This window comes from Pontibacter sp. 13R65 (assembly GCF_047525655.1).
Lineage (GTDB): Bacteria > Bacteroidota > Bacteroidia > Cytophagales > Hymenobacteraceae > Pontibacter.
In genome coordinates this window covers 1-51,193 of record NZ_JBLIQL010000030.1, presented here as the reverse complement: position 1 = coordinate 51,193, position 51,193 = coordinate 1, and the positions used below count along the sequence as shown (strand labels likewise).

Sequence of the window (51,193 nt, the reverse complement as noted above, 5' to 3'; positions counted from 1 at the left end):
CACCGAAACCCCATCAACGCCCTGGTCCACATCCTCTCAGGTCTGACCGCCTACACCTTTCTCGACCACAAAAACAAAAAGTTTAACCTCGCCAGAACATTGGCTTAATTCCCGAGTTCACGTTATGCTAAAAGGCTGAAGCAGAGAAGGCAAATATTAGTAGAATAAACTAAAGCGGACAAGCTATAAGTTGAAGAGGTATACAGAGTTTAAGCACAACAGCATAAGGGCCCTTGTTGTAAAACAGAGCTATCAATACTTCAGAAAGGACCTTTTAATTAGCAGCATTATCCCTGCGCTGAAGTAGAGTTTCTTGGGGTAACAAAGTTATTATATGTTGGTAAGGTCTCGATTCTAAGTAACCAGTTGCCATTGAGGCTTTCTCAAAGCAAAACACAGATCTAAAAAGCACAGGCGGGTATAGAAATACCTTCCTATACCCGCCTGTGTACGCACAACTACCAAAGCCCACTGTTACTCCTAGCTTTTTGGCAGGCAATCAGTGGGCATTACTATCTTACTTGGTATGGAATCACTAAATGAGGGCTTGCTCTCATGCTAATGGATAGCAGGCCTACCTTGTCAATCGTTGGTGGCTTTCTCCGCAGCTCGGGCAGCTTTTTTAGCTTTCTTCTCCGCATCGTGTCGGTTTCGCTGCGCCTTAGCCTCCATTTTTGCGGCCTGCTTGGATTGTTTGGCAGCCTCATCGGCATCATCTTGATACTTCTCTGCTTTTTTGGCGTTCGCTTTGGCTCTTCTGGCTTCGGATTTTGTCTCACTCCTAAGTTTCTTAGCCTCTTTTAAACGTTTCTTGTCTTCCCGCTCATTTTCCTTTTCAATCTGCTGCTCTGTTTTCTGCTCCTCCATGGTTTGGTTACTTTGGGCAAAAGAACCGGTGGCAACAAATAATAGCAATCCGGTTACTGTCGATAATAAAATGTTTTTGGTTTTCATAATAAGAGAAAAAATGGTCGCTCACGGTAGCTAAGTCAATTAATACGCTTTAAAAGGAAGTACACATGTGGTATACCGTTATACGTTTCCGGCAGCAGAAAAACCAGATGTCATGTTATTATATTTAGTTAGAATACCTGCAAAGGCAGCTGCCATACAGGTTAAAACAATTAACTTCTAAAAAGAGGCCTGATTAGTATGCAGGTGCATACAGGCAGTGCATGGAGAAGGCAATAAAAAGCCAGTGCCCCGGTCAGACATCATAAGTCCGGCCGGGGCACTGGCAAAAGATTGAGTTAAATTAAGAGATACTAATCTAGCTCTACCATGGCTTTTATTACACCATTGGCAGGATCTAACCAACTAGCAAATTCATCTTTTACCTGATCAAACAATACACGGTGTGTGATATAAGTGGTAGGTTCTACCAGCCCTTTTTTCATGCTGGCTACCACATGCTCAAAATCCTGTCGGGTGGCGTTCCGGCTGCTCATGAGTGTAGATTCGCGTTTGTGGAACTCTGGATGGCTAAAGCTTACCTCCCCTTTCTGCAGCCCCACCATTACGTAACGGGCCCCATGAGCCATATACTGAAAGGCATTGTTGATGGCGCGCTGGCTACCTGTTGCATCTATTACCACAGTGGGCATATCGCCATTCGTGATTTGCTGCAGTTGCTCTGTTACATCGGGCGAGAGGGCATTTACGATGTGCTGCACCTTTAGTTTGTCTTTACAAAAGTTGAGGCGAGCGTCGTTTATGTCCATGGCTATAACCTGGGCGCCTGCAATGCGGGCAAACTCCATAATGCCAAGGCCAATGGGGCCTGCTCCTATTACCAGCACAAACTCACCTGGCTGTACATCGGCTCTGCGTACTCCGTGCGCTCCTATCGCCAATGGCTCCACCAGCGCCAGCTCATCGAAGCTGAGGCCTTCGCCGTGCACCAACGAGTAAGACGGAACCGACAAATACTCGACCATACCGCCATGCACGTGCACGCCACACACTTTCATTTGTGTACAGCAATTTGATTTGCCGGCGCGGCAGGCAACGCAGGTACCACAGTTAAAGTAAGGAATAAATGTAACGGCCTCCCCTTTTTCAAAGCCAGGTGCATTGTCGAAATCAACCAGCTCACCGGCCAGCTCATGCCCTAGTATGCGCGGGTACTCAAAGAATGGTTGCGTGCCTTCGTAAGCATGCAGGTCGGTACCGCAAATGCCGATGCGCCTGATCTTAATAATGGCATGTCCTGGGGTAAGGGCAGGCTTCTCTCCGGTCGCATAATCAAACTGCTTGGGAGTGGTACAAACTAAAGTTTTCATGAAACGCTTATAATATAGAATGTCTTTATCAATATAAAAGAGCACCTGCCTGTAGAAACCTATATGGTCCTCTTTAAAGTGCTAGGCCAGTTGGTAGAAAGTCGTGGCATTACCTCCAAAAAAGGCCGCCTGCTCCTCCTTACTATAAGAAGCAAAATAATCCTGCACGATACCCAGCATCTCCTCGTAGGCACCTGCCACCAGGCATACAGGCCAATCGGAACCGTACATTATGCGGTTAGGCCCAAAGGCTTCTACCACCGTATCGAGGTACGGGCGGAAATCTTCCTTCTTCCAGTTTTTCCAGTCTGCCTCTGTTACCATGCCTGATATCTTGCAGAACACCTGTTCATGCTGTGCGACTGCCTGCATATCCTGTTTCCAGCCATCCAGCTTTTGATCTTTGATATAGGGTTTGGCTAAATGGTCGATCACGAAGGGCTGGTCCGGAAACTCTGCCACAAACTCTTTAGTGTAAGCCAACTGATCCGGGAAAATAAGGACATCGTAGGTGTAGCCAAATTTCTGGAGTCGGGCTATTCCTTTCCGGAATTCCGGCGTCAGCATAAGGGCGCGGTCTTCGGCCCCTTGCAATATGTAGCGAAAGCCTTTGAGCTTTTTGTGCTGCGTGTACTCTTCCAGGCGCTGCTCCAGGTCATCGGCAAAAAAATCAACCCAACCAACAACACCTTTTATAAAATCGTGATGTGCGGCTTGCTTCAAAAGGAAATCGTTTTCGAACTCCGGCTGGGCCGACTGCACCAATACACAGCCATCAAAGCCATTTTGTTGCAGCACCGGCTTCAGATCTTCCGGCAGAAAATCACGCTGGATTACGGCCATATCTTCGTTTATCCAACTATCTCGAACCGGATCGAATTTCCAGAAGTGTTGGTGAGCATCAATTCTTAGCATACGCCTTCACAATTTGTTTGGAGATGCCAAGGCCCTCGATGCCTAATTCCACTTCGTCGCCTGGTTTTAAATAAACCGGAGGGTCGAAACCAAGGCCAACTCCGGCTGGAGTGCCTGTAGAAATAACATCGCCAGGAAGCAAGGTCATAAACTGGCTCAGGTAAGAAACCAGGTGCGGTATTTTAAATATGAAGTTGGAAGTATTGCCATCCTGCATCATTACGCCGTTCACTTTCAGCCACAGGCGCAGGTTGTCTACATCAGCAATTTCGTCTTTGGTAGCCAGGAAAGGACCCATTGGAGCAAATGTATCGCAGCCTTTGCCTTTGTCCCAGGTGCCGCCACGCTCCAGCTGGAATTCGCGCTCCGACACATCATTGTGCAGGCAGTAACCAGCTACATAGTCCATGGCTTCTTCTTCGCTCACATAGCTTGCTTTTTTGCCTATCACAAAGGCCAATTCTACTTCCCAGTCTGTTTTTACAGAGTTCTTTGGGATGATAACATCGTCGTTAGGACCAACCAGGGCGGTGGTAGCTTTAAAGAAAAGAACCGGCTCTGAAGGCACCTTGGCATTCGTTTCGCGGGCATGGTCGGCGTAGTTAAGGCCAATGCATACAATTTTAGAAGGGCGAGCAAAGGGGCTGCCCAGGCGGCTCCCTTCCGGTATGCGGTTTAGTTTGCCTTCATTGTTCTTAACAAATTCTCTTAAGCGGCTGAGTCCATTCGTCTCAAAAAAACGTTCGTTGTAATCTTCGCCAAAGGCAGAGGTATCATAGGCTACGTCATCCAGAAGTATCCCTGTTTTTTCCTCGTTTAATTCTCCGTATCTTATTAGTTTCATAGTAGTGATTACGCCATGCCAGCGGCACAGCTATTATTTTATTAGTAAATATCTTGTTATCTGGTAAAGATAAAGTGGTAATCTAAGGAAAGCACCTGCCAGGCCGATTATTTTTTCTATCTCCAAATAGAGAGTTATTTGGGCCAGTTTATTCTAGCCTTGGCCAGCTTGTAACTCTTATTCGTTACCAGTAAATTATTCTAATGAAAAAGCCCTTCCAGAGGTTCTGGAGGGCTTGAGGCCTAAGGGCCTAGTTATTCAGTTTTATAAAGCCACCATCTATAGGGTAGTCGTTGCCTGTAATAAAAGAGGCCTCATCAGAGCAAAGGTACAAGATCAGTTTCGAGATCTCATCTGGCTTTGCCATTCTGCCAATCGGCTGTGTTTTGGAAAGTTTCTGGAACATTTCTGCCTCCTGGCCCGGGTAGTTTTTAGCTAAAAAACCATCAACAAAAGGCGTGTGTACCCGGGCAGGCGATATGCTGTTGCAGCGGATGTTGTCATGTATGTAATCTTTTGCTACCGACATCGTCATGGCCTGTACGGCACCTTTGCTCATGGAGTAAGCAAAACGATCCGGGAGACCAATAACAGCGGCAATCGACCCCATGTTGAGGATGGCACCGCCTCCGTTTGCCTGCATAATTGGGATGGCAGCAAACAGGCAGTTGTATACACCCTTCACGTTTACCTGGTACACGCGGTCAAAATCCTGTTCGGTAGTAGTGTCGGCTTTGCCAATATGCGATATTCCCGCACTGTTAACCAATATATTAATAGTGCCTATGCCCTGGAATATTTGCTGCACCTGCTGTTGATTGGTTACATCGCAAACATGCGCCATGGCCTGGCCGCCGGCTGCTTCTATTTCTGAAACGGTCTGTTGTGCCTGTTCCTGGTTCAGGTCCAGCACATGTACCCTAGCACCTTGCCTGGCAAACGTAAGGGCAACGGCTTTTCCGATGCCACTACCTGCTCCTGTTACAAGGGCTACTTTCTCTGTTAATTCAAACATAAGGTTATAATAGACTTTGAATTTAAGTTCAAGGAATTTGCGCCCTACTTCACTGCCTTCACTTGAGGCGACTGGGGCTGATTGGTGGCTCCTGCAACGCCAAGGCGTTTGTTAAGCGCTTCGTCGTGCCTGCCTGCAATAATGGCGTAGAGCACAATAAGAAGAAAGCAGGCCAAAGGTACATAAAACGAAATGCTGATGCTCTGCGTTAGGTCAGACACATACCCCTGCACCGCCGGAATAGCCGCACCACCTAATATGGCCATAATCAGGCCGGAGCCACCTATTTTAGTGTCGGCGCCTAAACCTCTAATGCCTAGGCCATAGATAGTAGGGAACATAAGCGACATACAACCTGAAATGCCGATCAGGCCATACACGCTCACCATACCGCTTCCGAATATCACCATCAAGGTACATCCAGCGGCGGCCAGTGCTGTGATCATAAGTAAGGTAGCAGGCTTTATAAAACTCATAAGCCCGGTAAAGATAAACCTTGATACCATAAACAGTAAGAGTGCGCCCATATAATAGTTAGAAGCGCTGTCTTCGTTGAGGCTGAGCTCCTGCATGACGTAGCGAATAGTGTAAGACCAAACACAGATCTGAGCACCTACATAGAAGAACTGTGCTACTACCGCCCACACATAGTGCGGCATTTTCAGGAGCCTGGAGAAGGTAGAAGCCAGCTCCAGTTTGGTGTTACCGTCAGACGCTTTAGGCATATTGGTAAACTTTACCACCAGCCAGAGCACCATCAGAAAAAGGGCCACGCCTACATAAGGCCCCATTACGGCCGTAAGCTCGTCTGATTGAACGGCAGCAAGTTCCGCATCAGTCATAGCGCTACGCTCCTCGGCGCTCGACAGGTTAAGCTGCGACAAAATAAACAGTTTGCTTAGCAACACTCCGGTTATAGAGCCAATAGGGTTAAACGATTGTGCCAGGTTAAGGCGCCTGGTACCAGACTCTTCCGGCCCCATGGCTACTATATAGGGGTTGGCAGCCGTTTCCAGAATAGAGAGCCCACCAGCCAGCACATAAAGCGCAATCAGAAAATGCCCGTAAGCCATGGTAATACTGGCTGGGTAAAACAGCAGCGAGCCTAAAATAAACAGCCCCAGCCCCAGAAGCACACCTGTTTTGTAAGTATACTTTTTTATGATAATGGCTGCAGGCAAAGCCAGGCAGAAGTATGAGCCGTAAAAGGCAATCTGGATCCAGGAGGTTTGAAAATCGGACATGCTCATGATGCGCTTAAAAGCCGCCAGCAGCGTATCCGTCATGTTATTGGCCAGGCCCCACAAAAAGAAGAGGCTCGTAATCAGCATAAAAGGCCAGGTGGTGCCCCTGCTGAACAAGGAGGCTTTGGGTGCAGAACTACTCATGTCTTTGGTTTAGGATAAAGCAGATTTATAAAATTACAGATTTATAATGTTTTTATTGTTGCGCAGGCCAAAGTTTTAAAGATGAAACCATGTCTTAAAGCAACACCGAGGAACCGGATTTATCTGCTTACTAGTTACAAACAATTGTTTGTTTATCCAAAGGAAAGCAATTTAAGCAGGCATAGGCTCTACCTTATTAGCATGTTATTATAAAATTTTAACATCTTCTTTTAAACGCCCCGCTCTGCCTCCTGTAATTGCCTGCCCCAGCCATTCCTGCTGGCTAATATGGATTTATCAAAAATAAGGCACCTGCTGCTTCCACTACTGCCATAGGGCTGTCAGTGGTGCGGGTTTACTTTGCCCTGTAAACAAAAATAATGCAATGAACATGATAAACATCTTTCTGCAGGAGCTGGAACAGGAGGCTCACACAACTAAAAAAATGCTGGAACTTGTTCCGGTCGATAAATTTGATTGGCAGCCACACCCCAAAAGCATGACGCTGCAACGGCTGGCAACGCATGTGGCAGAGCTGCCTGGGTGGATCGGCATGACCTTTCAGACATCGGAGCTTGATTTCGACAACAACCCTTATGAACCGGAGGTTGTGAGCAGTAAAGCTGAGCTGATGGCGTATTTCCAAAGAAGGCTGGAGGAAGGGCGGCAACAGCTCCGACAGGCAACCGAGGCCCAGTTAGCAGACTCATGGCAAATGATTGAAGGCGGGCAAGTTCAGTACCAGGCTACCAAAGGAGAGGTTATCCGAATGGCTTTTTCTCAAATCATTCACCACAGAGCCCAGCTGGGCGTGTACTTACGCCTGCTCAACATACCTATACCGGGTAGCTACGGCCCCAGCGCCGACGAATTAATTTCCATGGCTAAATAAGCTTACAGAAGCTGGTGCTCTCCTGGGAGAGCACCAGCTTTTTTCGCCCTGCCAAAAATTTGCTCTGCTTTTTGAATTCCGCTAATAAAAAATGCCTTCCAGAGCCTTATCCAATCCATTTTGGTTTAGACTTGTCTTAGCTTGGCAGCTGCCTTGCCCCTCCTCCTTTGCCGGACCTTTTTATTTTACAATTGCCACTTTACGGTAAACATCCCTCCGGAAGCACCATTCAAAAATTATTACCGTAAATATAATAGTTGTTCTGCGGCTCCCCCCATTGCAAACCGCTGATCTACATAGCCCTTCGTTTGTCTGCCTTCAGGTAGCAGATACATTAAAAAATCTTTTATTTCTAATATTGAATCTTTTAATTAACTGCCCCGTAAAACCACTCGTTTTGTATCTGGCCTACCCTCGGCAAGGCTTTTTATACTTCTCCTGGTTACAGAAATTCCTTAAAACGAGCTGGAACCGCCATTTTATTGGCAAAGCATATTTTGCGCAAAAATTTTAATTCAATTTTTACTTAAGTTAATTTTAAATTATTGTAACATGAAAAAACTCTTATTACTCCCGATATTCTTTGCCCTCATCACGTTTACTGGCTGTAAAGACGACGAACCAAACCCAAACGTAGAAACAGCCCTGGATAAAGAATTGAAAGGCGAGTGGTCGAATTACCAAATGGTGGCGGTGTATGTAGATGGTCAGGACCAGGTAGCACACACCGATACTTCTAAAGCGGAGGTGATTCACACCTTCAACAAGCCCAACATGAAGATTTACCATACGGTTTCGAAAAGCGAGGCAACTGTAAACTATGCTCTTCCCGACACCAGCGCTACACGCTACATTGTGCTTACTAACGACCTAATGGAACAGCACGTGTATGAAATTAAAAGCCTGACCGACACCGATATGGTATGGGAAAGGGTGGTGCGTTATGCAAGCTACAAANCAACTGTAAACTATGCTCTTCCCGACACCAGCGCTACACGCTACATTGTGCTTACTAACGACCTAATGGAACAGCACGTGTATGAAATTAAAAGCCTGACCGACACCGATATGGTATGGGAAAGGGTGGTGCGTTATGCAAGCTACAAATCTGGCGGAACCAATATTACCTCCCGGAGAGGCACCTTTACTTATAAATTCAGAAGAAAACAGTAAACAAAGTATAACTGTCTTATACAAAAAAGGATGCCCACCAGCAATTGCTGGTGGGCATCCTTTTTTGTATAAGACAGTTATAGAGCAATTATTGTAATAAAAACAGCCTTGCGGAGCCATTTAGCTGCTTTTTAGAGCAAGGCCTGCGCAGGCAAACTGCCCCAGTTCTGTTCCTGCTGCCTATACCAGAGTTGCCCCTGCTCTATCTGCAGCGGAGAATGAATGTTGTTGTGGTACAGCTGACCGGTACCCAAACCCTGTGGCGCCGTAATATCATAATTGGCAGTAAACTGACTCACGGCGTTCAGGCCTATGTTCGACTCCAGGGCAGAGGTAATCCACCAGCCAATACCGCGCGCTTCTGCTAACTCAATCCAATGGGCGCTTGCCTGGAGCCCACCTATCAGCGTTGGTTTTAAAATAATATACTGTGGCTTTATCTCCTCCAGTAGTTTTTTTCTGGCCTCAGGCTGTTGCACGCCAATTAATTCTTCATCAAGGGCAATGGGAACAGGTGTATACGCGCATAGCTGGGCCATTTGCTCTACTTGCCCCTGCCGGATGGGCTGCTCTATAGAGTGCAGTTCGTACCGGGCCAGCCGCTCCAGTTTCCGGAAAGCCTCCCCTGGTTTAAAGGCGCCGTTAGCATCTACCCGAATGGTAAGTTCTGCTGCGCTGGCCGTGCTCCGAATACTTTCCAGTAATTCCAGTTCCGTAGCAAAGTCGAGGCTGCCGATTTTTAGTTTCAGACAGGTGTAGCCCTCGGTGAGTTTCTTTTTTATCTGCTCCTGCATAAAACTTTTGTCCCCCATCCAGATAAGACCGTTAATCGGGATGCCCCTTTCGCCATGGCTAAAGGCGTTGGTGTAAATTTTGCGCTTGCCCCCGTGCTTTAAATCCAGCAGGGCAGTTTCTAATGCAAAGCGTACAGAAGGCCAATCCTCCAGTTCCAGCTCTGTTGCCAGCTGTGTTCCGTTTGCTTCTGTAAGCTCGATCGCTGCAGTCTGGAGCTGCTGCATGAGCCATTGTAACTTCTGGGGCAGGTTTGGGCGGTAATCTACACTCAGCCCGGCCAGAGGAGCGCATTCACCTATGCCTACCAGGTGCGGCTTATCAACCTCCCACAATTGCAGGTAATAAACCTGGTGCTCCGCAATGGCACCCCTCGAGGTACGGGCATCGAACTTAAAAAATAGCGTATGGGGAATTACCTGTAACTGATAGTGCATAACAAAAAAGAAAAAGCAACCGGTGCAGCAAAAGATTAGCCGGATTCTCCAGCTCCTGTAAAACTAAAAACATACGTATAAAGTAAACAATGATTTTAGAAAATTACCTGGGGCCGACATACATTAAATAAGACGAACACCAGGAAGGCCTGTTAGTACATCCTGAAAAAGAGCTCCAAACATGGCTGTAACTTACATGAGGCAAGTGCCATATAAACCCAAAAAGCCTCCGGAAGGCACTTTTCATTTAAATAATTGAGGCAAAGCACCAACATACAACTTTTGCCCTGCCTATCGGTTATAAAACTGTAAACAAACCCTTTCTATTCCAATCAGATTATATGAACACCACGATAGCACCCGAACCACTTGTGAGCCTGGAGCGTTACCAGGATATACGGGCCCGCACAGAAAAAATTTGTCAGCCGCTGGAGCCCGAAGATACGGTAGTGCAGCCAATGGTAGATGTGAGCCCACCTAAATGGCACATGGCGCATGCTACCTGGTTTTTTGAAACCTTTGTGCTGGAGCCGCATCTGCCCGGTTATAAACTGTTCCATCCGAGCTACGGCTTTTTATTTAACTCCTATTATAACACGGTTGGCAACAGAGTGCAGCGCGATGCCCGCAGCACTCTTACCCGTCCGCCCTTGCGCGACGTGTATGCCTATCGCCAGCATGTAGACGAGCACATATACCAGCTCCTGCAGGTGCTTCCTGAGGAGCAGTTGACCAACCTGATGCCTCTTCTGGAGCTTGGCCTCCAGCATGAGCAACAGCACCAGGAACTCCTGATTACCGACATTAAATATATTCTGAGCACCAACCCGCTACTACCCGTTTACAAGCCAGGCCCCCAAAAAGCACCCACAACGCCCGCCATGGCAGCGCAGTTTATGCAAGTTCCGGGAGGTATTTACACCATCGGGTACCAGGGCGACGGTTTTTGTTTCGATAACGAGCAGGGCGTACATGAGGTACTGTTGCCAGAGTTTAAGGTAATGAACCGGCTTGTTACTAACGGGGAGTACCTGGAGTTTATGCAGGATGGCGGCTACAGCGACTTCAGGCACTGGCTCGACGAAGGACTGGCTATGATTAAAACAGCCGGACTCAAGGCCCCGCTTTATTGGGTGGAGCAGGAAGACGGTTGGTACCAGTTCAGCCTGCACGGTCTGGTTAAAATAGACCTACACCAACCGGTTTGCCATATTAGTTTTTACGAGGCCAATGCCTATGCCACCTGGGCTGGCAAACGCCTGCTCACCGAGTTCGAATGGGAGGCTGCCTCACAGGTATATGCCCCAACCGGCGGAAACTTTGTAGAGTCGGAGTTGCTGGAGCCAACTGCCGCAAAACCTGGCGGGGCCGGCCTGCAACAACTTTATGGCGATGCCTGGGAGTGGACCTACAGTGCCTACCACCCCTACCCCGGCTTCTCGAAAGCTCCCGGTGCCTTGGGTGAGTACAACGGCAAGTTTATGCTGAACCAGATGGTGCTCCGCGGAGGTTCCTGCGCCACCCCACAGAGCCATATCCGTACCACCTATCGTAACTTTTTTCATCCTGATAAACGCTGGCAGTACAACGGTATCAGACTGGCTCAATAATTTATGAAAACATCAACAAATCGACCCTTGCCACTAGTAGAATTACATAAAGAACCAGACGGAAGCGACAATAAGGCTGCTTTTGCTAAAGACGTAAACGAAGGCCTGAGCAAAAAAGCTAAAAGCCTTTCGTCGCGCTACTTCTACGACAGCAGAGGCAGCCAGCTTTTTCAGGACATTATGGCTTTGCCGGAGTACTACCTCACCCGCTGCGAGTTCGAAGTGCTCACCGACCAGAAAGAAGCCATCGCCACACACGTAGGCGCAGAGGGCTTTTTTCACCTGATCGATCTGGGTGCAGGCGATGCCCTTAAAACTAAGATCCTGCTGCGGGAGCTGAGCGAGCAGCAACGTAGTTTCGACTATGTGCCTGTAGACATCTCGGGCCATGCTATGCAACAACTCACGCAGCGCCTGCGCCAGGAGCTACCGCAGGTGCAAGTGCAGGCTGTGGTAGGCGAATACTTTAAGGCGTTGGAGTGGCTACAGGAAAACAAGTCGGAGCGCAAGGTGGTGTTATTTCTGGGGTCTAACATTGGCAACTTTAACCCCGACGAGAGCCTGGCGTTTTTAAAAGTAATCAGAAGCTACCTCGGCAGCGGCGATAAGCTACTCATGGGCATGGACCTCCGCAAAGAACCAAAAACTATTTTGCGGGCGTATGACGATGCCTCGGGTGTAACGGCAGCCTTTAACCTGAACCTGCTCCGACGAATAAACGAAGAACTGGGTGGCAACTTCGACCTTCAGCAATTTAGTCACTATGCCAGCTACGATCCGCAGGCTGGCGCCATGCGGAGCTACCTGTTGAGCAGAAGAAAACAGGAGGTTCACATAGAGGCACTCAATAAAAAATTCACGTTTGGAGCATGGGAAGCCATTCATACCGAAAACTCACACAAATATTCGCTGGAACAAGCCCGGGAACTGGGGCAGGCGACCAACTTCAGCATAGAATCTGTGTTCTTAGATAAAAACGAATATTTTGCGGATATACTCTTTGCCGTTGACTAAACCTATGACAGACATCAATCTCGCCTCCGGGGCAAGTTATTTCCGAAGCCCGGCACCTGCCATTCGCACAGCTATACAAGCACTGGAAGCAGGTGCAACAGGTCATGGTACCGCTGAAGGCATACCGGAACTGCGCGCCGCACTTGTAGAGCGGTACCGGCAAGAGGCCATTGACATTACGCCGGAGCAGGTGCTTATAACGCCAGGAAGTAAACAAGCCTTGTTTTACCTGTTCACGGTTTTGCTGCAGCAAGACTCCAATGAAGTGGTAGTTCCTACTCCTGCCTGGTTTGGCTTTCAGGAGCTAATGGGCTACTGCAAAGGCAAAATGATTCAGCTTCCTACCACGGCTGCATCAGATTTCAGCCTCCCGACAAGTGCCTTGCGCCAGGTGTTAAATGAGAACACTCGTATTTTGCTGCTTACAAACCCGGGCAACCCTACAGGCCGTGTTTACAGTAAACAGGAACTGGAAGAGCTGCTGGAGGTTACCAAAGAATATCCAAACCTTTATGTAATATCAGATGAAATTTATGACTTTGTTACTTACGATGGGCCTTTTACTAGTGTCCTTGCCTGCGAAGGGGATAAAGAAAGAGTAGTTGTTGTAAACGGGTTTTCTAAGTCCTTTGCCATGTCGGACTGGCGCCTTGGCTACCTGGTGGGGCCACAGGAGTTGGTAAAGAGATGTACTGCTTTTCAGGCAGCCACCATTGCAGGAGTAAGCAAGTTTCTGCAAAAGGGCGCTATAGCCGCCATACAGGAGCGCGATCAGGTACTGCCATCTATGCTGGAGGTCCTGCAGGAAAACAGAACACTTATGGCATCCGGCCTTAAAGAAATTCCGCACCTACCGTTCTTTGTGCCGCAGGGAGCTTATTATTTTTTCCCAGATTTCAGTCATTACCTTCCTTGCTCCACCCCAACCAGCCATATACTCAACAGCAGCATAGAACTCTGCGCTTACCTTACAGAAATTTATAAGCTACAGCTATCGCCGGGCGATTTCTTTGGATTACCCGGCCATGCCCGTATGTCGTTTGCCGTAGAAAGAGAAGTGCTCGCCGAAGCCCTGAGCAGGTTAAAAGAAGCGCTGGCAGGTTTAATCCAAAGCGAATAAGCTTTTGCCCAAAACATGAAAGAGGATGTTCGTGCAAGTATCGGGCATCCTCATTTCTTTTACTGCTTTATCACCTTGAAAATGGGATTTAAAATAGGCTTTTGGCAGTCAACATCAAACTAATTATTGGATCAGCTATAGCAGTCAGTTACCCAATAAAAACCACAGCACCTGTTACCATAACCTCTTTCACACTAATTGATGCAGCTAGTCATTGGGAACTGGTTATTTCTATTAGTCACCGCTCTAATAGATTATTCTAATAAAAAAGGCCTCCCGGAGGTACTTCTGCTCGTAATGCCCTTAGCCTCAGCCTGGTTAGTGCTAGTTTCAGGCACATTGGCTGCGGTACTCATGTTTACAAATACCTTGTAAGAAAGCATCTTAAACCGCGAGTTTGAGTTGAATTTGAGGAAGGCGCACCCCTCCCACCTGACCGACTACAAGAAAATCAGTTCTACCTGCCACCGCACAATCAAAATTAAAGACGTACTTTTGCGGGCCGAAATGAGTCCATAAGGTATGAGATCACAAGAATATAAAGAACATTTTTCTAAAAATTTCCTGCTTGCCTACCCTGTTGTCCTGAGCCAATTGGGGCACATCCTGGTAAGCGTGTTTGATAGCCTGATGGTAGGCCAGCTTGGCACCTTGCCACTGGCAGCCGCCTCCTTGGGCAATAGTGTGTTTGTGGTAACCATGATGTTTGGCATTGGCATCTCCATGAGCATTACCCCCCTTATTGCCTCTGCAGACGGTCGTGGCAACCCGACTCGCATTTCGCTACTGCTCCTGAATGGCTTAGTTTCTAACATATTGCTGGGTATGCTGCTTATGGTGGCTGGGTATTTTCTGTCGCCTGGTCTATCGATGCTCAACCAGCCGGAGGCCGTGGTAGACTTGGCCATTCCTTATATCCGGATATTGTTTTACTCCATTGTGCCGCTGATGGTGTTTCAGGCATTCCGGCAGTTTACGGAAGGGCTCTCGCTTACTAAGCAGCCCATGTACATATCTATTGTGGCCAACAGCATTAACGTTGCTCTGAACTACGTCCTGATTTACGGCAAGCTGGGCTTTCCTGCAATGGGATTGGAAGGCGCAGGTTGGGCCACTTTAATTTCACGCGTGCTGATGGCGCTGTTTATGGGAGGCTACGTGCTTTATGGGAAGCGCTTTGCCATCTACCGCAAATACCTTAATTTAAAACATTTATCTATTAGGCACATGTACCGCATTATGCAAATAGGGCTGCCCATATCGGGGCAGATGCTCTTTGAGGTGGGGGCTTTTAGCTTCTCTGCTATCATGATCGGGTGGATAGGTGCCCGTGAGCTGGCCGCACACCAGATTGCCATAAACGTAGCCTCCGTATCTTACATGATGGCCAGTGGTATAGCAGCAGCAGCCACTATTCGTGTGGGCAACCAGAAGGGCCTAGGCAATGTGCGAGCATTGCGGATGGCCGGTTTCAGCAGTTTTATAATGGGTACATTGTTTATGTTGGTCAGCGCCCTGCTCATGATCACTTTTAACCGGCTCATCCCCATGTTGTATATAGATGATCTGGAAGTGATTCATATCGCTTCTCAACTGCTTATAATTGCGGCGCTTTTCCAAATTTCGGATGGCGTGCAGGTAGTGGGATTGGGAGCCTTGCGAGGTCTGGAAGACGTTCGCGTTCCGAGCCTGGTATCTTTAGTCGCCTATTGGGTAATCGGACTCCCGCTTGGTTATTTGCTCTGTTTTAAACTTGGTGTTGGGGTAACTGGCATCTGGGCAGGGCTGCTAATCGGACTGTCTGTAGCGGCTGTTTTGCTCTTCTTACGCTTCCGAAAACAGACCCTAAAACTTCTTCAAAAATAATTCAAAAAAAATGCAACCTTTCTAAAAAGAGCCTTGTTGCCCTGGTAATGACGATAATTTTACTTTTAGCCAATGTTCATTATCACACTACTCCTATCCTTTGTAACAGGATTTTTTGCCCCCGCCACTGTGCCGGGAGCAGCTTCTCTGCCGGTACGCATTGAGAAAGATAACAGCTCAAAGAATGAAAAACTTTCTTGGTCTGCCCAAAGAAAGTTGAACTGGGAAGACTTTAAAGCAGACCCCGATGAAGAAAATCCGCATCATGCCTTAACAGCTGCTAACCTTGCCCTTGATGCCAAATGCCGGAACAACAAATTGGAATTTGAGGTGTCTTGCGTTTTTCTGCCTACACAATCGTGGTCAAAAAACAAAAAATCTGAGAAGTTGCTCTACCATGAGCAGCTCCATTTCGACCTGACGGAGGTGCATGCGCGCCTTCTTCGCAAAAAACTCTATGCCCTGGGCACCGCTTGCGATAATGTGCAGGAGAAACTGGGCCCTACTGTAACCGAGGCTTTTGCTGCCTGGAAAGCTGAGCAGGATGAGTTCGACAAAATGGCGCGCCATGGCTTAGACACAACTGTGCAAATGGAATGGGCTGCCAACATTGAGCAGCGCCTGCAGGAGTTGGAAGCGTATCAATAGTGCCTCTACTTTTTGGTTTGGCCTCTACTGCTTCTGATCGGGAATCCACTCTAACAATGAATATCTGAAATAGGCAAAAAGTCTGTTTGCATTTCAAAAAATTGGAAATGCAAACAGACTTTTTGCTTTTAGTGAGCCTCTGGTTAGCTTAATCTTCCGCTTGTCAGGCTGGTTAAATTTCCGTTAGCAATGAGGCATTTAAAAATTTAATCCTTATTTTCAGGATGTTAAATTCACGGTATGTTTAGAAAAGGGAATGCCTCGCAGGGTTATGTACTTGTTACCTTGTTTCTTGATATCCTTTGCCTGGGACTTGTACTGCCTGTGCTGCCAGGGCTCCTGAGTACCGTTACCGGCTGCAGTTTAAGTGAGGCATCGGTGTATGGCGGGTGGCTCATGTTTACTTTTTCAGCTGCACAGTTTTTGTTGGCTCCTGCCCTTGGCAAACTTAGCGACAGGTATGGCAGACGTGCTATTCTGCTCCTCTCGCTGCTGGGTATAGCCATAGATTATCTTTTTATGAGCTTTAGCAGTGGCATTGGCTGGCTATTTGCGGGCCGGCTACTAGCAGGCTCTACCAGTACCACACTCTACATGGCCAATGCCTACACTGCCGATATCACCCAACCAGACAACAGAGCCAGGCGCTTCGGATTTATAGGAGCTGCCTTTGGGCTTGGCTTTACCATAGGCCCGGTGCTGGGAGGTGAACTGAGCCAATTCGGCTTACGTTTTCCTTTTTATGCTGCACTTGCCATTACTGCCCTTAACATGGCCTATACCTGGTATTTCTTACCAGAATCCTTACCTAAAAACAAGCAAAGTGCTTTTGCCTGGAAACAGGCTAACCCCATTGGGACTTTGCTGCACCTGCGGCGCTACCCTCTAGTTGCAGGCTTATGTTGTTCTCTTTTTTGCACCTATATTGCCGTGCATGTCTTTCATAATGTGTGGGCTTATTTTACCTCGCTTAAGTTTAACTGGGGCGAAACCAGCATCGGGTACTCTTTTGGGCTGCTTGGAATCCTGATAGCCTTGGTGCAAGGCTTTGTTACGGGTTTGGTGGTACCTAAACTGGGGGTAAAAAGGACAGCCTTCGTAGGCATACTGCTTTACAGTTTCGGATATTTTTTGCTGGCACTTGCCAGTGAGAGCTGGATGATGTTTGCCTTTCTGGTACCGTACGCTTTAGGAGGAGTTTCTGAGCCAGCCATTCAAAGTATTATTTCAGGGGAAGTGCCGGAAACGGAGCAGGGAGAGTTACAAGGAGGTATTGCCAGTCTGGCAAGTGTTACGGCAATAGTGGGCGGACCGTTTATGAGTCATATTTTCGCCTACTTTACCAGCGACAGCGCCCCCCTGTATTTTCCGGAAGCTCCTTTTCTGGTGGCGACTGCCCTTACCCTGACCAGCCTGTTTATTGTGCTGCGGGTGCTGGCAAGCTATACTACCAGCTCCCAAAAAGCTGCCGCAAAGACAACAGCCAACCTGTAACTGTGCCTGTGCCGATTTAAATTCTGCTAATGAAAAGAGCCTTCCAGAGCCAAAAATGGTCTAAGTAGTTAATAGGTTAGCTCCTCTGCCAGCCATTGTTCATAGTATAGCCAGGTTCTGCAACAGCAGGTTTAAAACAGTTGCTGCACATTTTCTGGAGGTCGGCCAATTACGGCCTTATCGCCTTTTATGACAATAGGTCGTTCGATCAGGCCAGGGTTACTTTCCAGAATTTGGAGCCATTCTTCATCTGAATAGGTGTTTCCGGCAAACTTCTCTTTGTATAGCTTCTCTCCCTTTCGCACCAGTTCCTCGGGCCGGAGTTTTAATTTCTGTAGCACCTCTTTCAATTCAGAGGCAGTGGGTGCCTTTTTCAGGTACTCTACTATCTGCACCTCCTGCCCTGCCTCACGGATCAGATCCAGTGTCTGGCGACTCTTACTGCACCTGTTATTATGGTATATTGTTAGCATGTATTTGTAGTTGAATCAGGTTCTAAATTAATACATTTAGCCGGCTCACGCTAGTTTATCAGACAAAGAACTTTAGGTCCCATTACCTTCACACCTACCTCACCAACTCACTTCAGGAACAGGTGGAGCATTGTCTGCCAAACAGCTCCTCCTTCTGCAGCATTATTAATTCTTGCCCCTACCCTTCATTCATAAAATAGACTCCGGAAGGTCGTTTTCATTAGAATAATTCAGACTTGGATAAGCCTATCGTTTACTGGCACATACAGCAGTTCCTGCTAATTAAATGCTGCCCCTGTTTTTTATGCTGCACAATATTTACTAGCTTGACTTTGCAGCACTGCCTGCGCTAATACAACAACATGCAACGTATGACTACAACCACATCTATCAGGAGCCTGGAACCGTCGGCTCTATGGAACAATTTTGCTGATCTGAACGCTGTTCCCAGGCCATCTAAAAAGGAAGAACAGGTAATCCGGTTTATAAAAGAATTTGGGCAGAACCTGGGCCTCGATACCTTGGAGGATGAAGCCGGAAATGTAATTATCCGGAAACCTGCCAGCAGCGGCATGGAGAACAGACAAACCATTGTACTGCAGAGCCACCTGGACATGGTGCATCAGAAGAATGCCGACACCGATTTCGATTTTCTAACCCAAGGAATTGAGATGGTGGTAGAAGGTGACTGGGTAAAAGCAAAGGGTACCACCCTCGGCGCCGATAATGGTATAGGTGTAGCCACCATAATGGCGCTGCTGCAGGCAACCGACGTTGCGCACCCGCCTTTGGAAGCTCTTTTTACTATAGATGAAGAAACCGGCATGACGGGCGCATTGGCCTTAAAAGGGGGTTTATTAAAAGCCAGCATCATGCTGAACCTCGATACAGAAGACGACCAGGAGCTAACCATTGGCTGTGCTGGTGGCGTAGATGTTACTGCAATTGGAAGCTACGAGCAGGTTAATGCAGAGCAAAATAGCAAGGGCTATCGGCTTTCGCTTAAAGGTCTCACCGGTGGACACTCCGGTATGGATATTCACCTGGGTCGTGGTAATGCCAACAAGCTTATGAACCGGCTGCTCCACCAGGCTGCAACACAATATAATATCCAGATTAGTTCTATTGATGGGGGCGGATTAAGAAATGCCATACCGAGAGAATCGTTTGCTGAACTAAGTGTAGCTGCCAGCAACAGCTCTGCCTTCGAAAGCTTTATAAAAGAGCACACGGCTGTTTTGAAAACGGAACTTGCCACCACAGACCCAAAGCTGGAGGTGCAGCTCCAAAGCATGGAGGCTCCGGAAAAGGTACTTGCCCCTGAGTTCCAGGCCACTTTCCTGCGGGCGGTTTATGCCTGTCCTAACGGCATTTACCGCATGACCCCAGATATGGTGCACCTGGTTCAAACCTCTAACAATGTAGCCAGGGTACAAGTAAAGAATGGCAATTTCTCTGTGCAATGCCTCACCCGCAGCTCCGTAGATTCTGAAAAAGAAGATTTAGCTCGCGCCATTGAAGCCACTTTTGAGCTGACGGGTGCCCAGGTTGAACAAAAAGGCTCCTACCCCGGTTGGAGCCCCAGACCAGGCGCAACCATCGTAAAACTGATGAGTGAACTTTACCACACTATGTTCCAGGCCGCACCCCATGTAAACGCCTGCCACGCCGGGCTGGAATGTGGCATCATCGGAGCTAATTACCCTGACATGGAAATGATTTCTTTCGGACCAAACATCAGAGGAGCACACTCTCCCGACGAGCAGGTACAGATCAGCTCGGTGCAGAAGTATTGGAATTTCCTGCTCAAAACATTAAAAAGCATCCCGGAGCAGGAAAAGGCAGTATAAGAGCTGGACCTATGAACATAAAGGGAACAGGCGGACAAATACCACCTGCTCCCTCTCATTTTTACTTTTATGATGGAACAAAGAGAAGTAACCGATCAGGAAAAAACTACCTGGACCTGCGTGCAAGCCTACGCTGCCTTAGGCGATAAAGCTGCCGAGCTAACAGAAAGCGATCAGGGTACTGTAACTGTAGTATGTACACCAGGTGGTGGCGCTCAAACTGTCCGCATAGATGTCAGCAGCGATTGGCTTCAAAACCTGACCGATGAAGAGTTGATTGATAAAATTACAGCAGGGCAGCAAGAGCAGGCATAGCAAAGGTTCTTGTAAGACATAAAAAAGCGGCTACATAACCTGAAGCCGCTTCTTTTGTTTTTAGAGTATTGCAGGCAACTCTGCCCTTTAGGTGTTGCAGCGCCTCCGGTAGCGGATTACCATAGCCTTGGCATGGTGGCACTTCGGAGAGTGGAGGATTGCTGCTCTAACTGCTACTCCAGTTAACTAATAATGTTATTTTGCAAGGCATACTTAATTAAGGTTGCCGTGTTTTTGGTCTGTGTTTTCTCTAACAGGTTCTGTCGGTGTGTTTCTATAGTCCGCTTGCTTGTAAACAGTTTTTCTGCTATTTCAGCATTAGTAAACCCTTCTCCGATCAGTTGCAATACCTCCAGCTCCCGCTTGGAGATATCCTTCAGTTTTTTGTCTTTGCTATCTGTCTGAACAGGTCCACTGTAAGAGGTCTGATGCCCTACTTTTTTAAGCAGCTGTATGGCTACCGAAGAGCTGATATACAAAGAGCCACTCGCCACCAACCTGATAGCAGCACATAACTCTTCTTTTCCAGAATTTTTCAGAATGTAACCGCTGGCACCAAGCTCAATTACTCGGTTTACATAGTTTTCATGATCGAGCATAGAAAGCACCAATACTTTAATCTCCGGGAAGTGCTGCTGCAAATATTTGGTAGTTTCAAAACCATCTAGCTCAGGCATGTTAATATCCATCAGAACTACATCTGGCACAATGTCGTCCAGCATCTGTATTAGTTCATTTCCGTTAGAAGCCTCTCCTACAACTGAAATTGTAGATTCGTTATGGAGCAATGCTTTGATTCCATCACGTATAATCTTATGATCGTCTGTTAAGATAACGTTTATCATAGAATATGTAAAAAAAAATATTGTTGAATTCTACATAGTAATCAGGTCTGCAATTAGTCTATTATAAATTAATATACAGAAAAAAATCACTAAACGATAGAAATATATTTAATTTATTAGATATATTATCAATAAAAATAGAAAAACTAGTGTTATTAACTTTCAGCCGGTAGTCTTGTAGAGTGAAAGAGACTTATAAGGTACAGCATTTTATTTAAGCTAAACCCATTAAAACTGATTAAACGCCTTAATGAGGTAAAAAAGACGAAAATGAAGTTAGAAATAGAGTAATAGCTTTTTCTTTTGTGTAACCACGGAGATATCCTCCACACTTTGCCACCATCTTTCCGTTCCAGGATGTATAATTATTAAAATTATGCCGCATAACCTTTATGTATAAGAAAACTCAAGTATAAATGGCTTAAATTAAGTGTTTACCTCTCTTATAATCCGTATTTGCTCCAAAACTTTTTCATATTTTTAATTTAATTTTATTGATGATAAATACAATAATTAACTTAAATCTAATTTTTAACCAAAATAATTCACTTTTATATCATCAAATACATGTATTTATAAAGGTGGCCATTCACAAGTCTACACAGAAACAAACATAGTTATAACACAGGATATTCGAGGTATTTTTTCCGCGTAAAAAGCCTTCCATAAACGCTGGTATAAACAAGTTTAATACATCAAGCGCCGCTCTCTCCAGTTGGGCCCATAAAAAATCCATCACTATTTTTTATAACCAATACCACCACTCTTTTTGCCTTAAAATTATATGGTGAATTCTTCTGACGCTATTGAGTAGATATGGGAAAATCCTTCCCTTTGGTTATAATGAACTAAAAAGGAATTGACTTTACCCAAACAACTGAAATTCGAACCTAAGTATGAAGCAATTTAATATAGTAACCTCCTATTTAGATGGAGGCATTATCCTGTCACTCTCCGGAGAATTAGATGCTTGTTCATCTGTTGTAGCTGACAGAGCAATGGAGGCGGCCATGAATGCGGGCCAAAAACTATTACTTGTTGATTTTCAAGACCTTCATTATATATCGTCGGCTGGCATAGGCTTCTTTTTAGCAAATCTGCACATGAGCCAGAAGCAGAATATTGCGCTGATTCTATATGGTATGCAGCCTACTATCCGAAATATTTTTGAAGTTGTCGGGCTCCAGAAAATATTCCTGCTGGCCGAGTCGCTTGAGGACGCTTTAATGTTGGTGCACGATGCTTAATGTTGCATGTTATGTTTATGTTTTGATTTAAAAATACCTGGTTCCAGGTATTTCATTAACAGGACTTTAGCTTTACATTTGTTATGATTTCAGTTCTTTTACAAAGTAAACACCACCGTTCTTCTAAAACAGCCCGAAGCTTCTGATACACGTTAATCAGACTCCACTTAAGAAGTAATACTTGTGCTTTAATACCTTTAACTGATTTCCATCAGATTATATGTAGCGCATAAACTTATGAAGATAACTTTTACAACTGAAGATAATATTTACCATATTCAGCTTGTAGGCGATTTAGAACCTAAAACTTTTTCTGTTTTAAGATCAACCTTGTTACAAGCAATTATTGCCAAAAAAGCGAATAAGGAAGTGTGGTTAGACTGTAGCATGTTAACAAGCATTACCCCCGAAGCTATAGAGTTTTTGATACTGTACCAATATATTCTAAAGCAACGTAACATCAACTTTTTGCTTATACAATTAAACCAGCAGATCCAGTACCTGTTTAACACCACACAACTGGATGCCACCATACCTGTTGTACCAAACAAAGAACTGGCGTACTACCTTTACCACTCGAACCAACTAAACAGTTTAGCAAATTATTCATGATACATGCCACTCTCATGTATTTACTCTAAACTACCTTTGTTAGGCTAGAGAGGCAGCTGTGTTTTAGCAGAAGCTTAAGATGGGTGCATCCGTGGAAAAGGATGATACTGCTCCTTCTAAAAGAGAAGGCTTTTCTGGTCATCTCTAACATAAGATAACCAGAAAAGCCTCCTTTTAATAATACCTATGGCAATTGGGGCAGCAGTTTAAATAAAATAACGGCTCTCAGTTTGAGACTACCTTTAATCTGATGCTCCTTTAGATGCCCTATAGTTGTGGCTTCGCTGCCTGCCGAACCAATTATGATCGGCTTCCTGATCTGGAATGCCAGTACCTTCTGACGAGCCGTAGTCTCCTTCTGTAAAATTCCGGGTCTGACCAGCCCAGTCAGTTAAGTTAGAGTTTTCATTGTTGTTAAATTCTGATCCGTAAATGGCGCTGCGCATCGAGCTCCCAATATGGCGGTTCTCGCTTGCATTGCCAGAGCTGTCGCCGTAGTTGCCAGCGTAACCTGCCGTCCAACCACGATTAATCATCTCCTGACTGGCTCCACCAATTGTACCCGTCTCCTTAAATACACCACCGCTAAAAGGCCCTGTTGCAAAATTTTCTTCCTCCCTGTAGTGGCCTTGGTCCATATGGAATGGCCCACGTTTAGGAGTAGAGCCTTTGAACGATGCTCCGTAACCTGAGGAAGAACCGTAACCAGCTGAGCCGGCACTTCTATAATCGATGGCACTGCCCTTACTGGACCTGCTCTGCCAACTAGCATTGGCCGGAGCATGGCTCCCGGCACCTGGTGCGTAACCAAAATGACCTGCGCTACCCCGGCCTGCGGAAGAGCCATAGCTACTATCCATAAAGGTACGGCCATAGCCAGTCTCCCTGGACGACTCATTGTAGCCTGGTTCATTATTATAGTTACTACTGCTCATGCTGCTATAACCTCCCCAAGGCTGCTGACCTGACTTGCCATATCTGGAGCTTGGTTGCTGGTTGTAGAGGCCGGTATAACCTGAGCTGTAATCGGTGGCGGGACTTTGGTTATGGCCAAAGGGATCATACCCATAAGAGCCTGATGATGCCTGATAGCCGCCCCTGTCGTAGTTGCCATAGCCTGAGGCTCTATAACCCTTGCTTCTAGCAGTGTGGTGGTGTTGATCGTCCTCTCCGGCAATTCTTTCCCAGGCATTGTTGATCGTGTCTCCAACTCGTCCCAAGAAGCCTTTGTCCTTGCTTCCATCCTGTCTTTCCTCCCCTGAGCCGTGCAATCTGTCATGGGAGCCATAGCCACCATCTTCGTAATTACGCTGATAATTCCTTGCCATAGTTTAACTGTTATTTGAAAAGTAAAAATGATAATGACTCTATATGTTTAAACGCAGGATGAGTTTTCTGGTTGAGTGAGAATAGCACAAAAAGGACTGGTTAATTTAAATATAATTTGAATCTGACACATTAGCTAACAAATTATTAATCAACAGCTTACAGTTTTTAAAAAATCAGTTTTTGCACCTGAAGGAATGCGTATTTACATAGAGCCATGTATTAATACTGATTTAGGACAACAAGAGCGGATTTTTGAGCACCTGCAGCTACAAACCAAGGCCAAATTCGTAAGCTCAACTAAGAGCATGACACTTGCTGACAATACTCTATAGCCTACTTTTTACCATTATGTGCCTACATGGGGTACGCCAAAGAATCTTAAGCTTAAAAGAGCCAAGCTAAATGAAGATAAAAGAAATAAGGGTGATGCGTGGTCCAAACTACTGGTCTGTAAAGCATCCTAAGATTATTGTAATAAAACTTGCTCTCGAAGACCAGCAGGAAACGCTGACCAGCGAAATACCTAATTTTGCGGAGAAGCTGGAAAAGCTGTTTCCGGGTATGTATAAACACCGATCGTCTGAAGGGACGGATGGTGGCTTTTTCAGGTTAGTACGGCAGGGAACCATACTCAGTAAGGTGGTGCAGCATATAGCATTAGAATTGCAGACAATGGCTGGCATGGACTGCGGCTATGGCCGCCGCTATGCGGCTCCACAGCCAGGCGAAGATTTTGTAGTGTTCTCGTACCAGCAGGAACGGGCCGGTGAGTACGCAGCGCAGGCTGCTGTGCGCATAACAAACGAATTAGCCTTAGGCCAGAAGGTTAACATAGTACAGGACATTGCGCGACTTCACCAGATCAGGGAAGATGAGTACTTTGGGCCCAGCACCGAAGCCATTGTAATGGAAGCTGTCAGTCGCAATATCCCCTACATCAATAACCAGAAGCGAAACCTGATTCAGTTGGGCTATGGCATCCATCAGAAGCATATTCAGGCAGCCATGACCAGCAACACCTCCAGTTTTGCCGTTGAGAGTGCCGGGAACAAAAACCAGACAAAGCTTATACTGGAAGATGCAGGCATTTCGGTACCTAAGGGTAGAATTATTTATACTGTAAAAGAGTTGGAAGAGGCAATAGATGACATTGGTTTCCCGATCGTGCTAAAGCCTCTCTATGGCAACCAGGGCAAAGGCGCCAGCATTAATATACAAAACTGGAAAGATGCTCTAAAGGGTCTTCATGAGGCACAACGCTATTCTGAGGCTGTAATGGCAGAGCAGTATATTGTAGGTGCTGACTACCGGCTCCTGGTTATAAACGGTAAGTTTGTGGCTGCTGCCAAACGCACACCAGCCATGGTAATAGGAGACGGCGTGTCTACGGTTCAGCAACTGGTAAAGGAGGTGAATAAAGACCCAAGGCGCGGCATCGGTCACGAAAAGGCTCTGACTCACATCAAAATAGACAAGCTTACCCGCGCCATCCTTCGGGAAAAGGAACTCACCTTAAAATCGGTGCTTCCACCTGGAGAGGTGCTCTACCTTAAAAATACCGCCAACCTCAGTACGGGTGGTACAGCTACCGACGTAACCGATATGGTGCACCCTTTCAATGTTCAGATGGCCGAACGCATTGCTGGTATCGTTGGCTTGGATATTTGCGGCATAGACGTTATGACTACTGACATTGCCATTCCGTTGCCCGAAACAAGAGGAGCTGTTATAGAAGTGAACGCTGCCCCTGGTTTGCGCATGCATATATCGCCTACTGAGGGGCTGGCGCGCAACGTAGCGGAGCCCATCATCAACATGCTATTCCCATATGGCTGCCCCAGCCGTATTCCGATTGTGGCTGTTACAGGCACCAATGGCAAAACCACCACTACCCGACTTATTGCGCACATGCTGCGGTTTAAAGGTTACCAGGTTGGCTTTACCACCACCGATGGCATCTACATTCAAGAGAACAAAATAATTTCTGGCGACACCACCGGTTCCTACAGCAGTGAGTTTGTACTGAAAGACCCAACTGTTAACTATGCAGTGCTGGAATGCGCCAGAGGCGGTATTGTACGCTCCGGCCTTGCCTTCAGGCAATGCGATATAGGCATTGTGCTGAATGTGGCTGCTGACCACCTGGGCCTGAAAGACATCAATAGCCTGGAAGAAATGGCGCAGGTAAAGGGGGTAATACCTAAAACAGTTTGCTCTAATGGCTATGCCATTCTAAATGCCGACGATGACCTTGTGTACAACATGAGTGGTGGCTTGTCCTGCAAAGTTGCGCTTTTCAGTTTAAATGAAGCAAACCCGCGCATACTCAAGCACATTTCCAAAGGTGGGCTGGCTGCTGTGCATGAAGATGGCTACATCTCGATTTTTAAAAACACTTACAAAATGCGGGTAGACCGGGTGGCTGATATACCACTTACCTTTGGAGGGCGCGCAAAGTTTAATATCCAGAATGTACTGGCTGCTACACTAGCCGGTTACATCGCTCACTTCGAGATTGCCGAAATCAGAACCGCCCTTCGCACCTTCCTTCCTTCAGCGGAGACAACTCCGGGCCGTATGAACTTGTTTAAACTCCCCAAGTTCGAAGTGCTGATCGATTATGCGCATAATATTGCCAGCATGGAGGCTATAGGCGATTTTTTGAACAACGTAAAAGCTTACCCAAAAATCGGTATTCTGGCAGGAGTTGGCGATAGAAGCGCAGACGACATAAGAGGTGTAGGTAGCGTAGCCGCAACTATGTTCGACGAAATCATTATCAGACAGGATCTGGACACCCGCGACCGAAGTGGCGCAGAAATAAACAAGCTCCTGAAAGAAGGCATTGCATCAACAGGCAGAGAAGTAGTGGTTAAAGAAATCAAAGAGGAGATCCGGGCCCTGGCGAATGCCCTTGAATATGCCCCGGAAGGCTCCTTTATTACTTTGTTTTCGGAGAATATAACGGAAGCTGTAAAATTAGTGGAGAGTTTTCGGATTATCCAACATCGCACAGCGGTTTCTGAAGAAAGTCAGGCACATTCATAAAGATATAGGGCACAAGATCCAAACCGAAGATTCTGCCTGTGGTAACCCATGAAGTAAAAGAGGCATTTTGCCCTCCGGAAGGGTCATTTTATTACCATAATTTAAGAGTTTTTTATTGCCTGCGCTACTCACTATTATTAAAAAGCAGGCTTCAAAAACAACACAAGTGAACCCGATACAACTATGAAAAACTATACGATTATCATTCATGCAGGTGCCGAAACAATAAAACCAGGAGAACTTTCGGCCGAAAAAGAGAAAGCGTACCGCAAGGGCCTGCAACAGGCGCTGGAGGCGGGCTGGCAAGTGCTGCAGCAGGGTGGCTCTGCTGTGGATGCCGTAACTGCTGCAGTAAAAAGCATGGAGGACGAGCCGCATTTTAACGCAGGCAAAGGCGGAAGCCTTACCCAACGTGGAGAAACCGAGTTTGATGCCGCTATAATGGATGGGGAAACGCTAAAGGCAGGTGCTGTGGGAGGTATCCGCTATTTACAAAACCCGATCACACTAGCCAAAGTGGTAATGGAAAAAGGTGAGCATGTTTTTATTACCGGTACTGGTGCCGAAGAATATGCCTTGCGGTTTAACCTACCTTTTAAAACACCTGATTATTTTATTACAGAAGAAAAAAGAGAAGCCTGGCTAGATCAGCTTCAGGAAACGGTGGCCCCGGGCGAGCATGACACGGTAGGTGCTGTTGCACTGGACCAACAGGGCAACCTGGCAGTAGCTACTTCTACCGGTGGTTTAACTAACCAAATGAAAGGCCGCATTGGTGACAGCCCCATTATTGGCGGCGGCACCTTCGCCGACAACGAAGTTTGTGCAGTGAGTTGCACAGGCGAAGGCGAGGTAATTATGCGGGGCGTGTTGGCGCACGAGGTATATGCATTAGTGAAATATGGTGGCTTTACGCTGCAAGAGGCCGCAGAAAAAACCATTGAACTGCATAACGACAAACTAAAAGGCGACAAGGGTTTAATTGCTCTCTCCCCTGCTGGCGAAGTAGCTCTGGCCTTTAACACCGGCTTTATGAAGCGCGCTTACCGCATTGGCAACGATGAGCCGGTGGTGGCACTCTGGGAAAAGGAGTAGCAGGCGAATCAGCCTCAGGAAGCTATTCCTGATTCAACCAATGTTTTTAAGTAATAGAAAAGCACGCCAATCATTTACACATCTTTTTCGGACTAACGTTTATACAAATTCTCATAGGTAGAAAGCCGGGCTGACATTGTGCAGCTCGGCTTTCGTTATTTCCTGGTCATATATGGCTCCCATGCATCACTTTCCCAAAAAAGCCTCTGGAAGGTCAAAATCATTAGAATAATTTGGCTGTTGATGGCTCGAGATAGTTCGACTAGTTAATAAACTCTTTGCAGATCCATGCTGCAGCTACAGAGCAAACACCTTTGCCAGGTGCACCTATTGAGGCTCCACTGCCTGAGCGGTCAGCGAGTGGGGGTGCAGGAGCCCTCGATTTGGAGCATCTTGATTTTTTTTGTTCTTTTTGTATCAAGACAAAAAGAACAAAGACTACAACAATACAACAACTCCACTTCGCTGTCGCAGCAAGAAAAGTTACTATGCGAACTTAGACAAAATATGCTCTTGGCTCTCGCCCACAAGATCCTTCCAGGATGACAAAGAAGGATGGCGGAGGAGCAACAAATAAATTCGGCTTCAGCACAAACCAATTATTCTAATGAAAACTCCTTTCCAGAGGCTATTTATCCAAATTGAACGCAGGGGCTATCACTTGATCTAAAAAATATTCTTTTAAATCGGCTGGCCCTACACACTAACTTCGCCTCCTGATGACCGTAAGCACGGATACATAACAAACCTAACGCTGTTAAAGATTTATGCAGGAACAACGGCTCATAACAGGGCAAACAGAAGAAGCAATTTGCCAGCAATTGGCAGAGGACATGCAGCAGCACCCAGACCTGCTACAGTACCAAGTACTGTTACAGCAAGCACCTTACCAGGTCCTGTTTCGGTTGGATGTAGACCTAGGTGGGGGCTTTGAGAGTGGTATTTCCAGCACATTATTTAGTGCAACCCTTCAAAAAAGCAGTGGGTACAGATTCAGGCTCCAACAGCAGGGGCTATTGGAAGAGGTAGGTAAATTGCTCGGCATGCAGGATATTAAGATTGGAGATTCGGAGTTTGATGCACATACCCTTGTACAGGCAAACCAAGAAGAGAAGGTAAAGCAAATGCTATCGCAGCCAGATGTACGCTCACCTTTTCTGCAGTTATCCGACTACCAGGTGGAGCTAACCTTACCCGGAGAGGCAAATGAGCCAGCAAGGCTCGACTTCTGGATTCAGGAGGCGATAACAGACCCTATTCAGCTTTGCCAGCTCTATCACTCCTTTATGGCTCTTTTAAAATTTTCTGAAACAGATCAAGCGCTGTAAGACACTGACTTTAAAAATGACTGATGGATCGGAAAATACACATTGGCACTTCCGGCTGGCATTATAAACACTGGATGGGCAACTTCTACCCCGATGGAGTAAAATCAAAGGACTTCACCAGTCACTATATACGCCACTTTCAGACTGTTGAAATCAACAATTCATTTTATAAGCTCCCATCGGCTGAAACGTTTGCCACCTGGCGCGCTTCTGTCCCACCTGAGTTTTTATTCTCGGTTAAGGGCAGTCGCTTTATCACCCACATGAAAAAGCTAAAGGACCCACAGGAGAGTATTGCCCGCTTTTTTGAGAATGTGAATGCCTTGGAAGAAAAACTGGGGCCGATCCTTTTTCAGTTACCTCCCGGCTGGAGCGTGAACGAAGACCGACTGGCTGGCTTTCTGGCGGCACTCCCTCCGCATTACCGCTATACATTTGAGTTTAGGCACCACAGCTGGTACAGTCCTGGCGTGCTGGAGTTGCTCCGGCAACATGGGGCTGCCTTCTGTATTTATGAGCTAGAGTGGCACATGTCGCCGATGGAGGTGACCACAGATTTTGTATATGTAAGGCTGCATGGGCCAGAAGGCAAATATGCCGGCAGCTACTCCGACGACACCTTGCGCTGGTGGGCTGGCAACTGTAGGAACTGGCATCAACAGGGGCTCGAAGTGTTTATTTATTTCGATAACGACCAATACGGATTTGCCGCTTTTAATGCCCAACGACTTCAGCAATTGGTTTGGGAACAAAACTGAGTCAGCAACAGTTTTGATATCAGCATCTATGTTGCAACAACTAACAAAATCAGACAAAGCAAAACAAAGTTTGCAATGGCTTGTTTTGTGGTTGTAAAACAAAGTGAGCTATAACTAAAAGTTATGACCTATAAAGGATAGTAATTAGCAAATATTATCTGGAAGTGGTTATTTTGTAAACAATAATGCAGGGATTTTTTTATTCCTGAAAACCGAGAATTAGCAATTTATAATGATACAAACTGATATATGCATAGTAGGCGCAGGCCCAGTAGGCTTATTTGCCGTATTCGAAGCCGGACTGCTTAAAATGCGCTGCCACGTGGTAGATGCCCTGCCTGCAGTTGGCGGACAACTCTCTGAAATTTACCCTAAAAAGCCGATCTATGATATTCCGGGATTTCCGGAAGTACTAGCCGGTGATCTTGTAAAAAACCTTGAAAAACAGATTGCTCCCTTCCACCCTACTTTTACGCTCGGTGAGCGTGTGGAGGAGCTGCAGAAGCAGGAAGATGGCTCTTTTATAGTAGTTACCTCTGAGGGCACTCAAATTGCCTGCAAGGTAGTGGTTATTGCAGGTGGCCTGGGGTCTTTTGAACCTCGCAAACCTGCTATCGATAACCTGGAGCATTTTGAAGGCAAGGGCGTAACTTATATGGTGCGCGATCCGGAGCTTTTCAGAAGTAAGAAACTAGTAATAGCAGGTGGCGGCGACTCTGCCCTTGACTGGACCATTTATCTGGCTGGCCTGGCAGAAGAGCTCACACTGGTTCACCGTGGCACTACCTTTAGAGGAGCACCGGAATCGGCCGAAAAAGTAATGTCACTGGCCGAAGAAGGCAAAATAAAACTCCTGCTCAAGTCTAATGTTACAACGGTCCAAGGAAATGGCAAACTGAACGCTGTTTCTATTTCAGTAGACAACGAGGAGCAGTACAACCTGGAAACCGATTACCTTATTCCGCTGTTCGGCCTGGTGCCAAAGCTTGGACCACTGGAAAACTGGGGACTGGACCTCGATAAAAATGCCATTGTAGTAAACACTGTAGACTATTCTACCAATATTCCGGGAGTGTACGCCATAGGTGACATTAATACTTACCCTGGCAAGCTCAAGCTGATTCTTTGCGGCTTTCACGAAGCTGCACTTATGGCTCAGAGCGCCTACAACATTATTAACCCAGGTAAGAAGTATGTTCTGAAGTACACGACTGTAAACGGAATACAGGAAATATAATGGAAGACGCCATAACGATATATGTTGAACAGGAAAACGGAGAGCGTGTTCCTGTTGAGGCCCCTACTGACATGGGGCTGTCTGTGATGGAAATTTTGAAGGCTAGCGAATACGACATTCCTGCCATTTGCGGAGGCATGGCCATCTGCGCCACCTGCCATGTAGAGGTGCTGGAAAGTGGCGAGCTGCCTGAGCCAAGCGACGATGAGGCTTTTATGCTGGAGTCGCTTCCACATGCTACCGAAACCAGCCGCCTGTCGTGCCAGCTGCGAATAGGCCCGGCATTGGACGGATTAGTGGTTCGCCTGAAGCCAGAGGCGTAAAATTGATTGCTGGTTGTTGATGGTTGCTATGTTCTTACATGCTTGACCATCAACAACCAGCAATTAAATTCCTCGCCGGAGGTATTTCTTGATGCAGTGCACCGAACCGGAATTTTCGGCAAACGGATTAAAGTCCTCCAGCATCACCACCTTAAATCCCAGCTCTTCCCAGAGTTATTTATTTGCCTTATCTGTCTTTTTTAACTCCGGCCAGCTGCCGTGCCCATAGGAAGGCAACCAAATTGTTTTCTCATCCTGGCTCTTAATTTCTACTAAAGCATTGTTGGCAGTGGCAAAAAACCATTTGCGCGCCTTTTGTTCTTCATCGTCTACATAAGTAACCGGAAGCGGGTTGCGGAACACCTCGAAGCCCTGCTTTTGCAGGTAACTGGCAATATCATCAAACACATCAGGTGCACTGTAGTGTATTAGCTCCTCCCCCAGCAGCTCTGCCGCCATACGGGTATCTCCCACCACAAGCTGGTACTTGCCCTGCCTGTTGCGGCCAGCCAGCGTAATAAACATATCGATGTGAAAAAGCGGCTGGACTGTGCCTTCCTGGTTTTTAGTATGAAAGGTCTCTGTCCATTCGATGCCATTTTTTCTAAACTTCCTGTTTTCCTCTCCAGGCACATATAAGGTGGAGCCTACAAAAATAAGCTTGCGCTCTTTATCGAAGTACTTAATAAAAAGCCTGCCCACGGTTTCAGTAGCTGAAACTCCGTTTTCTAACGGCAACACCCCGTGCAGGTCCAGCATAGAGTCTATACCGTAATCTGCTCCCATCAGGAAAAAATCATCTCCTGTGAGAATATTACCACCCTCAAAATACACTGGAATGGTTACCCGCTCCAGCTCAAGGGCCTGAGCGGTAAGGTAACTCACAAAACTGTCGGCGCCGCGCCGGTTGGAATGCGGCTGTACCAGAAACCGCTTGCCGTTTTGATTATCGGTTATAACCTCGTAAGCATCTTCTGCCCAAATAAACATCTGGTATCGGTCCGGCACCAGGTGCAAATGCGCCCGCTCCTCTAGCTTATTATCCTTCAGCCAACGGGCCAAGTTCTCGGCGACTTGCTCGTGTACCATCAGGTGCAGTTGCGTGTAAGTAGGCAACTTGAGAAACAGGTCTTTATACGCTTTCCAGAGCGGATTATCGGCACCTTCAAACACATAGGCCGGAATAGTGAACAGAATCGCTTCCAGTGCGCCATCGGCACTGCTGGTCATGCAGGGCTGCTGTGGCAGGTGCATGAATTTCTCCAGAAAGCCCATGGCAATGGCGCGTCTGCGCATGCCGCTTTCGGGTAGGTCTTGCTGTGTTTCATTAAACAAGCCCTCCACCAGAGGGTAGTGTCTTTTCTTGAAAGGTAGTTTTTCTGACATGCATAGTGGCCTTAGTACTTCCATGACTTACGGGAAACAGGTTTACTTTTTTGTCTTCTTACCCATTTTTTTAAAAAACCCTCCATAAATGGCCTCCTTCTACCTTATAGTTCCCCATATACGACAGACACTCATTGTTATACAACACCACCTCTAGCTTTTGCTGACGGTGCTCTTCCTTGTGTATGAAAGAAAAATCCTCAATCTGATTATCATCAATTCTTCTAATAAAAAAGGCCTTGCAGAGGCATTTTAAGGTATTATAGGTCAAGGGTTACAACCTGCCACATGACACTGGCTAATTTTAGCTTATAAAAAAACGGTAGCAGATTAGATCATCTGCTACCGTTCTGCTAAGTTTCAAGCGCTCCTCTTACTGGGGCACCTGATTTCTATCTTTAAAAAGTATATTGCTTACTAAATAACCGGGTCTTCTGTATCGGGATTTGTGCGCCTGTTTCTTCTGCTGGCATCATCATCTAGGTAGTCATCATCTTCAAGTGTGGTTCCTGTGCGGGTTTCGCCGGGTCTGATCTCGTCTACTTCCACATCGGTTTTATGCACGGTGTCTCTGATAATAGTATCATGCTCCTCTACCTCTTTCCGGATAGTTACCTCCTCTACAACGTTAGCCTCTTTTGATACTACCGGCACCTCTGCATGCTCAGTAATCTCGATTTCGCCTTCCTTAAAATTTTGCAGATCCGCTTCAGAAGCTGGCCGGTTTACCGGGTTACGCTCCACGTACACATTTTCTTCACGCAGGTTAATGTCCTCTTCTACGGGACGCTCTAGAACTTTGGCACGAATACGGGCTCCGCCTGTTTCGATGGTTCTTTTGCCAACTTCCAGATTTTCTTCTATAATAGGAATGGTCTCAGAATCAGTGCCTGTGGCAGGAGCTTCCGTAGCCGGTGGTCTTGAAGCCATGCGTCGGCGGTACAGGTTATCTTCGTTATACACATCGCTATCGTAGTCTGAGTGTTGAGTGGTTCCGGAAGCAGCTGCGGCTCCGGCAACTCCTGCGGCTCCTATTCCGCCGAAAACTCTTCGAACTTCCGATTCTGTGTTGCTGTTAAGGTTGTCGCTGCTATAAACTGGCAAGGCGGTTAAATGGTCTGCTGTCACATTGTTGAGGTACAGCACGTCGTCTGATTCGTGCAGCTCTGCCACACCAATAGGTACCAGTACGTTCCGAGGCTCCAGGTCCAGCACGTTTCCTTCCAGGTCAAGTACCAGGTAGCGCACCTTCAAGGCGGTAGGATCAAAAATAAGCTCATCTACTTCGCCTATGGTTTGGTCCTGTGCATTTTTAACTTTCCAGCCCCTAATGTCTGGCTGACCTTCTGCAATTTCGTAATCGCTGCCGCCTAACTCAATTAGCTGGCTGCTGTTTCTTAAATTTTCGTTTTCGTTCATAGCTCAAGTTTTTAAGAAGAAGCTCTTCTTCTGGTAATTAAGGTCAATTGGTTTTGCTGTATGCAGTGGTTTAATTGTTTTTTATGGCCACAATCTCTACCCGGCGATTTTGCTGGCGACCAGCTGCCGTTTCGTTAGAAGCTACTGGCTGAGATTCACCAACCGGGTGCACAGATATGTTGTCGTCAGACAAGTCGGTGTTATTGGTTAGCCAATTTTTTACAGATTCAGCACGCTTTTCGGCGAGTTCCTGGTTTGTGTCTGCACTACCCTGAGTATCGGTGTGGCCGTATACCCGCACTTCCCCATCTTTGTAGCGCTGCGAAACAGAAGCCGAAATTTGCTTCAGCTTAGCTTCTGCACTGCTTTTAATTTCGCTCTTTCCGGTATCAAAAAGAAGTGCTTCGTCCAGACTGTAAATGGCATACTCCTCATTGCCACGCACTTCTATGTCCTTGTCAGAAACTTCGGAGTAGGTAGCAGTGGGAGCGTTAAAATCAATTGCATTCCAATCGCGTGTCCTGGTAGAGGTGGTCGTGGCGGCAGTGGTGTCGGTTGTATTTGCAGGATCTGTGGTATTTACATTGTCATTGTCATTGCAACCTCTTAAAAGGAAGAACAGGAGGGCAATTCCGATTAATGCTAAAACAATCCAGAGCCATCCTGGTCGGCCCTTTTTAGGTTGTACATCTAAGTCTGCCATAGTGTAGTTTTATTTTGTTAGTGTAAGGCAAAAGAACATTTCTTAAAATAATACCTTGTACGCCCCAACAAGAACACTTGTTCATAAATTATTAAAATATTAATATTAAATAACTTACGAAACAAGTTAACAATTCATAAACGAGTCCTTTTATTTATATATTACAATATTTAACCTCCCACTAGCAATATCATAAGTGGCAGGTCTGGTGAATTGGCAAGGGATGCAAGTAACAAGTAATGCGGATACGACTTTTGGTTTGTAACTGCTACACTCGAAGCCTGATTAACATTTTAAAACAACAACTCTGCAGCTCCTGAATCAGCTGAGAGTTGCAGGGCTGTATCATTGGTGATTTATATTGCATCTTGCACAATTTACAGGCTCGTGCTTTCCGTATTCTGCACTTTCTTGGCTGAGACCCAAAGCGCAATCAGGAAAAGCTCTGCTACTCCATCCAGCATGTAAATATTCCAGATGACGTCGTTTAGCGCATAGTAAAAATCGATGAATGCCATACTGGCTGCACCGCCCACTCCTAACCATTTAATTTCGGCAGTTACCCGCCTGTGCAGCCCTGCTGCTAATAAAACAGCGCCTATTACAGTTAATAACAAACCAACGGTGCGAACCAGCCACAAATCTTCTTTTGGCCCCGAGACCCAAATAAAACTCGGCATATGCACCAGCGGCCAAACGCCTGTTACTGTCCAGTATATTCCCTGAAGTTTAGAAACGAAAGCAGGTTTTACCATAGCGAAAAGTGTTTTTTGATTGTACGAGAAAGTAAATAGCAGGCTTTAATTCGTGGTTTAATTTTTAGGATAAACTCCTTCTTGAAAGCAGCCTTAAAGCGCACACTACACCAGGTGGCATTACACAACTTTGCTAATAATCAACTATCCCACCAGTTTGAACAGCAGCTGCCGAGGGTAGCCCTCTTTACCTTTTGCCTAGTATCTTGAAAAAGCCTCTGGGAGACCCTTTTCATTTGAATAATTTAGATTGAGGGATAACCTCGCAAATAAACTTTACCGTACCTTTTACAACACAATTTTGCAAACAAGGCTATGAAAATAAAAGACACAAAAACCATATACGAAGGCTTTTACACATTTCGGAAACTGACGCTGGAGCAGGATGGGGAGACATTTGAGCGGGAGCAGTTTGAGAGTGGCCATGCAGCGGCGGCCATTGTGTATAACACCGACAAAGACTCCTACATTTTTGTAAAGCAGTACCGCTACAGTGCCGGCATGGAGCTGCTTGAAACTGTAGCCGGCGTGGTAGAAGATAACGATCCCGAAAAAACAATCCGGAAAGAAATAGAAGAAGAAACGGGTTATGCGGTAGACCACCTCAAGCATGTTTGGGACTTTTTCTCTTCGCCGGGTGCCTGTACCGAAAAAGTATTTTTGTTTTATGCTGAAGTTAGCAAAAAGAAGTCTGAAGGAGGTGGCCTTGATGAAGAGCAGGAGCAGATAAAAACGGTGGAACTGCCCATGGAGGAGCTTCTGAAACAGAAATGGGCAGATGCCAAAACCATTATTGCAGTACAGTGGCTCGCCGCACAAGAGCAGGTGTTTCTGAAAAAGCCTGAAACCAAGCTTTAAGAATAGCCTGCGGAGCAAAAGAAAACTATAGGTTTAACTTGCTCTTTAATAATTAGCCACTTCCGAAAATTATTCTAATGAAAATGGCCTTCCGGAGGTATTTTAGGAATAAACGCTGCCAGGGTTATGGTGCTTAGGGCAGGTGTGGCAAGTGGTGGAATGAAATAAAAGTTGAGGATACATGTAGAGCTGCCACACACCGTGTATCCTCAGACTGACCACCTATTATACTAAAAGATCAGAGCATAAATCTATATATGAAGCTGGTCGTATATAGGCAGGGTGTACTTTTCTCCGCGCGATAAAAGGTGTACTTTCATATCGCGCACTGTAAAAGGTTCTCCTGTTTTGATTTCGTAGATATTGGTATGGCTAATGCCCATGCCATCTACTATCGTAACCAGTCCGCTTCCCAGCACTTCCATTTCTTTGCCTTCGGTAACAAGTATGGCTGTATCTTCTTCCAGGCCGATACCAATGCAACCCGGGTTTGTACAAATTGCCTGCGACATACGCACAATCCGGCCTCTGGCAATAAAATGTGTGTCGATGGCTACATTTTTTAAAAATTCGAGGCCTGTTGTGATTCGGACATCGCCTTTAATATAACCTCCCTGTGTTTCGCCTTCGTAGATCATAGGTGTAGACATGGCAGTGGCTCCCGCACTGGTGCCTGCAATAATAATATCTTCGTAGGTGTAGCGTTCTTTCATGAGCTCCAGCACAGGAGTTCCGCCTAAAATAGATGTCAAGCGCAATTGGTCGCCACCTGTAAAAAGTATACCGGCAGCACGCTCCAAAATTTCGCAATACTCTTCGCTGCGGGCATCAGCCCTGCTCCTGACATCAATTACTTCCATATTGTTTACGCCCAGATCACGAAGTACTTCCTTGTATTCTTTAGCAAGTTCTTCGGGCAAGGTAGAGGCTGTGGGAACAATAGCCACCATTGGGTTTTCGCCCCGCAGCTCCTTTACAAAGTGTTTTAGAATTTCTTCCGTAATGAAGCCAATATTTTTATTTTGCTCCTCCTTCAGTTCAGCGCGACCTTTATCTTCAGACCCTCCAATGGCGAGCAGGCGTCCTTTGGGAATGGGTGCTTCTTTCTGAGGATCATGTTTTTTCACGTGTTTTCGCTTCGTCATGTTATTCCGTGGTATCAGTAAAACAAAAAATAATGTCAGTGAAAATAATATGGCTACATTTCAGCTCCAGCCGCTTTTCAGCCATATATATCAGGGTTTCTTGTAACTCTTTACTCGCACATATATGGTGTCGGCATTAGCTGGATTATCCTTAAACAAAACCCAGCCTTCTCTCATCGACTCCTTTGGAGCAAAAGGCAATTGCAGTTCTGCTGATTCTACTTCTTTTCCTCCTGTTTCGGTCCACACCTGAATGGTTACCTCTTCGGCTGTTTCTTTGCCTTTGTTCTCTACTGTTATATGGTACCGGTAAGGCTCCTTCTCCGACGGGTCGTGCTGGTAAAATACCTCCAGTTCAGGCTTTGGATTGTCTTCGGCCATATAGGCCTTGTAGCCGAGGTAAATTACTACTGCACTTATTAGCAGCAAGCTAAAACCAAACACCCCCCACTCCAGCACATTTTTATCGTCGTCGTCTTCTCGTTTACTTTTATTCATATAAAATTACCTGATTAACATCCTGCCAGCCGATGCGCCTAATGTTGAAATTACTCCCAGCACGATTACCTGGGAAAAAGCCACGAAAAAGCTTACATTCTGAAACCGACCGAAGAACCAGAGGCACATAGCCGATGCTGCCAGTGCAACCAGGTAACTTAAGCAGGTATCGAAGGCAACATTAAAGTTTCGTTGCCGGCTGTTACCTTTATCAGGTCCGTTTAGGGCGCTGTAATAAACGGCAATTAAACTGATAATCAATGATAAAAGGGCCATTAGCAGAATATGGAAAGGAGCAGACTCAATGGCGAGAACAACGACTTCCTCGGTCGGCGCTACGTTACCTCCCACTATAATAGCTCCGCACAAACCCAGAACCAGCAAACTAATTCGCATCGACCACCATGAACCCTGCTCATCCAGCTCCCGACTCTCGTCCTCGCCATTTGCTACGCCAAGCTGCGCAGTGCCAACCGAAACACCTATAGAAACCGCCATGGCCTCTATTATTGTTTTACCCATTATTTCGTCTAGCGTCATACCATCCAGCCTAACCCGGTTCAATACAAGCATGACCAGGAAAGAGAGAATAATGCCTATACCCATTTCTTCTACAGAATCTATAAAAATGCTTCGCCAGGTGGTACCGGCACGCATGCCCGCAAACCGGTTATACCCCAGCAAGAGCAGGTAAGTAGCCAACATAAGCAAGAGCAGTTGTAGCGGCGTAGCTGAAAAACCAGTCCACCAAACCTCCATGGTAAACAATACCGGGAAACTGAACAGAAGGCCCCCTATTATGCCCTGCCCATATTCCCGAAGCGATTTCTGAACTGGCCGTTTGTTTGTAAGCATACTCTCCTTAATTTTCTCAGGCACTTAATAAGGTAACCGTACAGAAAAGCCCGAGGTTATAAAATAGTCTGGGGCCGCGCTGTTTAGCCTTGTACCAAAAGAAGCATCTAGCTGCATATTCGGGCTTAGCAGAAACAAAATTCCGCCATCTGCCTGGTGCCCGGCTCTCTCGCCTTTTTCTTTGCTACCAAACACTTCTGCAAAAACGGTTAACCTTTCTGCTATTTCATAACTAACTGAGGCAGTGTAACCCGGCACCGAATTTCCCTCCGACCAGCCATGCACCAGGTTGTACGCAAAGTCAATTTTATCAGTAATCCCATGCGAAAAATTAAGCCTTACGTGCGGTTCCGGGCCTGATGGTCTGAACTGCCTGTTGCCCGTTGGCAACAACATCCTGAACAGGAGAGCCGCCTCTGGCCGCCATCCTTTCTCTTCCCAGAGCTTAGCTTTGGCTCCTATACTTAGCGGCCCCATTCCCTGCAGCTTTCTGCGCTCTACGGTTGTAATTACAGAGTCGCGGTAAGCAGCTAAAAACAGCAGTTCCACCTCCTTCAGCACTCCTACCCGCAGAAGCGCAGTAGGGTAAGCATGCGATTTTAGCTCCTGGCCTTCTTCCGTGTCTTTCTGAAAGAAAAAGCCTGTTTCGAGCTGTACTGTATGCAGCGGCACAATTGCCGATGACTCTGTTTGGTCTGGCCTGTCGGTTTTTAATTCCGGACGCTCCTCCTGCGCCCTTGCCTGCGTTGCTAATGCCAGCACCAAACCAGTGAGGAGCACCATCTTAAAAGTAAAAGAACCTGGCATAGCATTGCACATAAATTGGGATTGATAACTGCACCGCATATACGTAGATTAAAAAAAATGGCGTCCTGACTACCACTTTACTTTAAAAAATGGTTGTTTATATCTTGGTAGCGTACTTTTACTCATTCATTTTGGAAGGCAGAATAAGGCTTTACGATCCTAAGCCTGAAAAGACAACCTGCACCCGGCGAAGCAATTCTTTGAATAAAAATGCCCTTCCAGAAGCAAATAACCTGGCGCGTACACATATGGTTACGGTTACACCTAATTGTTTAGTGAAGGAGAAGAAATAAAAGGGAGGAAATGATAGATAAAGATAAGGGAGCCAGCTATCGGCATCTGCAAGCTAATTCTCATTTGCCAGCTCCCTTATCTGCACATGATCCAGACAACCTTTAGCACCCAACAAAAGGCTGCTTTCTCATGAGTTCAACATTATGCAGTTTTAGCAGACTTACTCATCCACACCTATCAACCTATTGTACACTCCGGGAGCTGAACTCAACCAACCAAAAGTTAGCCCCTTTATAAGTGCGTCTGCTTCACTGTTAAGAGCATATACGCGACTCCTAAAATTTGGCGAAAACTTAAAGCAAAAAAGTAACGGATGTTCGTAAAACCAGTTTTTATTCCCATTGCTCTACGTAGTTTTCGGTTCAGCTTCGGGTGTAAATATCTCCAATGTATTAATCTGCATTGATCGAAAAATATTTCTAATTATTAAAAATATTAAATATTTAATGTTTTAACTTAAATTTAATCCAGTTACTAATCTGCTTCCCCGCCTTAACATGCTGCAGGAGAGCAAAATGCAATTTAACCCCATGAATTGGCAAATTAAATAATTATATTTTACTTAGCTATTTCAGGATTTAAGTTATACAAACAGGCATTATTCTTGTAAACTATCCTGCATACCAATAAACATATCTCATGAAAAAATTATGGATAATGCTGCTCCTGGCAGCAACCGGGACCACTATGGCCTATGCCCAAACAGAACAGGGGAATATGGTCATTTCTGGAAGTATTGGAGGAAGCTTTTCCTCTAACAAAATCGAAGACATAGATTTTCCTGGAGGTTTTACGTCAAAATCAACAGGTATCAGGATACGTCCCTCTTTCGGATATTTTATTCAAGAAGGACTTGAAGTTGGGTTAAGCACACTAATCTACTTCTCAAAAAGCAACGATATGAATGGCGGAGCGGAACACGTATACCACAATAGGTCCTTTGGTTTTGCACCTTATGTACGGAAGTATTTTGTTTTATCAGATAAATTAATGGCACATGGTACTGGCAGCATCTCTGCAGATTTCAATTCTAACTGGGTAGAAAGACCATCTGATAAAAATTTAGAAAAAAATAAGTCAACCAGTTTAGGTGTGTTCCTCTATCCAGGCATTACTTATTTCGTTACTGAAAAATTAGGTATAACTGCTACCCTCGGGCAATTAGGCTATAAGCGTGATATTCCTAAAAAAGGAGAAGGCAGAGTTGTAAATCAGAATATTATTGCTGATGTAAGTCTAAACAGCCTCACTCTTGGTATAAATTATTTCATAACACGGTAACCGGAAGATGCATGAAAAGACTCATTCTATCTATATCGCTTTTACTCGTAAGCACCGCAGGAGTCTTAGCGCAAACATCAGCCGGCACAATGAGTATATCAGGAAGCGGCAATTATAAAGAGGACAGATTAAAGGAAACAAGTGAAACAGAAGTTTATTACCAAAAATCAAAATATATTTCCAAAAATCTGCAAATCAGTTCTAGTGTAGGATATTTTATTATGGATAATATTGAAGTAGGTATAACAGGCACTGCCTCCCAGTATAGATCTATCAATCATTTTGAACGTCAAGATACTAGTTTAATATTTAATAGTTATAATAGCTTAGGCAAGACTATTACAAACAATTATGCTGTTGGGCCTTTCGTACGCAAATATTTCTTCTTAACAGAACGTTTGGCTTTAACTGCTACTTCTAATTTAATTTACGCATTTTCTTCTGCCAGAACTACTCTCGAGTATACAACTTCGCGAGGAGAAGAATATGAAAATTCTTCTGAAGGTCCCAAAAGTAATTGGCTTACAGTAGATCTAAGTGCTGGAGTTAGATACTTTGCAAGTAGTAAATTTAGTGTTAACGCTGGTTTAGGTGGAATTTATTACAACAGAAGCAGCAGGAAAGAAAATAAAACAACAAATGAAGGCATATCTTACGTTCGGAAAGATATGGGTAATAACGGCGGTATAAGTTTTTCTCCCCAATACATAAACCTCGGCCTTAGCTACTACTTTGGCGGTAACTAAATGTCCCATTATAAAGAAGGCCCGGTGCTACAACTAGCACCGGGCCTTCTTATTTTAAAGAGCTCCTCCCCTACCAGCCACTGGCCAGTACGTCGGCAATGTGCATGGTTTTGATGTTCTTTTTCTGTTTCTGGATATAAGCCTCCAGGTGCATCAGGCAGCTGGTGTCGGTCGAGAGAATGTAGTCGGCTCCGGTAGCCAGAGCATTCTCTACTTTCTGCTCGGCCATGGCTACCGAAATAGACTCGAATTTTACGGCAAAGGTACCGCCAAAGCCGCAGCAGGTTTCGTTATCTTCCATTTCTACCAATTCCAGCCCCCGCACACTTTGTAGCAAGGCTCTTGGCCCTGCTTTAATGCCGCACTCGCGTAAGGCGCTGCAGGAGTCGTGGTAGGTGGCTCTGCCCAATAAGGAGGCATCCGGAAACGAAGTAACACCCATTACGTCAGTTAGAAACTCAGTGAACTCATACACTTTTTTCTGCATGGAACGATACTTCACCAACTTCGACGATTTTACAAAAATATCCTGATAGGCATTTCGGACCATGCCTACACATGAGGCAGAAGGTGCTACTATGTACTCTGATATATCACTCGAAAAATCGTCCAGAAACTTATTGGCTACTTCCCGTGCCTCATCGAAAAAGCCTGCATTAAAGGCAGGTTGCCCACAACAAGTTTGCCCCGCGTTATAGTGTACATCACAACCAAGGCTTTCCAGCACCTTTACCATGTTCATACCAGTTTCGGGATAAAGCTGGTCTACAAAGCACGGAATAAATATATCTACTACTACTCTTCTTCTTGCCATAGTTATAAGAAAATAACGCCAGATTGGGCCATGGCCTCATCAAACGCCTGCTTGTTCAAGCCCAAATTTAAACCAATATTCTCAAAGTAGGTTACTAAATTTTCAGTAGGCATGTTCCCTACCAGTTCGTCTTTGGCCATAGGGCAACCTCCAAAACCACGCAAGGCCCCATCAAATCTTCGGCAACCGGCAGCATAAGCGGCCACTACTTTTTCCTGCCAGTTGTGTGGTGCCGTGTGCAAGTGTGCTCCAAACTCTATACCCGGAAAGGCAGGAATTAAACTACTGAAAAGCCTGGTGATATTCTCTGGATCGGCAACGCCAATAGTGTCGGAAAGCGAAATGGTACTAACCTGCAAGTGGTGCAATTGCTCCACAAATTCGGTAACAGTTTCAGCACTCCAGGGGTCGTTGTAAGGATTGCCAAAGCCCATAGAGATATACACAACCAAGGTTTTGCCTTTTTGCTGGCATAGCTCCTGCATCTGGGCTACATCCTGCAAAGCCTCCGCAATGCTTTTGTTCGTATTTCGCTGCTGAAACGTTTCCGACACCGACAATGGAAAACCAAGGCAATCTATCTGTTGGTACGCAGCAGCCTCTGTGGCTCCCCGTAAGTTGGCTACTATCGCTAGTAATTTAGAGGTAGAGCCCTTTCTTTGCAGTTGTGCCAGCACCTCTGCCGTATCGCGCATCTGCGGAATAGCCTTTGGCGACACAAAACTACCGAAATCTATGGTATCGAACCCTACCTGTAGCAGGGCGTTAAGATAGGCAACTTTTGTTTGAGTAGGAATAAACTGCGGCAGCCCCTGCATCGCATCCCTTGGGCATTCTATTAACTTCATATTCTTCACACCTTATGCGGATACTTCCTGCACGTAAAAAAAACTTTACCTTGCATGTACGTGCTGGCGCAATACTAGATATTTATTTTCACGTAAAAGCAAGCCTAGTAAAGTAGTAGCGTTTTTTGCCTCCGGAAGGTCTTTTTCATTATAAAAATCCGGATTTAACTGGTCATGCATTATTAAATTGCTTTATAAAGAAAATTTAAGTTATATATTGTACATCATCATAGCGTTCACTAAAAATTAAGAATGGGATTATTAATCACCTATTTACTTGTCGCGTTGTTTTTTTCTTTTTTATGCTCCATACTTGAGGCGGTGTTGCTGAGTATTACACCCTCGCATGTGAGCATTACAACAAGCCAGAATCCTGCGCTAGGTAAAGCCCTGCAAGATTTCAAGGATAATGTAGATAAACCCCTGGCAGCCATACTCACCTTGAACACCTTTGCCCATACCATTGGAGCGGCCGGTGTAGGTGCCCAGGCGCAGGTTATCTGGGGCGAAGAATACCTGTCGGTTATTTCAGGTGTACTCACTATCATTATCCTTATCTTTTCGGAAATCATTCCTAAGACGCTTGGAGCAAATTATTGGAAGCAGCTTACTCCTTTTACAGTACGTGCGCTTAAAGTCATGATTTATTCGCCGCTTTACCCTATCATTATTTTGTCGCAGTTTATTACCAAACGACTTAAAAAAGACAAAGATCGCAGTGTACTTAGTAGGGCCGACTTTACGGCTATGGCAGAACTAGGCATAAAAGAAGGCATTTTTAAAGATAGCGAGTCGCAAATTATTCGAAATCTGCTGCGTTTTAACAACATACTCGTGCACCACATCATGACTCCGCGCACCGTCATAAAAGGAGCCCCCGAAGACATGACGCTGAATGAGTTTTTCAAGCAAACCACTAGCCTGCGGTATTCTCGCATTCCGGTGTACACTGATAACCTGGACCATATTACCGGCTTTGTATTGAAAGACGAAATTTTACATAAACTGATCCAGAACCAGGGTAATCTGCCCCTAAAGAGAATAAAGCGCGAAATCCAGATTGTGCCTGCCTATATGCCCATACCAACCTTATTTAACCGGCTGATGGAGCAAAAGGAGCACGTAGCGCTGGTAATAGATGAGTACGGAGGCACAGCAGGAATTATTACCATGGAAGATATTATAGAAACGCTACTTGGAATGGAGATAATGGATGAAATGGACGATGTAGCCGACTTACAAAAATGGGCCCGAGAAAACTGGAAAAAGCGATCGGTTAGATTAGGCATCCGACAGGATGATCCGGAAGAGTAGCAGACAATCCGCTTCTTTTAATAAACTATTACATTAGTCTCTATTCCGATGCCTGCCTCTGATCTACGTTTTGTCCTTGTCCGAGAAAGCAGCAGCAGGTTTTTACCTGCCATTCAAACGCTGTATGAGGCGGCCTTTCCCGTGGAAGAGCGCAGAAGGTTTGAGCAATTAATTAACCTGCTGCAGGAGCCTCTTATGCACCTGCAGGCAGTAGTGCAACAGAATGTTTTGGCTGGCTTTCTGATTTATTGGGAATTAGATAATAACCTTTTTCTGGAGCACCTGGCAGTAAAACCACAGCTCAGGGGGCAAGGCGTGGGCCAGCATATTCTGCAATGGCTTCTGCAGCTTGCTTACGATAAACAAGTATTGCTGGAGGTTGAAAAGCCTACTACTAATCTGGCACAGAAAAGAATCCAGTTCTACCAAAGAGCAGGGTTCACTCTTCATGCTCATTTTAACTACCAGCAGCCACCCTATGAACGCAATGGGCAGCCGGTTCCTCTCCTGCTTATGAGCAAACAAGCAATTAATACAACAGAACTAAGCCAGATGGCAGCCCTCATCAGAGAAAAAGTATACGAAGCATTTTACTCCTGAGGCCGCACTGTGGAGACAGGTGCACTGTAGAAAGCCTCCATTGCTTTACCTGCTTAAAGAACTTTTATAAAAGCTGTTGCAGTTGCCTTACATTTCCACTTGTCTGCAAAATGCAAAATCTTAACTTTGTAAAAGAGCAGCTCTTAACGCAGCTGCTCTTTTACAATATTCACCTTTTTTAATGCTACCTAGCTAGTTACCGCATGGCCCAGCCATTTTCGATGCAGCCCCTCAACCCTTTTGAGGATTTTCAGTCCCCGCTAACGCTTTTCGAACTGCACCAGCAGATTCGGGAAGAGCTGGAACTGTCTTTCCCGGACAGCTATTGGGTAGTGGCCGAAATTGCCCAGGTAAACGCAGACCGTAGCAAAGGCCACTGCTACCTTACCCTGGCCGACAAAGGAGATAACCCTCGCGGACAGATGCTGGCGCAGGCTCGGGCCACCATTTGGAGTGCTCGCTACCAGATGCTGGGAAGGTATTTTCAAGAAAAAACAGGGCACCCCTTAAAGGCCGGATTAAAAATCCTTCTTCAGGCCAAGGTAAGGTTTCATGAGCTCTATGGCTTGAGCCTCGATATACAAAACATAGACCCTAATTATACAATTGGCGACCTGGCACGGCAACGGCAGGAAACTATCAAAAAGCTTGAAGCAGAAGGCTTGCTGGCTGCTAACCGGGAGCATGTGCTTTCGCAGGTGCCACAGCGCTTGGCGGTTGTCTCCTCTGCCACGGCAGCCGGCTACCAAGATTTTATTCACCAGCTACAGCACAACCCTTTTGGCTATAAATTTGCCACCACGCTTTTTCCGGCTTTGGTGCAAGGCAACGAGGCTCCGGCCTCAGTAGCGCGGGCTATGCAATTAATAACCCAGTACCAGCACCAGTTCGATGCCTGCATTATTATCCGTGGAGGAGGTTCGCAAACTGATCTCAGTTGCTTCGACGACTATGCTATTGCGGCTGCGATAGGCCGCTCTCCCCTACCTGTACTCACTGGCATAGGCCATGAGCGAGATGAGAGCATTGCAGACCTGGTGGCACATACTAGGCTCAAAACACCTACTGCCGTAGCTAATTTCCTGGTAGAGCGCTTACGTGCCTCCGAGGAAGAGGCAGAGAGCCTGATGGACAGCATCAGGATGTTTTCGGCACAGCTGCTAAAGATAGCAAACGAAAAGCTGGAGCGCCAAAGTCTTAAACTCTCGCACAATACAAACGATTTTTTGCAGGAGGCTAACGCGCGGCTGGAACAACTTTCTAAAGGCTTGCTGATTAAGCAGAAAAATTACCTGGAAGCGCAAAAGCATCGCACAAATAACCAAGAGCGCGATATAAGAGCCACCACCAAAGAACAGCTGCACAAGCAGGAAAAAAACATGAGCCACCTTACAATGTGCGTAGAAGGCAAAAGCCAGCGCTACCTGCACATGAAAGAGCACGAACTTAACACCCTGGTCCACTGCCTAGAAACAGAGGCTAAAGCCGGTCTGAAGCAGGTAGAAATCAAGTTTGGAGGTAAGTCGGAGCAACTGAAGTACCTGACAAGGCAAAAGCTGCAAACGCAGCATCACAGGTTGCACCTGCTGGACCTGAGCATTAAGGCAAATGACCCGGAAAAATTGCTCTTAAAAGGTTATACTTTAACTTTGCTGAACGGAAAAATAATTAAAAGTGCAGGACAGCTAAAACAAGGCGACGTTGTAGAAACCAAATTGAAGGATGGCATTGTGCACAGCATGATTGTAAATGTAGATAAAGACGATGAATAAGGAAATAAACAACATGACCTACCGCGAGGCCACCAAGGAGCTGGAGGAGATACTGCGGGCAATAGAAAACGACTCGGTAGATGTAGATGAACTAACGCTGAAAGTACAACGCTCCTCTCAGCTTATTAAGTTATGTAAAGAGAAGCTCCGCAGTGCAGAACTCGCCATAGACCAAGTGTTTAATGAAGAAAACTGTGAGCAGCCTCAGAAATCGGCCAAACCAGAAGCACAGAGCAACGGCAAACTTTTCTAAGTTGTTCACTACACAAAAAAGAGCCGGTACCTTTCATGAAAGGTACCGGCTCTTTTTTGTGGTTGCTTAACCTACATTAAATAACATGCTTCTGCTGTATTTTCTGAAGCTGTACCAGTCGTCGGAGCAATCTCCTTGCTTGTTCGCTGGTATCTAAGTGGTACTTTGCCACAGAGGCTGAGTTGCCTATTTTTACAGTATACGCTTCGCGTGGCATGGCCTTAAAGATGTCTTCATCACCCCAATCGTCGCCTACAGCCATTATAAACTCAGGAGAATACATGTTCAGCCAATGAGCAGTTGCTCTGCCTTTGTTCACCTCCTGTGCTTTTATTTCAACGGCCATTTGTCCATCCAGCACCTGCAGGTTGCTGTTATCAGCCAGGAAGTTTAGGTGGTTTACTAACTCACGAGCCCGGAGGTCACCTAAACCAGTTTCTACCCGGCGATAGTGCCAAACAAGTGAATAATCCTTTTCTTCTATAAACGAGCCTGGCGTACGGTCTACATACATGTCCAGTATAAGGCGGATATCAGATTTCCAGGTATCCAGCAAACTCATCATGGTTCTCCAACCTTTGTCGCGTTCCTTAATCCAAACACCGTGCTCCGCAATAATATCCAGGTTCAGCTCACCTAGCCACTCCTGCATATGATCTTTATCACGGGAGCTTACAATTACAACCCTGTTTTTCTGGCTGGCGCTCAGGCTGCTCAACAACTGAAACAACTCTGCATCCGGCTTCATGCTGGAAGGATCTGCCTGATAATCCATCAGGGCGCCATCATACTCCAGGAAGAAGAGACGGGTGCTGGCGTTCTGGTAAGCATCGCTCATTTCCTGGAACGTGGCCTCATCCAGGTAGCTGGTGGCCATAGACATCTGTTTGATCTTTACATAAGACAAACGGTCCATGTAAATACTTACCCAATGATGAATGTTATATCGTTTCAGGGATTCCTGCATGCGGCTCATGCAAGCTTTCTGGTCTTCTTCCGGCATGGTCAGTGCCTTGTGCATAGAAGAAACTACCTGGTTAATATCATTTGGATTTATTAGTATGGCTTCAGATAATTCTTTAGAAGCACCTGCCATTTCGCTCAATATAAGTACTCCCGGATCTTCGTGCTTGCTGGCTACATATTCTTTGCAGACCAGGTTCATGCCATCGCGCATAGGTGTAACCAGCGCCACATCGGCCATACGGTAAAATGCAGATAGTGTCTCAATTGGGTACGAGCGGTAGAAATATTGAATCGGGTTCCAGGTAATGCGGCTGTAGCGACCGTTGATGCGGCCTACCAACTCATCCACCTCCTCTTTCAGTTCCTTGTATTTCTCTACAGCATCTCTGGAAGGCACTACCAGCATAACCAGCGTTACCTTTTCGTGAAACTCCGGATACTGCTCTAAAAACAGCTCAAAAGCACGCAGCCGTTGCGGTATACCTTTAGAATAGTCGAGGCGGTCTATTGAGAGTACTATTTTCTGGTCGCTGAGGTTGTTGCGGTATACTTTCTCCCGCTTTTTCACTTCCTCAGAGTTGGCAATCTCAGCATACTTATCGTAGTCAATTCCCATCGGGAACGAATCTACCAGCAGCGAACGGGCTCCCATGTTTATCCAGCCGTGCATGCTCCCATGCCCCAGAATACGGTTAACCGAACTTAGGAAGTGGCGCATGTCGTCGTATGTGTGAAACCCCACAAGGTCTGCTCCTACCATGCCGTCCAGGATTTCTTTACGCCATGGCAACAAACGAAACACTTCGTACGAAGGGAAAGGTATGTGCAGGAAAAAACCAATGGTAGCATCCGGCAACCTTTCGCGCAGCATGGAGGCCAATAACAACAACTGGTAATCGTGTATCCATATGGTATCTTCCGGCTCAGCCATTTCCAGGATCACATCGCAGTACTTTTGATTTACGGCCACATAGGTCTCCCAAAGCTGCTGGTCGTAGACCGCATACTGACTGAAGTAATGGAAAGTAGGCCACAGTGTTTCGTTGCTAAACCCTTCGTAGAACTCCTTTATTTCGGTTTCAGTTAAAAAAACGGGGTGCATGTTCTCATCATGAAGCTCCACCGCAATCTGCTGCTGCTTCTCAGGGTTTTCCACCACCATGCCCGGCCAACCAATCCAGAGGTTGTCGTCTTTTTTGTAGATAGAGCCTAACCCGGTTGCTAAACCGCCCTCGCTGGGTTTATAGGTCATCTTTCCTTCTTTTTCCTGCAGCTTTACAGGAAGTCTGTTTGATACAATGATCAGTTTTGCCATGTGCTCTAGAAATTGTACTCAGGCAACTTTAGGCGCGTTTGCAGGTGCTAAACACTACCCCTAAGAGTCTGGAATATTTTATTTAAATTTAAATCAATATTTAAGTAAAATCTGTAGTACCTGTTCGTCTGTTTATTAGTTATTGCTTACGTAGCAGACTCTTTTTGTGTTTTATTTATATATAAAATACGCTATGGTTAATTTTACAACCAAAACTTTAATTTAACAATAATATTATGAAATATAAATCAAAAGCGTATCCTGAGGTGTCCTGATAGTAGCATCTAACTTGAAATGGCAAAAACAGACTATTAAGAGCTATAAATAAATGTTTGTGTTCTTAAAAATTAACTCAGGTGCTGCAAGCAGGGTTCCGTTATTCTACGAGTTAAAAGTCCACACAAGCGATCGTTAGTTCTTACATCTTTGAAATGGTCTTTCTCAGTAGATTAATTTCACTTCCTAAGGTGCTCAACTTTTTCTTAAAAAAACGTGAACTCGGGAATTAATTTGGTTTAAGACAGGCATTTGCGCAACAAAAAAGGCTAAGGATTAGGTAGAAATATTGTCCGATGTTTCACCTAACTCCTTAGCCTTATGCACTTTATCATAGA

At 45.9% G+C, this 51,193-nt stretch carries 45 protein-coding genes; 24 read left to right on the top strand and 21 right to left on the bottom strand.

Going from position 1 to position 51,193, the window contains the following annotated elements:
* Window positions 1-582: 582 nt before the first annotated feature.
* The 6 genes from ACMA1I_RS21585 to fucP all read right to left on the bottom strand — a co-directional run bounded on the left by ACMA1I_RS21585 (window position 583) and on the right by fucP (window position 6,444).
* Complete coding sequence (locus tag ACMA1I_RS21585) at window positions 583-954, bottom strand: hypothetical protein (RefSeq protein WP_337070563.1); 372 nt, start codon at window positions 952-954, stop codon at window positions 583-585.
* A gap of 311 nt (window positions 955-1,265) precedes the next feature.
* Window positions 1,266-2,282, bottom strand: coding sequence for a zinc-binding alcohol dehydrogenase family protein (locus tag ACMA1I_RS21580; protein WP_337070562.1), 1,017 nt, complete (start codon window positions 2,280-2,282; stop codon window positions 1,266-1,268).
* An 81-nt stretch (window positions 2,283-2,363) separates the two neighbouring features.
* Complete coding sequence (locus ACMA1I_RS21575) at window positions 2,364-3,197, bottom strand: amidohydrolase family protein (RefSeq protein WP_337070561.1); 834 nt, start codon at window positions 3,195-3,197, stop codon at window positions 2,364-2,366.
* Window positions 3,184-4,041, bottom strand: coding sequence for a fumarylacetoacetate hydrolase family protein (locus ACMA1I_RS21570; protein ID WP_337070560.1), 858 nt, complete (start codon window positions 4,039-4,041; stop codon window positions 3,184-3,186). The genes ACMA1I_RS21575 and ACMA1I_RS21570 overlap by 14 nt, the downstream gene beginning before the upstream one ends.
* A gap of 250 nt (window positions 4,042-4,291) precedes the next feature.
* Window positions 4,292-5,056 carry an SDR family oxidoreductase gene (locus ACMA1I_RS21565; protein WP_337070559.1) on the bottom strand — a complete coding sequence of 255 codons (765 nt, stop codon included), beginning with the start codon at window positions 5,054-5,056 and terminating at the stop codon, window positions 4,292-4,294.
* Between the two features lie 44 nt (window positions 5,057-5,100).
* Window positions 5,101-6,444 (bottom strand): L-fucose:H+ symporter permease, encoded by a 1,344-nt coding sequence (gene fucP / locus ACMA1I_RS21560; protein ID WP_337070558.1) that lies wholly within the window; start codon window positions 6,442-6,444, stop codon window positions 5,101-5,103.
* Between the two features lie 385 nt (window positions 6,445-6,829).
* On the opposite strand from fucP, the gene ACMA1I_RS21555 reads away from it, so the two are divergent.
* Window positions 6,830-7,336 carry a DinB family protein gene (locus tag ACMA1I_RS21555; protein ID WP_414703963.1) on the top strand — a complete coding sequence of 169 codons (507 nt, stop codon included), beginning with the start codon at window positions 6,830-6,832 and terminating at the stop codon, window positions 7,334-7,336.
* Between the two features lie 1,304 nt (window positions 7,337-8,640).
* Here ACMA1I_RS21555 and ACMA1I_RS21550 read toward each other — a convergent pair.
* Complete coding sequence (locus tag ACMA1I_RS21550) at window positions 8,641-9,738, bottom strand: o-succinylbenzoate synthase (RefSeq protein WP_337070554.1); 1,098 nt, start codon at window positions 9,736-9,738, stop codon at window positions 8,641-8,643.
* A gap of 341 nt (window positions 9,739-10,079) precedes the next feature.
* On the opposite strand from ACMA1I_RS21550, the gene egtB reads away from it, so the two are divergent.
* From egtB to ACMA1I_RS21520, 6 genes are all read left to right on the top strand, one after another.
* Window positions 10,080-11,348 carry an ergothioneine biosynthesis protein EgtB gene (gene egtB, locus ACMA1I_RS21545; protein ID WP_337070553.1) on the top strand — a complete coding sequence of 423 codons (1,269 nt, stop codon included), beginning with the start codon at window positions 10,080-10,082 and terminating at the stop codon, window positions 11,346-11,348.
* Window positions 11,349-11,375: 27 nt separating this feature from the next.
* Window positions 11,376-12,362 carry an L-histidine N(alpha)-methyltransferase gene (gene egtD, locus ACMA1I_RS21540; protein WP_337070552.1) on the top strand — a complete coding sequence of 329 codons (987 nt, stop codon included), beginning with the start codon at window positions 11,376-11,378 and terminating at the stop codon, window positions 12,360-12,362.
* Window positions 12,363-12,366: 4 nt separating this feature from the next.
* The gene (locus tag ACMA1I_RS21535) at window positions 12,367-13,482 is read left to right on the top strand and encodes a pyridoxal phosphate-dependent aminotransferase (protein WP_337070551.1); all 1,116 of its coding nucleotides are present in this window, start codon (window positions 12,367-12,369) and stop codon (window positions 13,480-13,482) included.
* 522 nt (window positions 13,483-14,004) lie between these two features.
* Window positions 14,005-15,348, top strand: coding sequence for an MATE family efflux transporter (locus ACMA1I_RS21530; protein WP_337070550.1), 1,344 nt, complete (start codon window positions 14,005-14,007; stop codon window positions 15,346-15,348).
* 72 nt (window positions 15,349-15,420) lie between these two features.
* Window positions 15,421-15,996: a DUF922 domain-containing protein gene (locus tag ACMA1I_RS21525; RefSeq protein ID WP_337070549.1), complete on the top strand. Its 576-nt coding sequence runs from the start codon at window positions 15,421-15,423 to the stop codon at window positions 15,994-15,996.
* 240 nt (window positions 15,997-16,236) lie between these two features.
* On the top strand, window positions 16,237-17,490 hold the full coding sequence (locus ACMA1I_RS21520) for a TCR/Tet family MFS transporter (RefSeq protein ID WP_337070548.1): 1,254 nt from the start codon (window positions 16,237-16,239) through the stop codon (window positions 17,488-17,490).
* Between the two features lie 131 nt (window positions 17,491-17,621).
* On the opposite strand, the gene arsC is transcribed toward ACMA1I_RS21520, so the two are convergent.
* Window positions 17,622-17,963 (bottom strand): arsenate reductase (glutaredoxin), encoded by a 342-nt coding sequence (gene arsC / locus ACMA1I_RS21515; RefSeq protein WP_337070547.1) that lies wholly within the window; start codon window positions 17,961-17,963, stop codon window positions 17,622-17,624.
* A gap of 371 nt (window positions 17,964-18,334) precedes the next feature.
* Between arsC and ACMA1I_RS21510 the strand changes: the two genes are divergently transcribed.
* Complete coding sequence (locus tag ACMA1I_RS21510) at window positions 18,335-19,813, top strand: aminoacyl-histidine dipeptidase (RefSeq protein WP_337070546.1); 1,479 nt, start codon at window positions 18,335-18,337, stop codon at window positions 19,811-19,813.
* Window positions 19,814-19,882: 69 nt separating this feature from the next.
* Window positions 19,883-20,128 (top strand): hypothetical protein, encoded by a 246-nt coding sequence (locus ACMA1I_RS21505; RefSeq protein WP_337070545.1) that lies wholly within the window; start codon window positions 19,883-19,885, stop codon window positions 20,126-20,128.
* Between the two features lie 182 nt (window positions 20,129-20,310).
* On the opposite strand, the gene ACMA1I_RS21500 is transcribed toward ACMA1I_RS21505, so the two are convergent.
* A complete protein-coding gene (locus ACMA1I_RS21500; protein ID WP_337070544.1) occupies window positions 20,311-20,973 on the bottom strand; it encodes a response regulator transcription factor in 663 nt (220 codons plus the stop codon).
* A gap of 896 nt (window positions 20,974-21,869) precedes the next feature.
* Here ACMA1I_RS21500 and ACMA1I_RS21495 point away from each other — a divergent pair.
* Window positions 21,870-22,220, top strand: coding sequence for an STAS domain-containing protein (locus tag ACMA1I_RS21495; protein WP_337070543.1), 351 nt, complete (start codon window positions 21,870-21,872; stop codon window positions 22,218-22,220).
* 237 nt (window positions 22,221-22,457) lie between these two features.
* A complete protein-coding gene (locus ACMA1I_RS21490; protein WP_337070542.1) occupies window positions 22,458-22,832 on the top strand; it encodes a hypothetical protein in 375 nt (124 codons plus the stop codon).
* Window positions 22,833-23,074: 242 nt separating this feature from the next.
* On the opposite strand, the gene ACMA1I_RS21485 is transcribed toward ACMA1I_RS21490, so the two are convergent.
* Window positions 23,075-24,160, bottom strand: coding sequence for a hypothetical protein (locus ACMA1I_RS21485; protein ID WP_337070541.1), 1,086 nt, complete (start codon window positions 24,158-24,160; stop codon window positions 23,075-23,077).
* Between the two features lie 403 nt (window positions 24,161-24,563).
* Between ACMA1I_RS21485 and cphA the strand changes: the two genes are divergently transcribed.
* The 6 genes from cphA (at window position 24,564) to ACMA1I_RS21455 (ending at window position 31,950) form a co-directional block, all read left to right on the top strand.
* Window positions 24,564-27,209 carry a cyanophycin synthetase gene (gene cphA / locus ACMA1I_RS21480; protein ID WP_337070540.1) on the top strand — a complete coding sequence of 882 codons (2,646 nt, stop codon included), beginning with the start codon at window positions 24,564-24,566 and terminating at the stop codon, window positions 27,207-27,209.
* A gap of 183 nt (window positions 27,210-27,392) precedes the next feature.
* The gene (locus ACMA1I_RS21475) at window positions 27,393-28,304 is read left to right on the top strand and encodes an isoaspartyl peptidase/L-asparaginase (RefSeq protein WP_337070539.1); all 912 of its coding nucleotides are present in this window, start codon (window positions 27,393-27,395) and stop codon (window positions 28,302-28,304) included.
* Window positions 28,305-29,071: 767 nt separating this feature from the next.
* A complete protein-coding gene (locus ACMA1I_RS21470; protein WP_337070538.1) occupies window positions 29,072-29,632 on the top strand; it encodes a hypothetical protein in 561 nt (186 codons plus the stop codon).
* Between the two features lie 23 nt (window positions 29,633-29,655).
* Window positions 29,656-30,390 carry a DUF72 domain-containing protein gene (locus ACMA1I_RS21465; protein ID WP_337070537.1) on the top strand — a complete coding sequence of 245 codons (735 nt, stop codon included), beginning with the start codon at window positions 29,656-29,658 and terminating at the stop codon, window positions 30,388-30,390.
* A gap of 232 nt (window positions 30,391-30,622) precedes the next feature.
* Entirely contained in the window at window positions 30,623-31,627 is a 1,005-nt protein-coding gene (locus ACMA1I_RS21460; RefSeq protein WP_337070536.1) for an NAD(P)/FAD-dependent oxidoreductase, read from the top strand.
* Window positions 31,627-31,950, top strand: a complete 324-nt coding sequence (locus ACMA1I_RS21455; RefSeq protein ID WP_337070535.1) for a 2Fe-2S iron-sulfur cluster-binding protein — start codon at window positions 31,627-31,629, stop codon at window positions 31,948-31,950. The genes ACMA1I_RS21460 and ACMA1I_RS21455 overlap by 1 nt, the downstream gene beginning before the upstream one ends.
* A gap of 174 nt (window positions 31,951-32,124) precedes the next feature.
* Here the strand turns inward: ACMA1I_RS21455 and ACMA1I_RS21450 are convergent, their stop codons facing one another.
* From ACMA1I_RS21450 to ACMA1I_RS21435, 4 genes are all read right to left on the bottom strand, one after another.
* Window positions 32,125-33,336 carry a hypothetical protein gene (locus ACMA1I_RS21450; RefSeq protein ID WP_337070534.1) on the bottom strand — a complete coding sequence of 404 codons (1,212 nt, stop codon included), beginning with the start codon at window positions 33,334-33,336 and terminating at the stop codon, window positions 32,125-32,127.
* A 417-nt stretch (window positions 33,337-33,753) separates the two neighbouring features.
* Complete coding sequence (locus ACMA1I_RS21445; protein WP_337070533.1) at window positions 33,754-34,755, bottom strand: PRC and DUF2382 domain-containing protein; 1,002 nt, start codon at window positions 34,753-34,755, stop codon at window positions 33,754-33,756.
* A gap of 70 nt (window positions 34,756-34,825) precedes the next feature.
* Window positions 34,826-35,458, bottom strand: coding sequence for an OmpA family protein (locus ACMA1I_RS21440; RefSeq protein WP_337070532.1), 633 nt, complete (start codon window positions 35,456-35,458; stop codon window positions 34,826-34,828).
* A 377-nt stretch (window positions 35,459-35,835) separates the two neighbouring features.
* Complete coding sequence (locus tag ACMA1I_RS21435; RefSeq protein WP_337070531.1) at window positions 35,836-36,213, bottom strand: hypothetical protein; 378 nt, start codon at window positions 36,211-36,213, stop codon at window positions 35,836-35,838.
* Between the two features lie 315 nt (window positions 36,214-36,528).
* Here ACMA1I_RS21435 and ACMA1I_RS21430 point away from each other — a divergent pair, with 315 nt between their 5' ends.
* On the top strand, window positions 36,529-37,071 hold the full coding sequence (locus ACMA1I_RS21430; protein WP_337070530.1) for an NUDIX hydrolase: 543 nt from the start codon (window positions 36,529-36,531) through the stop codon (window positions 37,069-37,071).
* Between the two features lie 251 nt (window positions 37,072-37,322).
* Here ACMA1I_RS21430 and ACMA1I_RS21425 read toward each other — a convergent pair whose 3' ends face one another.
* The 4 genes from ACMA1I_RS21425 to ACMA1I_RS21410 form a co-directional block, all read right to left on the bottom strand.
* A complete protein-coding gene (locus tag ACMA1I_RS21425) occupies window positions 37,323-38,216 on the bottom strand; it encodes a cyanophycinase (RefSeq protein ID WP_337070529.1) in 894 nt (297 codons plus the stop codon).
* Window positions 38,217-38,306: 90 nt separating this feature from the next.
* Window positions 38,307-38,714: a hypothetical protein gene (locus ACMA1I_RS21420; protein ID WP_337070528.1), complete on the bottom strand. Its 408-nt coding sequence runs from the start codon at window positions 38,712-38,714 to the stop codon at window positions 38,307-38,309.
* A 6-nt stretch (window positions 38,715-38,720) separates the two neighbouring features.
* Window positions 38,721-39,569 carry a TIGR02587 family membrane protein gene (locus tag ACMA1I_RS21415; protein WP_337070527.1) on the bottom strand — a complete coding sequence of 283 codons (849 nt, stop codon included), beginning with the start codon at window positions 39,567-39,569 and terminating at the stop codon, window positions 38,721-38,723.
* A 24-nt stretch (window positions 39,570-39,593) separates the two neighbouring features.
* On the bottom strand, window positions 39,594-40,376 hold the full coding sequence (locus ACMA1I_RS21410; RefSeq protein WP_337070526.1) for a transporter: 783 nt from the start codon (window positions 40,374-40,376) through the stop codon (window positions 39,594-39,596).
* A gap of 933 nt (window positions 40,377-41,309) precedes the next feature.
* Here ACMA1I_RS21410 and ACMA1I_RS21405 point away from each other — a divergent pair.
* Together ACMA1I_RS21405 and ACMA1I_RS21400 are read left to right on the top strand one after the other, a co-directional pair.
* A complete protein-coding gene (locus ACMA1I_RS21405; RefSeq protein WP_337070525.1) occupies window positions 41,310-41,951 on the top strand; it encodes an outer membrane beta-barrel protein in 642 nt (213 codons plus the stop codon).
* 11 nt (window positions 41,952-41,962) lie between these two features.
* Complete coding sequence (locus tag ACMA1I_RS21400; protein ID WP_337070524.1) at window positions 41,963-42,697, top strand: hypothetical protein; 735 nt, start codon at window positions 41,963-41,965, stop codon at window positions 42,695-42,697.
* A 70-nt stretch (window positions 42,698-42,767) separates the two neighbouring features.
* On the opposite strand, the gene ACMA1I_RS21395 is transcribed toward ACMA1I_RS21400, so the two are convergent.
* Together ACMA1I_RS21395 and ACMA1I_RS21390 are read right to left on the bottom strand one after the other, a co-directional pair.
* Entirely contained in the window at window positions 42,768-43,511 is a 744-nt protein-coding gene (locus tag ACMA1I_RS21395) for a (Fe-S)-binding protein (RefSeq protein WP_337070523.1), read from the bottom strand.
* A gap of 2 nt (window positions 43,512-43,513) precedes the next feature.
* Window positions 43,514-44,359, bottom strand: a complete 846-nt coding sequence (locus tag ACMA1I_RS21390) for a hydroxymethylglutaryl-CoA lyase (protein ID WP_337070522.1) — start codon at window positions 44,357-44,359, stop codon at window positions 43,514-43,516.
* Between the two features lie 252 nt (window positions 44,360-44,611).
* Here ACMA1I_RS21390 and ACMA1I_RS21385 point away from each other — a divergent pair, with 252 nt between their 5' ends.
* The 4 genes from ACMA1I_RS21385 (at window position 44,612) to xseB (ending at window position 48,298) form a co-directional block, all read left to right on the top strand.
* On the top strand, window positions 44,612-45,673 hold the full coding sequence (locus ACMA1I_RS21385; protein WP_337070521.1) for a CNNM domain-containing protein: 1,062 nt from the start codon (window positions 44,612-44,614) through the stop codon (window positions 45,671-45,673).
* Window positions 45,674-45,721: 48 nt separating this feature from the next.
* Window positions 45,722-46,273 (top strand): GNAT family N-acetyltransferase, encoded by a 552-nt coding sequence (locus tag ACMA1I_RS21380; RefSeq protein WP_337070520.1) that lies wholly within the window; start codon window positions 45,722-45,724, stop codon window positions 46,271-46,273.
* Between the two features lie 203 nt (window positions 46,274-46,476).
* Entirely contained in the window at window positions 46,477-48,045 is a 1,569-nt protein-coding gene (gene xseA, locus ACMA1I_RS21375; RefSeq protein WP_337070519.1) for an exodeoxyribonuclease VII large subunit, read from the top strand.
* Window positions 48,038-48,298 carry an exodeoxyribonuclease VII small subunit gene (xseB, locus tag ACMA1I_RS21370; RefSeq protein WP_337070518.1) on the top strand — a complete coding sequence of 87 codons (261 nt, stop codon included), beginning with the start codon at window positions 48,038-48,040 and terminating at the stop codon, window positions 48,296-48,298. Before xseA ends, xseB begins: the two co-directional genes overlap by 8 nt.
* A gap of 76 nt (window positions 48,299-48,374) precedes the next feature.
* Here the strand turns inward: xseB and ACMA1I_RS21365 are convergent, their stop codons facing one another.
* The gene (locus ACMA1I_RS21365; RefSeq protein ID WP_337070517.1) at window positions 48,375-50,579 is read right to left on the bottom strand and encodes a bifunctional alpha,alpha-trehalose-phosphate synthase (UDP-forming)/trehalose-phosphatase; all 2,205 of its coding nucleotides are present in this window, start codon (window positions 50,577-50,579) and stop codon (window positions 48,375-48,377) included.
* Between the last annotated feature and the right edge of the window lie 614 nt (window positions 50,580-51,193).

Bases quoted from the DNA above. Each gene is read 5' to 3' on its own strand.
- ACMA1I_RS21585 (WP_337070563.1), bottom strand. From the start codon at position 954: ATGAAAACCAAAAACATTTTATTATCGACAGTAACCGGATTGCTATTA.
- ACMA1I_RS21580 (WP_337070562.1), bottom strand. From the start codon at position 2,282: ATGAAAACTTTAGTTTGTACCACTCCCAAGCAGTTTGATTATGCGACC.
- ACMA1I_RS21575 (WP_337070561.1), bottom strand. From the start codon at position 3,197: ATGCTAAGAATTGATGCTCACCAACACTTCTGGAAATTCGATCCGGTT.
- ACMA1I_RS21570 (WP_337070560.1), bottom strand. From the start codon at position 4,041: ATGAAACTAATAAGATACGGAGAATTAAACGAGGAAAAAACAGGGATA.
- ACMA1I_RS21565 (WP_337070559.1), bottom strand. From the start codon at position 5,056: ATGTTTGAATTAACAGAGAAAGTAGCCCTTGTAACAGGAGCAGGTAGT.
- fucP (WP_337070558.1), bottom strand. From the start codon at position 6,444: ATGAGTAGTTCTGCACCCAAAGCCTCCTTGTTCAGCAGGGGCACCACC.
- ACMA1I_RS21555 (WP_414703963.1), top strand. From the start codon at position 6,830: ATGAACATGATAAACATCTTTCTGCAGGAGCTGGAACAGGAGGCTCAC.
- ACMA1I_RS21550 (WP_337070554.1), bottom strand. From the start codon at position 9,738: ATGCACTATCAGTTACAGGTAATTCCCCATACGCTATTTTTTAAGTTC.
- egtB (WP_337070553.1), top strand. From the start codon at position 10,080: ATGAACACCACGATAGCACCCGAACCACTTGTGAGCCTGGAGCGTTAC.
- ACMA1I_RS21535 (WP_337070551.1), top strand. From the start codon at position 12,367: ATGACAGACATCAATCTCGCCTCCGGGGCAAGTTATTTCCGAAGCCCG.
- ACMA1I_RS21530 (WP_337070550.1), top strand. From the start codon at position 14,005: ATGAGATCACAAGAATATAAAGAACATTTTTCTAAAAATTTCCTGCTT.
- ACMA1I_RS21525 (WP_337070549.1), top strand. From the start codon at position 15,421: ATGTTCATTATCACACTACTCCTATCCTTTGTAACAGGATTTTTTGCC.
- ACMA1I_RS21520 (WP_337070548.1), top strand. From the start codon at position 16,237: ATGTTTAGAAAAGGGAATGCCTCGCAGGGTTATGTACTTGTTACCTTG.
- arsC (WP_337070547.1), bottom strand. From the start codon at position 17,963: ATGCTAACAATATACCATAATAACAGGTGCAGTAAGAGTCGCCAGACA.
- ACMA1I_RS21510 (WP_337070546.1), top strand. From the start codon at position 18,335: ATGACTACAACCACATCTATCAGGAGCCTGGAACCGTCGGCTCTATGG.
- ACMA1I_RS21505 (WP_337070545.1), top strand. From the start codon at position 19,883: ATGATGGAACAAAGAGAAGTAACCGATCAGGAAAAAACTACCTGGACC.
- ACMA1I_RS21500 (WP_337070544.1), bottom strand. From the start codon at position 20,973: ATGATAAACGTTATCTTAACAGACGATCATAAGATTATACGTGATGGA.
- ACMA1I_RS21495 (WP_337070543.1), top strand. From the start codon at position 21,870: ATGAAGCAATTTAATATAGTAACCTCCTATTTAGATGGAGGCATTATC.
- ACMA1I_RS21490 (WP_337070542.1), top strand. From the start codon at position 22,458: ATGAAGATAACTTTTACAACTGAAGATAATATTTACCATATTCAGCTT.
- ACMA1I_RS21485 (WP_337070541.1), bottom strand. From the start codon at position 24,160: ATGGCAAGGAATTATCAGCGTAATTACGAAGATGGTGGCTATGGCTCC.
- cphA (WP_337070540.1), top strand. From the start codon at position 24,564: ATGAAGATAAAAGAAATAAGGGTGATGCGTGGTCCAAACTACTGGTCT.
- ACMA1I_RS21475 (WP_337070539.1), top strand. From the start codon at position 27,393: ATGAAAAACTATACGATTATCATTCATGCAGGTGCCGAAACAATAAAA.
- ACMA1I_RS21470 (WP_337070538.1), top strand. From the start codon at position 29,072: ATGCAGGAACAACGGCTCATAACAGGGCAAACAGAAGAAGCAATTTGC.
- ACMA1I_RS21465 (WP_337070537.1), top strand. From the start codon at position 29,656: ATGGATCGGAAAATACACATTGGCACTTCCGGCTGGCATTATAAACAC.
- ACMA1I_RS21460 (WP_337070536.1), top strand. From the start codon at position 30,623: ATGATACAAACTGATATATGCATAGTAGGCGCAGGCCCAGTAGGCTTA.
- ACMA1I_RS21455 (WP_337070535.1), top strand. From the start codon at position 31,627: ATGGAAGACGCCATAACGATATATGTTGAACAGGAAAACGGAGAGCGT.
- ACMA1I_RS21450 (WP_337070534.1), bottom strand. From the start codon at position 33,336: ATGTCAGAAAAACTACCTTTCAAGAAAAGACACTACCCTCTGGTGGAG.
- ACMA1I_RS21445 (WP_337070533.1), bottom strand. From the start codon at position 34,755: ATGAACGAAAACGAAAATTTAAGAAACAGCAGCCAGCTAATTGAGTTA.
- ACMA1I_RS21440 (WP_337070532.1), bottom strand. From the start codon at position 35,458: ATGGCAGACTTAGATGTACAACCTAAAAAGGGCCGACCAGGATGGCTC.
- ACMA1I_RS21435 (WP_337070531.1), bottom strand. From the start codon at position 36,213: ATGGTAAAACCTGCTTTCGTTTCTAAACTTCAGGGAATATACTGGACA.
- ACMA1I_RS21430 (WP_337070530.1), top strand. From the start codon at position 36,529: ATGAAAATAAAAGACACAAAAACCATATACGAAGGCTTTTACACATTT.
- ACMA1I_RS21425 (WP_337070529.1), bottom strand. From the start codon at position 38,216: ATGACGAAGCGAAAACACGTGAAAAAACATGATCCTCAGAAAGAAGCA.
- ACMA1I_RS21420 (WP_337070528.1), bottom strand. From the start codon at position 38,714: ATGAATAAAAGTAAACGAGAAGACGACGACGATAAAAATGTGCTGGAG.
- ACMA1I_RS21415 (WP_337070527.1), bottom strand. From the start codon at position 39,569: ATGCTTACAAACAAACGGCCAGTTCAGAAATCGCTTCGGGAATATGGG.
- ACMA1I_RS21410 (WP_337070526.1), bottom strand. From the start codon at position 40,376: ATGCCAGGTTCTTTTACTTTTAAGATGGTGCTCCTCACTGGTTTGGTG.
- ACMA1I_RS21405 (WP_337070525.1), top strand. From the start codon at position 41,310: ATGAAAAAATTATGGATAATGCTGCTCCTGGCAGCAACCGGGACCACT.
- ACMA1I_RS21400 (WP_337070524.1), top strand. From the start codon at position 41,963: ATGAAAAGACTCATTCTATCTATATCGCTTTTACTCGTAAGCACCGCA.
- ACMA1I_RS21395 (WP_337070523.1), bottom strand. From the start codon at position 43,511: ATGGCAAGAAGAAGAGTAGTAGTAGATATATTTATTCCGTGCTTTGTA.
- ACMA1I_RS21390 (WP_337070522.1), bottom strand. From the start codon at position 44,359: ATGAAGTTAATAGAATGCCCAAGGGATGCGATGCAGGGGCTGCCGCAG.
- ACMA1I_RS21385 (WP_337070521.1), top strand. From the start codon at position 44,612: ATGGGATTATTAATCACCTATTTACTTGTCGCGTTGTTTTTTTCTTTT.
- ACMA1I_RS21380 (WP_337070520.1), top strand. From the start codon at position 45,722: ATGCCTGCCTCTGATCTACGTTTTGTCCTTGTCCGAGAAAGCAGCAGC.
- xseA (WP_337070519.1), top strand. From the start codon at position 46,477: ATGGCCCAGCCATTTTCGATGCAGCCCCTCAACCCTTTTGAGGATTTT.
- xseB (WP_337070518.1), top strand. From the start codon at position 48,038: ATGAATAAGGAAATAAACAACATGACCTACCGCGAGGCCACCAAGGAG.
- ACMA1I_RS21365 (WP_337070517.1), bottom strand. From the start codon at position 50,579: ATGGCAAAACTGATCATTGTATCAAACAGACTTCCTGTAAAGCTGCAG.